This is a genomic window from Paenibacillus sp. FSL M7-1455 (genome assembly GCF_038004655.1).
Taxonomy (GTDB): Bacteria; Bacillota; Bacilli; order Paenibacillales; family Paenibacillaceae; genus Paenibacillus_AQ; species Paenibacillus_AQ cookii.
Genome location: NZ_JBBORO010000001.1, coordinates 5823530 through 5881200 on the forward strand (window position 1 = coordinate 5823530; position 57671 = coordinate 5881200).

General features: G+C 55.7%; 47 protein-coding genes (2 of these 47 running past the window's edge). 9 read left to right on the top strand and 38 right to left on the bottom strand.

Annotated features, from left to right (window positions below):
• The 7 genes from NYE48_RS26605 to NYE48_RS26635 form a co-directional block, all read right to left on the bottom strand.
• Positions 1-33, bottom strand: partial view of a BlaI/MecI/CopY family transcriptional regulator gene (locus NYE48_RS26605; protein ID WP_212951427.1) — the beginning only. 375 nt of this gene lie to the left of the window's left edge; only the first 33 of its 408 coding nucleotides appear in the window; it begins with the start codon at positions 31-33; its stop codon lies off the left edge, out of view.
• Positions 34-177: 144 nt separating this feature from the next.
• Positions 178-663, bottom strand: a complete 486-nt coding sequence (locus NYE48_RS26610) for a GyrI-like domain-containing protein (RefSeq protein WP_341000466.1) — start codon at positions 661-663, stop codon at positions 178-180.
• Between the two features lie 23 nt (positions 664-686).
• The gene (locus NYE48_RS26615; RefSeq protein WP_212951431.1) at positions 687-1670 is read right to left on the bottom strand and encodes a helix-turn-helix transcriptional regulator; all 984 of its coding nucleotides are present in this window, start codon (positions 1668-1670) and stop codon (positions 687-689) included.
• 16 nt (positions 1671-1686) lie between these two features.
• On the bottom strand, positions 1687-2442 hold the full coding sequence (locus NYE48_RS26620; protein WP_341000467.1) for a hypothetical protein: 756 nt from the start codon (positions 2440-2442) through the stop codon (positions 1687-1689).
• A gap of 278 nt (positions 2443-2720) precedes the next feature.
• Positions 2721-4004: a hypothetical protein gene (locus NYE48_RS26625; RefSeq protein ID WP_341000468.1), complete on the bottom strand. Its 1284-nt coding sequence runs from the start codon at positions 4002-4004 to the stop codon at positions 2721-2723.
• Positions 4001-5104: a DUF58 domain-containing protein gene (locus NYE48_RS26630; RefSeq protein ID WP_341000470.1), complete on the bottom strand. Its 1104-nt coding sequence runs from the start codon at positions 5102-5104 to the stop codon at positions 4001-4003. The genes NYE48_RS26625 and NYE48_RS26630 overlap by 4 nt, the downstream gene beginning before the upstream one ends.
• Positions 5105-6073, bottom strand: a complete 969-nt coding sequence (locus NYE48_RS26635; RefSeq protein WP_339322677.1) for an AAA family ATPase — start codon at positions 6071-6073, stop codon at positions 5105-5107.
• 269 nt (positions 6074-6342) lie between these two features.
• Here NYE48_RS26635 and NYE48_RS26640 point away from each other — a divergent pair, with 269 nt between their 5' ends.
• Positions 6343-6711 (top strand): DUF423 domain-containing protein, encoded by a 369-nt coding sequence (locus tag NYE48_RS26640; protein ID WP_036706160.1) that lies wholly within the window; start codon positions 6343-6345, stop codon positions 6709-6711.
• A gap of 89 nt (positions 6712-6800) precedes the next feature.
• Here the strand turns inward: NYE48_RS26640 and rlmN are convergent, their stop codons facing one another.
• The 7 genes from rlmN to NYE48_RS26675 all read right to left on the bottom strand — a co-directional run bounded on the left by rlmN (position 6801) and on the right by NYE48_RS26675 (position 13874).
• Positions 6801-7898: a 23S rRNA (adenine(2503)-C(2))-methyltransferase RlmN gene (gene rlmN / locus NYE48_RS26645; RefSeq protein ID WP_212951436.1), complete on the bottom strand. Its 1098-nt coding sequence runs from the start codon at positions 7896-7898 to the stop codon at positions 6801-6803.
• Between the two features lie 304 nt (positions 7899-8202).
• On the bottom strand, positions 8203-8733 hold the full coding sequence (locus NYE48_RS26650; RefSeq protein ID WP_081991946.1) for a DinB family protein: 531 nt from the start codon (positions 8731-8733) through the stop codon (positions 8203-8205).
• 64 nt (positions 8734-8797) lie between these two features.
• Complete coding sequence (locus NYE48_RS26655) at positions 8798-9745, bottom strand: helix-turn-helix transcriptional regulator (RefSeq protein WP_341000472.1); 948 nt, start codon at positions 9743-9745, stop codon at positions 8798-8800.
• Between the two features lie 33 nt (positions 9746-9778).
• A complete protein-coding gene (locus NYE48_RS26660) occupies positions 9779-10243 on the bottom strand; it encodes an SRPBCC family protein (protein WP_212951437.1) in 465 nt (154 codons plus the stop codon).
• 128 nt (positions 10244-10371) lie between these two features.
• Positions 10372-11787, bottom strand: coding sequence for a hypothetical protein (locus NYE48_RS26665; RefSeq protein WP_212951439.1), 1416 nt, complete (start codon positions 11785-11787; stop codon positions 10372-10374).
• Positions 11788-11922: 135 nt separating this feature from the next.
• Complete coding sequence (locus NYE48_RS26670) at positions 11923-12765, bottom strand: SDR family NAD(P)-dependent oxidoreductase (protein ID WP_212951440.1); 843 nt, start codon at positions 12763-12765, stop codon at positions 11923-11925.
• A gap of 134 nt (positions 12766-12899) precedes the next feature.
• The gene (locus NYE48_RS26675; protein WP_212951442.1) at positions 12900-13874 is read right to left on the bottom strand and encodes an aldo/keto reductase; all 975 of its coding nucleotides are present in this window, start codon (positions 13872-13874) and stop codon (positions 12900-12902) included.
• A gap of 89 nt (positions 13875-13963) precedes the next feature.
• Between NYE48_RS26675 and NYE48_RS26680 the strand changes: the two genes are divergently transcribed.
• Positions 13964-14254 carry a hypothetical protein gene (locus tag NYE48_RS26680; RefSeq protein ID WP_212951444.1) on the top strand — a complete coding sequence of 97 codons (291 nt, stop codon included), beginning with the start codon at positions 13964-13966 and terminating at the stop codon, positions 14252-14254.
• A 258-nt stretch (positions 14255-14512) separates the two neighbouring features.
• Here the strand turns inward: NYE48_RS26680 and NYE48_RS26685 are convergent, their stop codons facing one another.
• Both NYE48_RS26685 and NYE48_RS26690 read right to left on the bottom strand, forming a co-directional pair.
• Positions 14513-16108: a PTS sugar transporter gene (locus tag NYE48_RS26685; protein WP_341000473.1), complete on the bottom strand. Its 1596-nt coding sequence runs from the start codon at positions 16106-16108 to the stop codon at positions 14513-14515.
• Positions 16109-16301: 193 nt separating this feature from the next.
• Complete coding sequence (locus NYE48_RS26690) at positions 16302-16985, bottom strand: cupin domain-containing protein (protein WP_341000474.1); 684 nt, start codon at positions 16983-16985, stop codon at positions 16302-16304.
• A 199-nt stretch (positions 16986-17184) separates the two neighbouring features.
• On the opposite strand from NYE48_RS26690, the gene NYE48_RS26695 reads away from it, so the two are divergent.
• Positions 17185-17937, top strand: a complete 753-nt coding sequence (locus tag NYE48_RS26695) for a hypothetical protein (RefSeq protein WP_341000475.1) — start codon at positions 17185-17187, stop codon at positions 17935-17937.
• 117 nt (positions 17938-18054) lie between these two features.
• Here NYE48_RS26695 and NYE48_RS26700 read toward each other — a convergent pair whose 3' ends face one another.
• The 3 genes from NYE48_RS26700 to NYE48_RS26710 all read right to left on the bottom strand — a co-directional run bounded on the left by NYE48_RS26700 (position 18055) and on the right by NYE48_RS26710 (position 24090).
• Positions 18055-19689, bottom strand: a complete 1635-nt coding sequence (locus NYE48_RS26700) for a thiamine pyrophosphate-binding protein (protein ID WP_341000476.1) — start codon at positions 19687-19689, stop codon at positions 18055-18057.
• 67 nt (positions 19690-19756) lie between these two features.
• Positions 19757-22552 carry a sensor domain-containing phosphodiesterase gene (locus tag NYE48_RS26705; protein WP_341000477.1) on the bottom strand — a complete coding sequence of 932 codons (2796 nt, stop codon included), beginning with the start codon at positions 22550-22552 and terminating at the stop codon, positions 19757-19759.
• A 488-nt stretch (positions 22553-23040) separates the two neighbouring features.
• Positions 23041-24090: an NAD(P)/FAD-dependent oxidoreductase gene (locus tag NYE48_RS26710; protein ID WP_036706145.1), complete on the bottom strand. Its 1050-nt coding sequence runs from the start codon at positions 24088-24090 to the stop codon at positions 23041-23043.
• A gap of 257 nt (positions 24091-24347) precedes the next feature.
• On the opposite strand from NYE48_RS26710, the gene NYE48_RS26715 reads away from it, so the two are divergent.
• The 4 genes from NYE48_RS26715 to NYE48_RS26730 are packed head-to-tail and all read left to right on the top strand — an operon-like array spanning position 24348 to position 28127.
• A complete protein-coding gene (locus NYE48_RS26715; RefSeq protein WP_036706143.1) occupies positions 24348-25136 on the top strand; it encodes an ABC transporter ATP-binding protein in 789 nt (262 codons plus the stop codon).
• Between the two features lie 40 nt (positions 25137-25176).
• Entirely contained in the window at positions 25177-26109 is a 933-nt protein-coding gene (locus NYE48_RS26720) for an iron-hydroxamate ABC transporter substrate-binding protein (protein WP_036706141.1), read from the top strand.
• Between the two features lie 6 nt (positions 26110-26115).
• Entirely contained in the window at positions 26116-27123 is a 1008-nt protein-coding gene (locus NYE48_RS26725; protein WP_341000478.1) for a FecCD family ABC transporter permease, read from the top strand.
• A complete protein-coding gene (locus NYE48_RS26730; protein ID WP_212951455.1) occupies positions 27120-28127 on the top strand; it encodes a FecCD family ABC transporter permease in 1008 nt (335 codons plus the stop codon). The genes NYE48_RS26725 and NYE48_RS26730 overlap by 4 nt, the downstream gene beginning before the upstream one ends.
• An 81-nt stretch (positions 28128-28208) precedes the next feature.
• Here the strand turns inward: NYE48_RS26730 and NYE48_RS26735 are convergent, their stop codons facing one another.
• Genes NYE48_RS26735 through NYE48_RS26760 form a run of 6 tightly spaced genes read right to left on the bottom strand, consistent with a single transcriptional unit; the run spans position 28209 to position 38245 of the window.
• On the bottom strand, positions 28209-31484 hold the full coding sequence (locus tag NYE48_RS26735) for a carbohydrate binding domain-containing protein (protein ID WP_341000479.1): 3276 nt from the start codon (positions 31482-31484) through the stop codon (positions 28209-28211).
• A gap of 13 nt (positions 31485-31497) precedes the next feature.
• On the bottom strand, positions 31498-32502 hold the full coding sequence (locus NYE48_RS26740; protein ID WP_341000480.1) for a zinc-dependent alcohol dehydrogenase: 1005 nt from the start codon (positions 32500-32502) through the stop codon (positions 31498-31500).
• A gap of 13 nt (positions 32503-32515) precedes the next feature.
• A complete protein-coding gene (locus NYE48_RS26745; protein ID WP_341000481.1) occupies positions 32516-34774 on the bottom strand; it encodes a helix-turn-helix transcriptional regulator in 2259 nt (752 codons plus the stop codon).
• A 43-nt stretch (positions 34775-34817) separates the two neighbouring features.
• Positions 34818-35681: a carbohydrate ABC transporter permease gene (locus NYE48_RS26750; RefSeq protein ID WP_036706136.1), complete on the bottom strand. Its 864-nt coding sequence runs from the start codon at positions 35679-35681 to the stop codon at positions 34818-34820.
• Positions 35675-36607 (bottom strand): ABC transporter permease, encoded by a 933-nt coding sequence (locus tag NYE48_RS26755; protein ID WP_341000483.1) that lies wholly within the window; start codon positions 36605-36607, stop codon positions 35675-35677. Before NYE48_RS26755 ends, NYE48_RS26750 begins: the two co-directional genes overlap by 7 nt.
• Before the next feature lie 18 nt (positions 36608-36625).
• Positions 36626-38245 carry an extracellular solute-binding protein gene (locus NYE48_RS26760; protein WP_341000484.1) on the bottom strand — a complete coding sequence of 540 codons (1620 nt, stop codon included), beginning with the start codon at positions 38243-38245 and terminating at the stop codon, positions 36626-36628.
• 423 nt (positions 38246-38668) lie between these two features.
• Here NYE48_RS26760 and NYE48_RS26765 point away from each other — a divergent pair, with 423 nt between their 5' ends.
• On the top strand, positions 38669-41041 hold the full coding sequence (locus NYE48_RS26765; protein ID WP_341000485.1) for an S-layer homology domain-containing protein: 2373 nt from the start codon (positions 38669-38671) through the stop codon (positions 41039-41041).
• A 106-nt stretch (positions 41042-41147) separates the two neighbouring features.
• On the opposite strand, the gene NYE48_RS26770 is transcribed toward NYE48_RS26765, so the two are convergent.
• From NYE48_RS26770 to NYE48_RS26830, 13 genes are all read right to left on the bottom strand, one after another.
• Positions 41148-41585: a hypothetical protein gene (locus NYE48_RS26770; protein ID WP_212951465.1), complete on the bottom strand. Its 438-nt coding sequence runs from the start codon at positions 41583-41585 to the stop codon at positions 41148-41150.
• A gap of 24 nt (positions 41586-41609) precedes the next feature.
• Complete coding sequence (locus tag NYE48_RS26775; protein ID WP_036706126.1) at positions 41610-42497, bottom strand: ABC transporter ATP-binding protein; 888 nt, start codon at positions 42495-42497, stop codon at positions 41610-41612.
• Positions 42494-43507: an ABC transporter ATP-binding protein gene (locus NYE48_RS26780; RefSeq protein ID WP_212951467.1), complete on the bottom strand. Its 1014-nt coding sequence runs from the start codon at positions 43505-43507 to the stop codon at positions 42494-42496. The genes NYE48_RS26775 and NYE48_RS26780 overlap by 4 nt, the downstream gene beginning before the upstream one ends.
• 38 nt (positions 43508-43545) lie before the next feature.
• The gene (locus tag NYE48_RS26785) at positions 43546-44391 is read right to left on the bottom strand and encodes an ABC transporter permease (protein ID WP_341000486.1); all 846 of its coding nucleotides are present in this window, start codon (positions 44389-44391) and stop codon (positions 43546-43548) included.
• A 4-nt stretch (positions 44392-44395) separates the two neighbouring features.
• Positions 44396-45346, bottom strand: coding sequence for an ABC transporter permease (locus NYE48_RS26790; RefSeq protein WP_341000487.1), 951 nt, complete (start codon positions 45344-45346; stop codon positions 44396-44398).
• 186 nt (positions 45347-45532) lie between these two features.
• A complete protein-coding gene (locus NYE48_RS26795; protein ID WP_341000488.1) occupies positions 45533-47146 on the bottom strand; it encodes an ABC transporter substrate-binding protein in 1614 nt (537 codons plus the stop codon).
• A 315-nt stretch (positions 47147-47461) separates the two neighbouring features.
• Complete coding sequence (locus NYE48_RS26800) at positions 47462-48412, bottom strand: phosphotransferase family protein (protein ID WP_341000490.1); 951 nt, start codon at positions 48410-48412, stop codon at positions 47462-47464.
• A gap of 181 nt (positions 48413-48593) precedes the next feature.
• Complete coding sequence (locus NYE48_RS26805; RefSeq protein WP_212951473.1) at positions 48594-49571, bottom strand: ring-cleaving dioxygenase; 978 nt, start codon at positions 49569-49571, stop codon at positions 48594-48596.
• A gap of 204 nt (positions 49572-49775) precedes the next feature.
• Complete coding sequence (locus NYE48_RS26810) at positions 49776-50111, bottom strand: winged helix-turn-helix domain-containing protein (protein WP_341000491.1); 336 nt, start codon at positions 50109-50111, stop codon at positions 49776-49778.
• 60 nt (positions 50112-50171) lie between these two features.
• On the bottom strand, positions 50172-52337 hold the full coding sequence (locus tag NYE48_RS26815; protein WP_341000492.1) for an anthranilate synthase component I: 2166 nt from the start codon (positions 52335-52337) through the stop codon (positions 50172-50174).
• Positions 52338-52579: 242 nt separating this feature from the next.
• A complete protein-coding gene (locus NYE48_RS26820) occupies positions 52580-53821 on the bottom strand; it encodes a delta-aminolevulinic acid dehydratase (RefSeq protein ID WP_341000493.1) in 1242 nt (413 codons plus the stop codon).
• Positions 53822-54222: 401 nt separating this feature from the next.
• A complete protein-coding gene (locus NYE48_RS26825; RefSeq protein ID WP_212951475.1) occupies positions 54223-55173 on the bottom strand; it encodes a bile acid:sodium symporter family protein in 951 nt (316 codons plus the stop codon).
• 159 nt (positions 55174-55332) lie between these two features.
• Positions 55333-56394: an LLM class flavin-dependent oxidoreductase gene (locus NYE48_RS26830; protein WP_212951477.1), complete on the bottom strand. Its 1062-nt coding sequence runs from the start codon at positions 56392-56394 to the stop codon at positions 55333-55335.
• A gap of 247 nt (positions 56395-56641) precedes the next feature.
• Between NYE48_RS26830 and NYE48_RS26835 the strand changes: the two genes are divergently transcribed.
• A protein-coding gene (locus NYE48_RS26835) for a C40 family peptidase (protein ID WP_036706114.1) crosses the window boundary here: on the top strand, positions 56642-57671 show its 5' portion. It continues 14 nt past the right edge of the window; the window shows 1030 of its 1044 coding nt (coding positions 1-1030); its start codon is at positions 56642-56644; the stop codon falls past the right edge of the window.

Genomic DNA, 57671 nt, shown 5'->3' on the forward strand with positions numbered 1-57671 from the left:
TTCCGACTCCGAAATTTTCGGCATTGCTTCCACCCTCTTCACCTCCTTTCCGATGGAGTTTAACTATTACAAATGTAAATATAACGGATATCCCAAACTATTACAATTGTAAATTTTAAAAAAGCAAAATAAAAAGCGTGCCCGGAAAGTCTGCAAGACTTCCTGCACGCCATAACATCAACGCGATTCTTTGACAGCCACAAAAATGTCCACGACGGCATCCGCCGAATGAAAATCGCGTACCTCATACCGCTCGAAATCGCCGGAATACGTCCGCTCCAGCTCCGCGTTTTGAAAAAACGCCCAGATCTCCTGCCACAGTTCGATCACCACCCGCTGTACCGGTCCCCGCTTCGACGTAAACTTGATGTATGCCGCTTCCGGAACCGCCGCGGAATTTTCTCCCCGTTCGCTTACGGCCCGTTCCGTCTCATGGCCAAGCAGCAGCGTGTACTCCCCGTTTACGTCGCTTTCGTAGTCCGTATATAAGGCGTATAGAACAGACGGATTTTTAAGTCCCGGCTTCTGCTGAAGCCCGCTGGCGAAATATCGCTCCCATAAGGACGGTATTTGCGCTTCCGGACCGCTTTCCCGCAGGTTGGACGTCCGAACGGCGACCCCTGTCAGCGTCATGGCAGGCATATGCGTCATGGTTTCATGCATGGTTTGGTTACATCTCCTTTGGATCAGATGCACCCATTGTACCCGGCCGAAGTGGACAACAGGGTGTCCGCGTTCCGATACAGCCGCAAAATATGTTCCGCACGCCGAACCACTTCTTCGGCCGCCTGCGCCGGTTCCTCAATGACGACGTGGCCGCCATAGCTGAGGATCATGCCATAAAACCATTCATCCAGCGGAAAATCCCCCTGCACGCGCAGGCTTCCGTCCTCCAGGACATGGACCTGATGATGGTCGAAGGCGTCTCCAACCCGGTGCCTCACCGCAGCGGAAAAACGGAGGGTGACGCCGACCGCGGCAGCTTCGGACCAATCGGGCTTCCAATCATACTGCTCCTGCGGCGGCAGCTCCCGCGGTTCGAACCGTTCATCCAGCACTTCGATGCCCTGAATGCGCGACAGGCGGAAGGACCGGAAATCCCCGCGAAGCAGGCAATAGGCTTGTACGTACCACACGTTCCCTTTTAAAATCAGCCGTCCCGGCTCCACCACCCGTCCGCTGTCCGTGCCGTTCATGTTGATGTACTGCAGCCGGACCCGCCTGGATTGTTCCATCGCCTGCCGCAGCAGGCCCAGTTTGCCTCGGGCATCTTTTCCTTGGCCCCAAGGGTTCAAATCGAACAAAAGCTTTTCGGAATAAGCCGCGCCCTGCCCGGAACCGGGCCTGCGAAGCAGCGCCCCTACCTTTTCCAGCAGCCCGTCCAGCGCGCGGTCATCGAGGGCAACCTTGACGCCTTTGACGGCTGCAAAAATGGAGGCGATCTCGTCGAAGGTCAGGTGCTGTCTCGAGATCGTATAATGCTCCATCAGCTCGAATCCGCCGCTCGCCCCCGGATAGGCCGCGACCGGGATGCCCGCCCGGCTTAGCGTATCCATATCCCTATATATGGTTTTGGTCGACACTTCAAACCGATCGGCCAGTTCTTTGGCGCTGATCCTCCCCCGGTTGAGCAGCAGGACGGTCATGGCTAATACGCGGTCTATTTTCATGCGCTTTTGCTCCTTCCTAGGTCATCCCTGCTTCCGGGCCTTCGAAAAAAACCGATAATCTCCGCCGCATCGGCACTTCATTTTCCGCAAACTGGCGGTGCCTGTGCCCGTTGGCCCCCGAAGGATGCGGGAATCCCCATAAAACATGCTCCTCCCTGATCCTTCCCTGTTCCGCGAACCGCCGAAGAACCCGTTCCACGGCCCTGCCCAGCGGGATCATCAGCGCTTCACGCAATTCCTCCAGCTCTTCGCATACGGATAAAGCCTGCTGCCGGAGCAGCGGCGAAGACCATATGTCGGGGTGGACCCCCGTATAATTGCGCTTCTCCGCAAACACCGGATAACGCAGCAAGGAGATCGTATGCAAATGCCGGGACTCCCCAAAAAGCGCGCTGCTGGATGAAATCTGCAAATATTCCGGCAGCCCCAGACGATCCAGCATGTCTTGGAGGTGGCTGCGCATCGAACCTGCAAACCCGGCAGCCTGTTTGGCCCGGCGGCAAACCTCTTCGTCCGGCAGACCTTCGGCGAGGGCCGTCCGCGCCGCTTGAAACGCCGTCTTCATTTGCGTCCAGCCGGGCGTAATCCCGATGATGACGATTCGCGCGGAACGGTTCAGCCATTCGTTATGGGGTGCGTAAAACATTTCGAGCTGCCCCTCCGTCGCCATGAGAAAAACATCCGTCAGCAGATCCTCTTTCCCCAGGCTCCGTCCGGATGGCAGCGATCCGATCGCCTGCTTATAATGCTGAAAAAACGGTGCGAACTTCAAGCCGTCAGCCTCCTACGTTCTCTGCCCTAGTGACTATGAAGCCCCCGTTGAGGCATCTAGGTCATAAGGCGTTCCTACCCTCAGCTTACCCCAAAAACCGAACCTTCGCACGGGCGTTTCGAGGAATGACGGGCTGAAGACAATCGGCTTCCATGTTGAAAAGGGGTTTGCCTGCCGGAGCTTTCCTTTTCAAGCATCAGCAAGAAACCCGACTCGGACGCATCCGAATCGGGCCATTTCCCGTACATGGCGGTTTAAAATCATTGGATATACACGGACTATCGTTTTGAACCATCCTCCGGCTTCGTGCCAGCCCCGTACCGGACCTGGTTATAACGTCTGACCACCTGCTCCACCTCATGGGGAGCGAGATTGGTATATTCGGTTTTGGCGGAGATCAGATCCGCGTTTTCGGACGGGGTAAGGCTTGAGCGGAAAGCATATCCCTGCTTGACGGCACGGCGGATCAGGTTGGCGTAAGCCCGGCGCGGGTCCCCGCTCCCGGCCCCAGCTGCATCGTCGTTACGCCTTCTCCACCGCCTTCCGGGCCGCTTCTGCACGGGTTCGATTTTCTCCACCTCGTCGACGTAATCCCCTTCATCCAGCGTCGTCCGCCGGATCTCGCGCATCAGCCGCAGCCGCTGCGCCAGCCGGGCCAGCCAGGCGCGAAGGCTTTCCGGAAGCCAGCGCCGCAGCAGACGGTATAACAGGAACAACAGGACGAGCGCCACGGCTGCTGCCAGCAGGTAAAACAGGAGCTGGCTTGCAACCTGTACCCAATGCGGCGTGGGGGACGCTGGAGGAAGCCCGAGATCGGGCTGCTGGGGTTGAGCCGGCGGTTCCTGCACCGCTTGCGGCTTCTCCCCGCCGCCCAAGCCGCGCAGCCACTCGGCCAGCCAACGCCTGGCATAAGCCAGCCCCTCGCCGAGGCCGTTCCATAAGCTTAGCAGCGCGATAACGGCAATGGTCAGCCACGTCATCCGGCGGTTTCTGGCCACAATCCGGCGGAGAAGCTGACGGTCGGTCTCCTGCGCGTTGGAGGCATCGCGGACGCGGTCTCCGTTCCAGCGCAGCAGAACGGCAAACAACGTAAACAGGCTCATGAAATAAAGCGAGATGCGGTACGGCTCAAGGGCGCCCACCCTGGAGGAAAAGCCGTACACGATCAAAGCGGCCCCAAGCCCGGCCAACGGAAGCTTCAGATCGATTTCCCGCCACAGTTCCTTGCGGCCGACGACGAGTCCGCGAAACACGGCGATGAACGAAACGAGCGCCGCCAGAACGCCCGCCCGAAGGCCGGTTGCCGCCAGCGGAATCAAGGCGGCGGCGATCAGGGCCGCGGCAGGCAGCAGCGCTTTTCCTCCCCGGGCCTGCCGGATGCCCGTCAGCGTCCCCGCAGCATGCAGCAGCCAAATGAGCGGCAGCAGCCAGCCGGGAACGAGATCCATCGCAAACGCCATGTAAAGCAGCAAAAACGGATAACAGGCCGCCGTCTCAAGGAGCGAGTTCCCGAGCACGGACAGCACGCGCCGCATGGCCGTGCCTTTCTCTTGCTTCATCATGCCCCCGCCTCCTTGGTCCCATCGTATACATCGGCGATCAATACGCGATGGCCCCGCTGCTCCAACTTCCGAACGGCGTCCCGGATCGCGGGGGAGACATGGGGCGTTACAAGGAAGTAGTCGATCGCATCCGTCCTCTCCGCTTCGGCTTCAAGCCGGAGAAGCTCGTGAAACGGCATTTGGACTTTCATCTCGACGGCGGCCATCGCCTCCAGCACGGCCTCCAGGTGCGCTTGGCCGTAATCCGGCATCAGCTCCGACCGGCTGGCGTCGGCATGGGGCGAAAGACAGGCATTGCTCGCAAACCCGGCAGCCATCCCCTGGCGGATGAGTGCCGCGGCGCAAGTCGCCGCATAGGACAGCGCATCTTCGATGACCTCAGGTTTGGTCACCACGTTCCACATCTGCTCCGACACCTCGATATTGAGCAGAATCATCGCCTTCGGATCGGCCGAGTAGCCATGCTGATGTACCTGGAGTTCCCCGCTTCTGGCGCTGGCTTTCCAATGGATGCGATTCATCGCGTCTCCCGGCGCGTAACTTCGGACTCCCGTATACAGAAACGGATCCTCGACGATCCAGCGGCGGACGGCCAGCTCGCCCTGCCAGGTTTTCCAGGAAGACGGCAGCTCTTCGTCCCTGCGCAGCGACGGGTAAACCACCAGCCGTTTGTTCAGGTTCACTTTCAGGGACGGCGTATACATCGCAAACAAATCGCTGCCGGTCATCGTTGCCGTATCCATGCGGAAGATGCCCCGTCCACGGCACTGAATCTGGTGCGTCCGGGTAATCCGCGTTCGGGCGGGCAGCGAGAAAAAGCTCGTATGGTTTTGGTAAATCTCGCCTTCGCTGACCCACGTTTCCTTGCTGCGCTTGAATCCGAGCGATGCGGGCAGCATCGCTTCCAGCCGCAGCCAAGGGATCGGCACGCGTCGTTTGTTTTCGATGACCTCCACCATCTCGATCCAGTCCCCTGCGTAACATGTCCGGGTACTGAAATGGCGGTCGTAGTTCAGTTTGCCGAGCGCATATTTACCGAGAACAAGTCCCTGCAGCACCATGACGGCGCCGCAGGCAAGGAACAGCCATAACACCGCCATCTACTTCACGCCGCTTTCGAGTTCTTTTTCGCTTGGAACCGGAATCCCGTTCAAAATCCCCGCGAGGATGCGCTCCGCATGGCTTCCGGCTTCATGCCGCTTTCTCAGCACCAGCCGGTGCGACCATACCGGCAGCAAAAGCTGCTTAATGTCGTCCGGCAGCACGTAGTCCCTTCCCTGCAGCGCCGCATAAGCCTGGGCGGCGCGAAGCAGCGCCTGCGTCCCGCGCGGGCTGATGCCGAGCGCCGTTTCGTCATGGCTCCGGGTCGCTTCGGCCAAAGCGACGATATAACCGAGCAAATCGTCGGCCACCCGGACCTGTCCGCACAGCCGCTGCGCTTCAAGCACCTCTTCGGCCGTTGCCGTCCGCGCAGGTTCCCCCGGCTTCAGGCTGCCCGCGGCGGCCGCCGTTCTTTTTAAAATTTCGACGCCTTCCGCCGACGATGGATATCCCAGCTTCATCCGGATTAAAAAGCGGTCCATCTGGGCTTCGGGAAGCGGAAACGTCCCTTGGTTGTCCACCGGGTTTTGCGTCGCAAGCACCATAAACGGGCTTTCCAGCGGCATCGTTCGCCCTTCGATGCTGATCTGCCGCTCCTCCATGCATTCCAGCAGGCTGGACTGCGTCCGGGGCGTGGCGCGGTTGATCTCGTCGGCCAGCACGATGCGGGCGAACAGCGGCCCGGGCCGGAAGTGGAATTCCCCGTCCTTTTGGTTGAAATAATGAATCCCCGTCAAATCCGAAGGGAGCAAATCCGGCGTGAACTGAATCCGCTGAAAGCTGAGGCTGAGCGACGCCGCCAGGCTTTTGGCCAGCAGCGTTTTGCCCGTCCCCGGGACGTCCTCCAGCAGCACATGCCCCGACGCCAGCAGCGCCGTCAGCAGCAGATCGACCTCGCGTTCCTTGCCGACGATCACGTTAGCGATATTTTGCTTCAATTTTTGCCCGAGCTGATGAACGATCTCCATATCGATCCCCGTCCTTCCTCCTTGCCTCCATTTTGATGCCTTCGATTCCAATCGAAGCCGGCGCCAATTATATAAAAGCGCTTGCAACATGGAGGGAGTGTATGTTGAAATTGGAACTGCCCTGTATTCCGGTTTCCTTTCTCAACCATTTTAACAAATAATTCGGGCAAATGGAGACTATAAAACGTTCCCGGCCGAATTCGCGGCGGAGCCCAACATTGACTCCTGCGCCATGCCATCGGTAATATGGGCTTAAGAGGTGATATGACTTGGACACGATGCTGATTCTTGGCGGGATCATGCTGTTTCTTGCGGTAGCGCTTGGCGCTTTCGGAGCGCATGCCCTGAAGGAACGGTTGAACGAAAGCCAGCAGAAAACATACCAGACGGGAGTGCAATACCATTTGGCCCACGGGCTTGGCCTTGTGCTGATCGGTCTTTATGCGGGCATGGCGGAGCAATCTTCCCTGGCCGTGCTGGCGGGTTGGTTTATTTTTGCGGGGATCGTTTTGTTCTCCGGCAGCCTGTACGCGCTTAGCCTCACCGGCATCCGGAAGCTTGGGGCCATCACGCCGCTGGGCGGCGTGGCTTTTTTGGCCGGATGGGTGTTGTTTATCGTTGCGGCGGCGCAAGGGTAAAAAAAGCTTTAACGCATGGCCGTTTTTGACCGAAAAAAGAGCGCATCCCGGAAGTAAGGGATTGCGCTCTTTTGATTCGTCCGACAAGATTACTCGTTTGCTGCCCGGTTTGCCTTTGCCCCGCGCGCGCGGTCGCTTTGGATCTGCTTGCTGCGCAGCTGGCCGCAGGCCGCATCGATGTCCGTGCCATGCTCAAGCCGCACGCTGACGCTGATATTGTTTTTTTTCAGCGTATCGTAGAAGGCGGTAATCGTCTCCTTGGAACTCCGCTGATACTGGCTGTGCTCGTCGACCGGATTATACGGGATCAGGTTCACGTTCGCCAGGTTCCGGCGGCTGCCTACCAGCTCCGCCAGCTCCTGCGCATGCTCCGGCTGGTCGTTGACGTCCTTCAGCAGGATATATTCCAGCGTGATTCGGCGGTTCGTTTTCTCCAGGTAATAATCGATCGCCTCCATCAGCGGCTCGATCGGATACGCCCGGTTGATCTTCATGATTCGCGTGCGGATGTCGTTGTTCGGCGCGTGCAGGGAAATCGCCAGATTCGTTCCGAGATCGCTGTCGGCAAATTCGCGGATCTTCGGCACCAGGCCGCTGGTCGACACCGTAATGTGCCGCGGACCGATCGCCAGACCTTTAGGGTCGCGGATGACCCGGATGAAATTCGACATATGCTCGAAATTGTCAAACGGCTCGCCGATGCCCATCACGACGATATGGCTGACCCGCTCGTTATTTTGCCGGCCGTCCAGGAAAAGCTGGACCTTCATCACCTGTTCCACGATTTCGCCGCTGGTCAGGTCCCGGCTTTTGCTCAGCAGGCCGCTCGCGCAAAAGCTGCATCCGATATTGCAGCCCACCTGGGTCGTCACGCATACGGACAGGCCGAATTTATGGCGCATCAGCACGGTTTCGATCAGGTTGCCGTCCTGCAGGCGGAACAGAAACTTAATGGTGCCGTCTGCGGATTCCTGGCGGGTATGCTCCTCCAACGTTTGAATCGCAAAATGCTCCTCCAGCAGCGTCCGGCATTCCGGCTTCAGCTCCGGCATCTCGGAAAATGCCGTCACGCGTTTGCGGTACAGTCCTTCCCAAACAAGCTGGGCGCGCGATTTTTTATGTCCATGCTCAGCCAGCCAAGCGGCCAACTGGTCCACAGTGAGTCCATAAATGGATGGTTTGCTCATTGGTTTACGTTCCTCTTTTCCAAAAGCGTAAAATTCTCGTCCCTCTCTACTTTACCAGATTGGAACGAAAATCTGTCATTATTGTCCCAAAATTTCATTAGCAAAACAAGGGGAGACAGGCAGGATTTACGGCAACCCTTGCGCTTGTCCAACCTTGCCCGTAATTCCCGGCGCAATACAACTGCCCTGGAACGGATGCTTTGCTTGCCAATAGGGATGCCGAAAAAGGGATTCCCGCGAATGGGGCTTATGAAAAAGAAAACCTGCAGCTGTCAGCCAGCTGCAGGTGCATAGATTTCGACCGTCAAATTGCCAAAAACCGTTCGAGCCGCTCCTTTTGCCGCAAATGATGCCGGAAATGCATTTCAACCAGCATGAACCACTCGGCTGCATTTAAAGCGCCGAAACCGGGGTGGACCAGCTTGTTTTGCAGCGGGGCCTGATGCACCAAAGGCTCTGCGTCTCTCATGCCGTCAAGGACCGACCGCAAACCGCTGATCATTTGCTCCTTGCTCGCGGGTTGCGGCGGCGTATACGCCGGGGATGGCGGGACTTGGATCCGGATGTTCGGAAACTCCCCGTTTAAGAAGGCAATCTTCCCCCGTTCCGTCTTCTCTCCGGCCTTGGCGACGCCCTCCGCGGACTCGGCGCATGCCCGGACGTTCCTTAAATGCAGATGCAGGGATGCCTGAATCAAATGCATGTACATTTGCCCAAGCGACCATTCCTCTTCGCCGGGCTTGCGGTGCAATTCCTCCAGGCTAAAGCGTTCCAGCTCCCCGATGTAATGCCCGGTGATGTTCTCCAGGCTGCGGATCGTTTCTTTTGTATTCATCGCAATCACTCCTTGGTTATTGGTTCTGGAATAACCATAACAAAACGCTACTGACACCGTTATGTCAGTAGCGTTTCAGGAGTTTTTCGGCTTCATTCCGAATCCGCTCGCGAAGGGCTTGCGGCTCGAGCACGGTCATGGCCGACCCCCAGCCCATGATCCATTGCAGAACCTCCTCGATGCGACGGACGCGCATCCGGATGTGGAGTCCGTCCGGATGTTCCTCCAAAGCGTCGATATAGTAGTTGTCCGACTCTCTGATTCGGCCTTCGATCGCGCGGTCGGCCGACAGGAGAATCACAAGCTCGCGGTCATCGGCCGGCCTGTACTTCTCCAGGTCGAATCCGTCCTGAAGCTCATAGCCATCGGCCAACACGCGAAGTTCGGACATGCGGGATACCCGGAAATGGCGAATATCCCCGCGCAGCTCGCAGGCCGCGACCAGCAGCCAGGCTCCCCGGTCATAGATCAGGCCATAAGGGGCCGCCGTGCGTTCGCTCACCCGGCTCCCCTCCGTCCCCGGACCGGCTTTGGCGTAGCGGAAGCGGATTTTCTTCCGCTCCAGGAGCGCCCCGCGCACCAGCTCCAAGTTTTCCCGCTCCATCCTGCCGGCGTCCGCTTCCGGGATCTGCAGCAGGCGCATGGTAGCCCGGATCCGGCCGGCTTCGGCGCGTACGGGTTGGGGGAGAACGGCTTCGATTTTGGCGTTGGCGGATGCGGCATGAATGCCGTAATTCGGCTCCAGCTTCTTTTGAACGAACTCGGCGCCCAGCAGCAGGGCAACCGCCTCAGCGGCCGTCAAGCTGACGGGAGGCAAAAAATATCCCTCCATCAGGGAGTAGCCTTGCCCGGGAGCGCCCACAACCGGCACGTTCGCCTCGCTGAGCGCTTGCATATCGCGGTAGATCGTGCGGACGCTTGTTTCGAACCGCTCGGCCAGCTCTTCGGCCCGAACGATTTTTCGGCTTTGCAGCTCCAGCACGATCGCCAGCAGCCGGTCTGTTCTGTTCATAGGGATGTCGGCTCCTTGCTCATCAATTTCGGCTTATTTTCCGGCGCGGTCCGCCAGTGCGCGAAGGCCTTCAAGCGCTCCTTCCCAGTGGCTTTTCATCGTTTCCCTGGCATGCATGTCCTCCAGCTTTTCCTGATGAAAACTGACGGTCGCCTTCCCCTGCGCGGCAGGCAGCACGCGGATTTGCAGCGTGGACGGATGATTCCAACCGGGACGCTGCCATCTCATCCGCAGCTGCTCCGGCGGCTTGACCACCCTGAGCTCTCCCGTAACTCCCTCTGCCGCGGCAAAGGTTTCTCCCGGTTTCAGGTCCAGCCCGTCCGCCTCGCCGATCCACAGCTTCATTCCCTCGGGAGAGACCAAAAGCGACCAAGCCTCCTGCACCGACAAGGGCAAGGTTCTTCGTACTCCGATTTGAAAACCCGCGGCGGCCGTCAAACCGACCGGTTTGGCCTGCTGCCCGTTCCCTGATTCATGTTCCGTTCTGGACTGGGTCATGGTGAGTCGCCTCCAATCTTTGAATGGGCCCTGCGTTCATAAAAAAATCAGGGCGATGAAGCCCTGACAAATCATTCGACGCCGATTCCCTAAACTCCTTGGGGCCGTTGCTATTCGGCCATATTCGTTCACAGCAGAAATATCGCTAAAACCGTCGTCGCAAGCAGTCCGATCAGCACCGGCTTCAGATTGCGGCGGGCGAGCTCGAACGGGCTGACCCCGCAAATGGCGGCCGCCGGGATCAACGCCCACGGGATCAGCGTGCCGCCTCCGACCCAAATCGCCGCCACTTGGCCCAATGCCGTCAGCGTTGCCGCACCCGTATGCGTCGCAGCCGCAAACAGCTGGGCGATGGAGCCTGCAAGCGAGATGCCGGAGAAGCCCGAGCCGTCCAGGCCGGTGATCGCGCCCGTAATCGTCAGCGTCACGGCTCCGACCGCCCCGTTGAGGGGAACCAAGCCGGCCAGCGCTACGCCGAGGTCGTTGACGATGCCATGCGACGCCTGAGGCAAAACCTTCCCGAACAAGTCGGTGAACGCCGAATCGCCCAAGTAAAAGAAAGCGGCGATCGGAATGACCGGGCCGAACACCTTAAAACCAAAGACGAATCCGTCGATCAAATAAGAGGTGATTTTCTCCAGCCCCCGGTTTTGATGGGCAATAAGCGATATCACGACCAGAATGAGCACTGCCGTGCCTCCGACGAGCGCCGTCGCATCGCCGCCTTGGAGCTTAAGCACGAACATGGCCGCGACGTCGGCCAGAAAAAGGAGCAAAATCGCGACGGCCAGCATGTTTTTGGTTCCGGCGGACAGCTTCACGCCTTGTTCATCCTCTTCGCCGCTGGCGGCGAGGGTGTTGCCCGCGCTTTTGACGGTCACCAATCCGTCCCTCCACGTTCCTTTTTTCAGGTCCTTTCGCATCATCCAAAATGCCGTTACGGTCGTGACGACCCCCATGCAGATCACAAGCGGCACGCTGGCTTCCATGACGCTCGCCACCGGAATTCCGGCCGCGTCGGCCGTGAGCTTCGGCGCTCCCTGGATAATATAGTCGCCGGACAACGCGATGCCGTGGCCGAACAAATTCATCGCCATCGCCGCGCCCAAGGCGGGCAAGCCGACCCGAAGCGCAACCGGAAGCAGCACCGCGCCGATCAGCGCGACGGCCGGCGAAGGCCAGAAAAAAAAGGACGTCGCCATCATGATGATCCCGATGCCCCAGTAGGCCAATGCCGGCGTCCGCAGGAACCTCGTGAGCGGCGCCACCATCGCCTCATTGATGCCGGTTCGGATCAGCACGCGGCTCATCGCCACGATAATGGAGATGATCATGATCGTCCCCATCAGCTCTTTGGTCGCATAAATGAATGAATTGAACACCCCGGATACGGAGCCGCTGATCGTGCCCGTCGCCAGTATGCCGAGCGCAAAAATGCCCGCGACGCAAATCATCGTCGTATCCCGCCGCCGGATAAGCAGCGCCATAATCAACACGATAAACGCCAGGTACACGTAATGAATTGCCGTTAAATGAATGACCATGTCAGGGTCACTCCCTTCCCCTGCTGCAAAGTGTGTTATATGTTATGCAGGGGCCTGGGCATGGGTTCATGGCCTGGCTTTTCGGGCGTCCAAGCAAGCTTGGGCAAAATCAGGGGTACTGCTAAAAGCAACATTCTATATTACAAATGGAGGGATATATCTCCCATCAATATCCGTAAAACCATACTCCAGCGCAAGGTCGCCTACCTGCAGCACCTGCCCGTGTTTATCGTGCCTGTTAGGGTCTGCAGCTAATGCGCATACGGCCCGCCCGATATAATAGGTCGACTCGGTACGGCCGAGGGCCTCCACCTCTTGCCAATGATCTTCGTCGGTGCCGAAGTTTTTCAGCACAAGCTCTGTTCTCATCCAACCGGGAGAAACCGCCGCCACCGTAATGCCGGTATTTTTCAGGTCGTGAGAAAGGCCGAACACGGTTCGATGGATTGCATTTTTGGCAAGATCGTAATAAAAGGTCGACAAATACTTGTCCTGATCCCGGAAGGTGGTATGCACGATGATGCCCCTGCCGGTTTCCAGCATCAGCGGAATAGCGTAGTGATTGGTCGCTATTTGCGCACGCACGCCGCTCTGAAATACCGCATCCCACATCTTTAACGGGTATTCCCAAAAAGCCCGGGGCTTTAAATTTGCTTCGAAATCATGCAGCCCCCAAACGTTGTTTACCAAAATATCAAGCCGCCCTTGCTCTTGGCGGATTCTCCCGATCAGCGCTTTTGTATCCTCGTCCCGCGTATGATCGCACCGGCATGGCACCGCCTGGCCTCCTAAACGGCGTATTTCTTCGGCGGTTTCGTCGATGCTTCCGGGAAAGCCGTTGGTGGACTCGCCGCGCAAGCTCCTTCCGGAAACGTAAACAACCGCTCCGGCCTTCCCAAGCTCTATCGCGATTCCCCGTCCCGCTCCGCGGCTCCCTCCGGTAACTAAAGCGATTTTCCCATCGAGCGGTCTTTCCATCGTATCAGCTCCTTCATTGTCATTGTTTATACTGATCATACAGGGGAACTACGTCACCGAATGTCATAAATGCAAAAAAAAATATGCCGTCACGGAAGGCGCGTCTATCCGCACCGTCTGTAACGGCAATAGGGTTAAGTCAACCGATACGTCGCAAAGGGCTTGCCGTACCGGAAGGGCTCGCTGATCTCGTTCAGCCGGCTCAAAGCCTCCGCGTCCGGATTCAGCTCCAAGCTCTTCAGGTTTTCATCCAGCTGCTCGGGACGGGTCGCCCCGACGATGACGGTCGAAACGGCAGGTTGTTCCATCAGCCAGGCGAGCGATAGCGTGCTAGGCGTACAGCCGTGTTCTCCGGCAATCCGGCTCACCTGCTCGGAAAGCGTCAACGTCTGATCGTTGATAAACCGGCCAAAGCTTGGGTCCGTTTGCGCGCGAGACTTCAGCGGCGCCCGGTCGGCGAAGCTGTATTTGCCGGTCAGAATGCCCCCGGCCAGCGGGAAATACGGAATGATGCCTACGCCTTGATCCAGGCAGAGGGGGATCATCTCCTGCTCCGGCGTACGATCGGCGAGCGAATAGCTGGTTTGAAGGGATACATAACGGGTGAGCCCTTTCATCTCGCTGATCCCAAGCGCCTTCATGAGCTCCCAGGCTGCATAGTTGGAAGCGCCAATGTAACGCACTTTGCCGGCACGCACCATGTCGTCCAGCGCCCGAAGCGTCTCCTCAAGCGGCGTGTACGGATCAAACGTATGGATCTGGTATAAATCCACGTAATCCGTTTGCAGCCGTTTCAGGCTGCCATCGAGCTCACGCATCAAGTGATACCGCGAGGAGCCCCGCTCGTTCGGACCTTCGCCGCGAACCATGCCTGCTTTCGTCGCCAGCACCACTTCATGCCTTCTCCCGGCCAGAGCCTCCCCGATGATCCGTTCCGACTCCGTGCCAGCGTAAATGTTGGCCGTATCGATAAAGTTGATGCCCCGATCGAGGGCATGATGGAGAATCCGGGTCGAAGTCTCCTGGTCCGCGCGTTTGCCGAACGCATTGGTCCCGAGACCAAGCAAAGACACTTCAAGCCCGCTGCTTCCAAGACGGCGATATTTCATGAACATCCGCTCCTTTTCCCGACTTTTTATTGTTTTTAGCAACATCTTAACATTAGCCGGAGGGACGCGCCAAAAATATTTTAGACAAAATGATCCCCCCTTCCCCTGGCCACCATCGGTATTCCCACTCCGGAAAAACCCGCAGCAGCCGTAAGGAAGCCGTCTTCGTCATCAACCATCAAGTCGCCAAGCTGCCGAGACGCAGCAGAACGTCTTCCGCCACGCAGCTGGCCAGCGGAGCCGGCAAATTCAGCACCGGCGGCACCAACGCCGCCATCGAAAGCCCGTACACCAAGCAGCAGCAGGCCGTAGGAGGAAGAAAAGGCGGCCGTGCCGTCAACAAGCTCCGAAAAAAAGTCGACGGATCCAAACGGCGTTAACGGACGTCTTGCATCTAGGCTTTAAATCATATAAGCGGTACGCCACCGCCCTTAAAACTCAAAAACCCCCGTCATAGGGGATTTCTTTGGGTTCGGATAACTTCCGGCGAACTTGCGTAAAATGGATCGCTCGCCGGACTTCCCGGCTCCCGGCAAAAACCCGGACGGTTTAGCGACGAAATTCCCGAAAAACCAGAGCGGGTTGATATGAAAAACAGACCCGACCGGCCTTTTCCAAGCCGACCCGGGTCTTTCCGTTTAGGAGACGGATTGCTGGGCGGGCAAGTTTCGATCCGCCGTTTTGCGTCCCCGGGACGTTTTGTTCGCCACCAGCGTAACCGCAAACGCGAGCAGCAGCGCAGCCGCCATGGAGACCGTAAATCCCACCACGTTATTGGACAAGAGCGGCCCCATGAACGACGGGACGTAGGCCGTGCCGCGGACTTGAAACACGCCGACCAAACCGCCGCCGACCCCGGCTGCCGCAATCGCTCCCCCGAATACCCACTTATTCGAAAACATGAAAGGGTAGGCTGCCTCGACAAAGGTGCCGAAGCCCATGTTAATCAAGAAACCCGGGGCAGCCACCGCCGCTTCGCCTTTGTCTCTCGGCGCCACCAGATTCGCCAATGTAATGCCTGCCGATACCATGACCAGTCCGACCATATCGATGGCCCCAAGGAAGCTGTTGCCCGTCTTCTCCATTTCAAGGAGTACGATCGGCAAAATCGCGGCGTGGTACACTCCGCCGAGAATCGCCGGCCAGATCAGCAGGCCTCCGATCACGCCCGCCACGATCGGGTTGAATGAAATCGCCAGATTGATCAGGTACTTGATGAATTCTCCGGCCTGCAGCGCAAACGGAGCCACCAAATAATACATGATGAGCCCGGAAACCAGACCCGCGAACCCTCCGGCAACGATATTGACCGTGGTCATCGGAAAACGCCACTGCACGCATTTGACGAACAGGAACTGCACCAGCAGGCCCGCCCCGATTCCGCCGAGAATCCCCCCGATAATCCCGCCGTTCATGGACAGCGTTCCGGCGATGACGCCGGCTACGATGGACACTTCGTCCATATCGGATATTTGCTTCGCCGCGATCACCGCCAGCACGACCGGCAAAGCCTTCAGCATGATGTCAAACACGGCGCTTAAACCTTTAAGGGCCGGAATTTGGCTGAGCGCAAGCACGATCGCCATGGCGATAAAACCGGGAAGGGATGACTGCATGATCCCTTTCAGATTGATCCTCCGCCAAGGATTGCCCCCAGGCTGCTTGTAGCCGTCGGGGCTTCCAAGCACAGGGACGTATTTCATCCCCCAATGCTTGCATAACGACGTTATAAACGACACCGCTCGCGTGCGGTTGGTCGTGCCCGTCGTACCCGAAGCGGCGATGACCTTCGCGCCTTTCGAGCCGATCAGCGCCATGGAGGTCCCGCCCGTGCCGACGACGGGGATGGACTTCTCCGCCGCTGCCCGGATCGCCTGGCCGTTGGCGCCTTCGGGATCGGCGCTCATGACGATCAAGCCGTCGATTTGTCCGGACCCGATCAGCGCAGCCATATCGGCGTCCAGCTCAAAGGCGGCCTCGTTGACCTCCTTTAACGTGCCTTCCATGCGTTTTGCCAATCGGCGTTCTTCCGTATTCCAACCATATAAAACGGCCGACGTCGTTTCTTTGGCCGTATCCATCGATTCCGACGCCGCGATAAATTGCACTGCGCCCAATTCCATGCCGGCGCCGTTGCATTGGGCCGCAATTTCCCCGACCAGCTTGTCCGGGTCTTTGCCCCCCAAATTATATAAATTGCCGCCGCTGCTGCCGATGACCGCTATTCGTTTCATGATGTGCTCCTCTATTCGCCGTTTATTCGCTTTATTATGGTACCGTATTACCATATTATAAGAGTAAAATGTGATAGCGACAACCTTTATTCCGATAAAATGTCCGGTCAACCGGGAAGCGGCAGAACACCTATCACCGGTAACATTTTTGATGAACAAAAAAAGAGAGGGGAGCATCCCCCTCCACGATGATTTACCACCAGAACCGGTTCGGCTCCATCCGCCACGGATGCGGCATCTCCGGGCCTGAAGGCCGCTGCTCCTGCCCATAACCCGGCTGCAGTCCCGGATAGGAGCGCGCATCATCCCCCTCATAAAACGAACCCTGCGAAACGCCGGGAACGTTCTCCCGATTCCGGGATTCGACGGGCGGGCCCAGGACGACGGATTGCCGGATCGGCGCCACCGCCTGCGCGAACTCCTCCGGATTGACGCCGTAAGCCAGTCCCATGATCTCTTTGGGCGTAAACCGGAGAAAATCCGCCGCGTATACGATATCCGAATTCGGACGGTCAAAGATCGCCATGATAAAGGTATCGTCCGTCAACGAAACGATCCAGTGGAACCATCCCTTCGGAAATTGGGCAACCTTTCCCGGCCCGAGCCGGTATGTCATTAACCGCTGCGTATTGGGGTTAAAGACCGAAGTCGTCACTTCGCCGGCAATTACCACGACCATTTCGCTCGAGTTCGTATGCCAATGCGGCGTAATCATCACGCCCCGGCTCATGCGGATATTAAAAAACCCGGTCTCGGCCGCAGGCAACTGCGGGGAAAAAAGCTGGGTAATGTAATTCCGCGAATCCCGGCGATAAGTCACCACCTCGTTCGAATCCGCGCTTAAGTTCAAGGATGGGGATGTTAAGTCAACCGCCACTTCCGAAGCCTCCCTCCGTCAGGATCATGTCATCAATCCTTGGGTCAATGTCTACCCTAATGTATGCGAAGGTTCCTCCTCATGCTCCTGCGCTTTGCTAGGCATAGTCTAAAAAAATCGCTTCTTGTCGGCCGCCGGAATCCGCTATAATAAAACTCATAGCACGGGATGGATATCTTTAACAATGGTGGAGGGTTCTATGAAGCAGCAAAACGCAGCATCGTTATCGGACATCATCACGGAAGGAATCGACAAGACGCTCGCCAAGGCCATGCCAAACGCCGGCCCGGACGAGCTGGAACATCGGCGGCAGCAAATGAGCAAAGCAGAACTTATGGACGCCTATCTTCTATCGTTTGATCAGGACTTGACGGGCCAGGTCATTCATGAGGTCGTGCTGCGGGTTTTTGGTTTGGATCTGGATCATGCCTTGGTGCTCCCGGAAGCCGAACGCGAAATCCGCGCCGCTGCCGAACGCAGGCTAGGGGGAATGCAAGCTGGCAGCAGCCCGATCCCTCCCCGCGACGTCATCGATTTGCAGCTGGCCGAATGCGGCAGGCGGCTGGCAGGACCTGAAGTTCGCCGCCTGCTGAACCAGCTGTTCGGCGTGAATCTTGACGCCATATCGGCTTTGGACAAAGCAAGAATATCGCTGTTCTCCAAAGGCCAATGGATCGTGCGGCAAGATCGGGATTTGTTCGTCGTGTATACGGGCGAAGGGGACATCGACGTCAGCGTGTATCCCACAGCATATTTTCGGGAGCGGACAGGACAGGATGAACTGCCGGAGGACCTGGGACAGGCTTTGGCCGATCTGGGTTACAGCCCTGTTGCGGAGGGGCAGAGATATTATTATGTCCATCCGGACGGACAAGCCGTGCCGGACGCCTTTAAAGGCCAAACGATGGGTGCGATTATGGCCTCCATCCGGAATGCATACAGCCATCTATAACCCGCGCTTCTCTCATTGGTGTTCACTCGGCCGCCTTCCCGGCTGCGTTCAGCGCTTTTGCCGCGCCAAAAAAAGGGCCCTGATCGAAGATCAGAGCCCTTTTTATCATACGGATCATTATTTACCGAAAGAGGACAAAAATTTCACGCGGTCGCCCATCGGAGGGGTGTTGTTGTCCACCAATGCGATTTCGAGAAGCGCAGGTCCGCCGGCATTCAGCAGTCCGCTGAGCGCTTCCTTGTTCAGGTCGCCCATCTCCTGGACGCGATAGCTTGGGATGCCCATGGCTTCCGCCATTGCCGCAATGCTGATTTCCTTCTGGGCAAAGGTCGCGTGCGACCGCTTGTACTGCAGCTCATGCCCGTGGTATACCATGCCCAGCCGCGCATTGTTCATGATGACGAACAGGATCGGCAAATTGTATTCCTTGGCCGTCAGAATCTCCATGCCGTGCATGAAGAAGCAGCCGTCTCCCGTGATGCATACCACAGGACGGTCCGGATCGGCGAATTTCGAGCCGATGGCGGAGCCGATGCCGCTGCCCATCGCCCCGAAATGGACGTTAATGTCGAACGTGTTGTAATCCAGAACGTTCATGTAATGGATCACGTAGGACATGAACTCCCCGATATCGACGGTGTAGCGCGTATCCGCCGGGAGATGCTTCTGCAGGTTTTTCAGCACGTTTTGCGTGTTGTATTCCTCTGTCGCGACGTAAGTTTCCGGTTTTTCCAACGCTTTTGCGCCTTGCTTGGGCAGTCCGAGCGCTTTCAGTTCCTCGAGCAGGAACATCAGGCTCAGGTTGATGTCGCCAAGAACCGGGATGTCGATTTCGTATTTGCGGCCGAATACGGTCTTGTCAAAATCCATCTGCACGCAGAACCGGTTTTTGGTCAGATTCATATTCCAGTTGTTTGTTGCAGTTTCGCCCAAGCTGGAGCCGAGAATCAGCAGGGCTTGTCCATCCCCGTCATTGATGAGCGCCGAAGTCCCTTCATGACCCGCGAAACCGAATACCCCGGACAGAAGCGGATGCTCTTCGGGAATCAGTCCCTTCGCCTGCGGCGTGGTCACGATCGGCCAGTTGAGAAGCTCCGCAAGCTCAAGCACCTGATCCACCGAACCGCGGACGCCTTGCCCGATGAAAACATATCCGCTCTCGCGTTTCGCCAGCTCCTCCGCAACCTTCTTGATCGTATCCAGTTCCGGCACGATCGGCGTTCTTTTCGGCGGCTCGGGAATCGTAACCTGCACTTCGCCCTGCTGCACGTCGATCGGCATCGCTACATGGACCGGCCCGGGCACGCCGGATATCGCGATTTCCACCGCTTTTGCCACCTCGGCCAGCAGATCCTTGGATTCGCGCACCGTCACGCTGTATTTGGTCACCGACCGGTATACCGGCTCGGCGTCCAATTCCTGCGACGCGTTCAACCCCACCGTATTGACCGGAACCGCACCCGTCAAAAACAATACCGGCAGATGCTCGCGCATCGCGTTGGCCGCGCCGGTGACAAGATTGGTTCCCCCCGGCCCGCTGCAGCCGATGGCCACGCTAAGCTGGCCCGAATATTTGGCATAGGCCGCCGCCATATAGGACGCAGCCCCTTCATGTTTGGTAACGACCGGCGTGATTTCGGGCATCTCCACCAGCTGGTCGAACAGGACGTTAACGGAACCGGCGGGTATGCCGAAAATATGCCTTACGCCTAATCCTTTCAAATATTCCAATACTGCGCGTGCTGCTTTCATAAAAAAACCTCCTAATAAATTTCTATTTATCTATGGTGTAAAGGAGTGACCGGGCCGAAAAGAAGGCTCAGTTCACTCCGCAGGATAGGTACAATTGAGCGATGTCCTCCGCCTTCATCGGACGGCTGAAATAATAGCCCTGCATCAGATAACAGCTGCGGGCAGCCAAAAACTCGGCCTGCTCCTTGGTCTCGACCCCTTCGGCAATGACGTTCAGGTTCAAATTCTGGGCCAGCGTAATAATCGTGTTCGTGATGGCCGCATTGTCGTCGTCCTTGATGATGTCCTGCACGAAGGATTTATCGATCTTCAGCGTGCTGATCGGAAAGTTTTTCAAATACCCCAGGGAAGAATAGCCCGTCCCGAAATCATCGATGGCAATATTAATGCCCAGGCCCTTAAGCTGCTCCATCGTTCTGAGCGTCACGTCGGTGTTTTTGATGATCTGGTTTTCGGTGACCTCCAGGTGCAGAAATTCCGGCGACAGGTCGGTTTTTTTCAAAATGTTTTTCACGACGGTGAACAGGTTGTTCTGCTCGAACTGCCTGACCGACAAATTGACGGATACGCTGATCGGCGGGAATCCTTTTTTATGCCACTTCTTGATCTGCATGCATGCGTTCCGAAGCACCCATTCCCCGATCGGGACAATGAGCCCCGTCTCTTCGGCGATCGGAATGAACTCGTCCGGCGGCACCATGCCCTCTTTCGGATGATTCCAGCGCAGAAGCGCCTCCACGCCGACGATCGTATTCGTTTTATAATTGATTTGGGGCTGGTAATAGAGAATGAGCTCGTCCTGATCAAGCGCTTTGTATAACGCGTTTTCGAACTTGACGATTTCGAACGTCCTCGTGTCCATGCCCGTGCTGAAAAAGTGATAGCTGTTCCCGGATATCTCTTTCGATTTATACATCGCGGTGTCCGCATTTTTGATCAGCGTTTCGCTGGTGTCCCCATGATCCGGAAACAGGCTGATGCCGATGCTCGTTTTGATGTACACTTCATGGTCTTTGACGTAAAACGGTTCCTCGAACGAGGCGATGACCTGGTTAACGACCTTCGAAATCTCTTTTTTGCTTTTGATGTTCGGCAGGAAAATCGTAAACTCATCCCCGCCTTGGCGCGAAACGGTCGCGCTTTTCGGAATGGAGTCGACGAGCCGTTTGGCAACGTCCCGCAGCAGCAAATCGCCGTAGGTATGCCCCAGCGTGTCGTTAATGAATTTGAAACGGTCCAAATCCAGGTACAGAAGCGCTATTTTCCCTCCGTTCGCTTGGGCGTATTTAATGCCCTGATCGAGCCTGTCTTTGAGCAAAACCCGGTTAGGCAGGTCCGTCACGCTGTCAAAGTAGGCATGGTATCTGATCTCCTCCTCCATCTGCTTTCGTTCCGTAATGTCTTTGAAAGTCACGACGTCGCCGACGATATCGTCCCCTTCCTTGATGGATGAAATGACGTATTCGACCGGAAAGCTGGAGCCGTTCTTGCGGTAAAAGCAGTCGTCCGCATGGCATTTATCCCATTTGCGGTAATCCATGCCGTCCCCCCGCTCCCTATCTTCACCCTTGCCGTAAAAAATAACGTTGGCCGGCTGGCCGATCAGCTCCCTGGCTTCATAACCGAGCATCGCCTCGCCGGCGGGGTTGCAAAAGGTGATGTTGCCCTGAAGGTCAAGGCCGAAAATCCCTTCCCCGGCCGAGTTGAGGATAAGCTCCTTCTCCCGGCTCAGATGCTGAAGCTCGGCCACGACCCGCTCCAGTTCCCTGTTCTTGAACGTAATTTCCGAAGTCCTTTCCTCGATGATGACCTCCTGCTTCTCCATGTAAAGCAAATTCGACAACGTCGAAGCCGTGGCTTCCACAATGGATTGGCACAGCTGGATCGTGGCTTCCGAATACGTCATGATTTTTTCGCCGAGATTGACCACCGCGATGACGCCGAGCACTTCCCCCATCGAAACCAGCGGAAACATGTACATCCCTTTGATCCCGAAATCCCGGCAAGCCTCATGGTTAGGCCTGTCGTCCTTGGAAACGTCGGGAATGATGATCACTTTTTTCGTGCGCACGACCTCGTGGAAAACGCGATCATTTTCCGGGTCGATTTTCACCCTTTGATGCGTTCGCATCCAGTCTTCCTCGGACCAGTCGCTGTCCTTGCTCAGCTTGGCGGGTTTGATTCTTTTCCCGGCGAGCGGGTCCAGCAAATGGGCCCCGATGTTGTAGTTGTTCAGCACTTTGGCGATATAATAAAAGCTTGTGTCCAGCCCCTGCTGCATGGTCGAGCACATCGATAAGTTGCGTGTCACGTCAAGCAGAAGCTGCTTCTCGGCGATCAGATTTTCCTTATGCGTCAAATTGTTGGCGTTGCGGATGGCCACGGCCGCCATATTGACGTAGGCCTCGACCGTCTGAATCTCCGATTCCGTCAAATTCATCGGAATGCCGTAATCAAAAAGAAACACGAGCCCAAACAGCTCCTGCTCATACGAGATGGGAAGAACGAGCAGCGATTTGATCTCGAAGCCTTCGATCGCCCAGGAGTCGGGGCGCCGATCTTGTGATGTGTCCGGAATGTAGATCGTTTTTTGCGTTTCGATCACTTCTTTGGCGAGCTGATCGCGGTTGGTGTCGATGATATGCATGTCCAGCGTCATCCCGTTGATGATCTCGGGTTTGCCGACATACCCCCTAAAGGTCCCATCGCCTTGCGGCAGATAAATGCCAACCGAATCGCATTGGACGATCTCTTCCGAAATAGCTGTCGTTACATGCTGCAATACCTCTCGCAATTCCAATTTGGTGTTGATCAGTTTCGTAATATTCGCGAGCCGGGAATACCTCGTTTGCTCCTTAACCATCACACGCTCTCCCCTTGTCATCTTCGTTTGACATCGATGTATGGTCCTGCTAAATATGAACTATTTATGTTATATAGGCGTATGATCTCCCTATCCTAGACTTCCGTCATGCGTGATGAAAAAATATAAGGTCCTATTTTCCTTATTTTAACTCAGAACGGTATCTTTTTTATATATCGAATGCTAAAAAAATTAGTAATTTTTAGTTATTTCCCCTGCGATCAGCGAAAATCAGGCGCAATAAGGAGTAGATGTGTCGGGTAAGATCGATTTTTGAGAACGGAAAGCTTGAAAAGTCGCGGATAATACAAGAAATTATGTAATTTAAAGGAAGACGTTTCCAGGAAAGAGCTCTTGCGATGCAGGTACATTGGTTGCGCTTCTTCCTGATTGGGGATTGTTTAATGGAATCAAACCCGCGGCTTCTTGACGATAACGAAAAAAGCCCCCTCGCTTTGCGACAAAAGGACTTTCTATCGGTTCGCGGTTTACCCCATCATTTTTTTGACGAGATCCCGGTTTCTGTCTTTGAACGCTTCGTTATGCGAGGAGACCATGGCGACCGCGTCGGCGTCCGGCTGAAGGAACCGTTTCGCCTTGTTGACGGCGTTGGCCGCATCCTGGAAGGCCCCCGCAATGAGGTGCAGCTTGCCTTCATGTTTGAGGATATCCCCGGCCGCGTACAATCCGGGAACGGAGGACTCGCTGCTTGGCGTGCCCGCTATGAAATATTCGTCGGCAATGTCGATTTTGAGGTCGCTTTGCTGCAGCAAGGTCGTGTCGCGTTCATATCCGTGATTGATGATCACGTCATCCACGTACAGCTCCATCACGTCGCCCGTCTGCTGATGGGTCAGTTCGACGCGTTCGATCGCTTCATGGTCTGCGCGGGCATGCAGCTTGGTAATCGTCCGATGGAACAAACATTCCACCGAGCTGTTCAGCAGCTGTTCCACGGAAGCTTCGTGCCCGTTCAGCGCGTCCTTGCGGTAGGCGACGTAGACCTTTTTCGCGATGGGTTCCAGCTCGTTGGCCCAGTCGACCGCGGCATTGCCCCCGCCGGAAATGATTACCGTTTTATCCTTGAACCGCTTCAGCGATTTGACCGTATAATGCAGGTTGCTGATCTCGAAACGGCTTGCGCCTTCGATCTCCAGCTTCTGCGGATTCAGAATGCCGCCGCCGACGGCGATGATGACCGTCTTGGAGAGATGGACGCGCCCCGAACTGCCATGCAGCTCGAAAATTCCGGCCCCCCGCCGCGTAATGGACTCGACCTTTTCGTTCAGCACGACCTCGGGGTTAAACGTCAGCCCCTGCTGCACCAGCTGCTCGATCAGCTTGGCTCCGGGAATCGGCGTCAAGCCGCCGACGTCCCAAATCATTTTCTCCGGGTACACATGTATTTTGCCGCCCAGCTCGGGCTGGAACTCGATGATTTTGGTCTTCATTTCCCGCAGCCCGCTATAAAAAGCGGAATAAAGCCCGGCCGGCCCCCCGCCGACCACTGTCATATCGAAAATTTCTTCCTGACCCATACCCGCTCGCTCCTCAACTTTATTTATAATCATTCTTATTAATGATAACAATTCTCATTCTCAATAAAAATATACATGGATTTTCCTTGATTTTCAAGATTCTATTGACATCGACGCAAAATCAACTTATTCTTTTAACGATATTGAGAATCATTATCAGTCATGTCCGAACATATTATGCTCCATTTAGGAGGGTTTATTTCGGCAATCATATCTTGTCTCTAAAAAATATTTTGCTATATAAGGGAGGGCCACTCATGGTTCGGCTGTACACTACGGAACTCAGCATCGGCTACGGCGAACGCTCTATCGTCAAAAATCTCAGCGTCAGCATTCCCGACAAAAAAATCACCGCCATCATCGGCTCCAACGGATGCGGCAAATCGACGCTGCTGAAAGCGATCACCCGCATTATTCCGCACCAGGGCGGCACGGTGATTCTCGACGGAGAGGACATCGCCAAGGAGAATACGAAGCTGCTGGCCAAAAAAATGGCCATCCTGCCGCAAACGCCCGAAAGCGCTGCGGGGCTGACCGTCGGCGAGCTGGTGTCGTACGGGCGTTTTCCGTACCAAAAAGGCTTCGGGCGCCTGACGCCGCGCGACGTCGAGGTGATCGACTGGGCGCTCGCGGAGACGGGCACGAAGGATTTCAAGTACCGCTCGGTCGATACGCTTTCCGGCGGACAACGCCAGCGGGTATGGATCGCGATGGCGCTCGCCCAGGAAACCGATATCATCTTCCTCGACGAGCCGACTACATACCTGGACATGGCGCATCAGCTGGAAGTGCTCGAACTGTTGCAGAATCTCAACACAGAGCAGCAGCGCACCATCGTGATGGTGCTTCACGACATCAACCAGGCCGCCCGTTTCGCCGATTATCTCATCGCGCTGAAGGACGGGGAAATCGTCAAAACCGGCAGCGGCGAGGAAGTGATCCGCCCCGAAGTGCTGAAGCAGGTCTATTCGATCGATGCGGCCGTCGGCCGCGACCCGCGGACCGGGAAACCGATGTGCGTCACCTATGATTTGATCAAAACTTAGCGGAATCCAAACATATATTTTGAGAAGGAGCGTCAATCCAATGAAAAAAGCATTTTTACCCCTTTTATTATGCCTTATCCTCGCCTTAAGCGCCTGCAGCAGCAAAAACGGAGCCGACGGCAAGGTGGAAGGAAACGCCGCCGCGGAACAAGCAAGCTCCGAAACGATCACCTACCAATCCGAAAACGGCCCCGTGAAGGTGCCGGCCCATCCGAAACGCGTCGTCGTTCTCTCCAGCTTCACCGGCAACGTATTGGCGCTTGGCGTCAACGTGGTCGGCGCCGACTCCTGGTCGAAAATGAACCCGAACTTCAAAGACAAGCTGAAAGATGCGGAAGAAGTTTCGGACGAAAACCTGGAAAAAATCATCGAACTGAACCCCGACCTCATCATCGGACTGTCCAACATCAAAAACGTCGACAAGCTGAAACAGATTGCGCCTACGGTCACCTACACCTACGGAAAAGTCGATTATTTGACGCAGCAGCTGGAAATCGGCAAACTGCTGAACAAGGAAAAAGAGGCGCAGGCCTGGATAGACGATTTCAAAAAACGCGCCGATGAGGCGGGCAAACAGATCAAAGCCAAAATCGGTGACAAGGCGACCGTGTCCGTCATGGAAGTTTTCAACAAGCAGCTGTACGTCTACGGCGACAACTGGGGCCGCGGCACCGAAATTCTGTATCAGCAGATGAAGCTGAACATGCCCGAGAAGGTCAAGGAAACCGCTCTGAAGGAAGGGTATTACGCGCTTTCTCCCGAAGTGCTGCCCGAATTCGCCGGCGATTACGTCATTTTCAGCAAGGATCAGGATTCCGGCAATTCCCTGGAGGAGACGGAGACGTACAAAAATATGCCTGCCGTAAAAAACGGCCATGTTTTCGTCGCGGATGCCAAAGCGTTTTATTTCAACGATCCGATCACGCTGGACTACCAGCTCGATTTCTTTATCAAACATTTCCTCGGGAAGTAGTGCGCGATGGACAAGAAAACTGGACGAATCCCATTTACGTATAAAATGCTTGCGGCGCTGCTGCTGCTGATTGCCGTCTTCGTGCTGGCGATGCTGGTCGGAGCCGCCGACGTTTCGGCCAGGGACGTATGGATGGCCTTGACCAGCAAAAGCGCCGGGGAAAAGCTGTCGATGATCCGGGAAATCCGCCTGCCGCGGGAGGTCGCCGCGATCTTCGTCGGGGCGGCGCTGGCCGTCGCCGGGGCGATCATGCAGGGCATGACCCGCAACCCGCTGGCCGACCCGGGGCTCCTCGGCTTGACGGCGGGCGCCAATGCCGCGCTGGCTGTCACGCTGGCGTTCCTGACCTCCGTCAATTATTTCGGCCTGATGATCGCCTGCTTTATCGGCGCGGCCGCAGGCGCGGCGCTCGTCTTCGGGATCAGCGCCGTCAAGCGGGGCGGCTTCTCCCCGCTGCGGATCGTGCTGGCGGGCGCCGCCATCTCCGCCTTTTTGAACGCCGTCGCGGACGGGGTAGGAATTACCTTCAAAATTTCCAAAAGCGTCTCCATGTGGACCTCCGGCGGCCTGATCGGGGCGAACTGGAGCCAGCTTCAGGTGATCGTACCCTTTATCGTCGCCGGCATCATCGTTGCGATGCTGCTGTCCAAGCAGCTGACGATCCTCAGCCTGAGCGAGGAAGTGGCCGTCGGCCTCGGCCAGAAAACGGCGCGGATCAAAGCGATCCTGTTCGTGGTGACGGTCCTGCTTGCGGGCGCTTCGGTCGCGCTCGTCGGCAGCCTCACCTTCCTCGGGCTGATGATTCCGCATATCGTGCGCGCCATCGTCGGTACCGATTATCGGTTTGCGATCCCGATGGCGGCCGTCATGGGGGGAGCTTTCATGATGATCGCCGATACGCTGGCGCGAACGATCACCGCCCCGTACGAGGCGCCCGTCGCGGCCATTGTGGCGGTGCTGGGTCTTCCGTTCTTCCTCGTCATTGCGCGGAAAGGAGGGCGAGCAAGCTCATGATCCATCCGTCACTGATCCGCAAGCAGCGCCTGATTCTGCTGATTCTGCTCATCCTGATTGTACTGACGGCCGTCGTCGGCATGGGGCTCGGTTACGCTTCCCTATCCTTCGATCGGCTGATTCCGACGCTGCTTGGCCAAGGCACGTTCAAGGAAAATTTCGTGTTGTTCTCCGTGCGGCTGCCGCGGATCGTCATTACGCTGCTGGCCGGGATGGCGCTGGCCCTTTCCGGTTCGATTTTGCAGGGAATTACGCGCAACGAGCTGGCCGACCCCGGCATCGTCGGCATCAATTCCGGCGCAGGCGTCGCCGTGTCGATCTTCTTTCTCTTTGCTCCGATCGAGGCCGGCTCGTTCATCTATCTGCTGCCGCTGATGGCTTTCATGGGAGCGATGGTAACCGCCCTCCTGATCTATGTCAGCTCGTACAGCCGCAAATCCGGCCTGCAGCCGGTGCGGATGGTGCTGATGGGCGTCGGCTTCTCCATGGCGCTATCCGGCGTCATGGTCGTGCTGATTTCGTCCGCCAACCGGGAGAAGGTCGATTTCATTTCCAAGTGGATCGCGGGCAGCATCTGGGGGACCGACTGGCCGTTTATCTGGGCGCTTCTCCCTTGGCTCGTCGTGCTGATTCCTTTTACGATGTACAAGGCCAACAAGCTGAACATGCTGTCGCTGAGCGAACCCGTTGCCATCGGCGCCGGCGTATCGCTGAACAAAGAGCGCGTCGTGCTGCTGCTGACGGCCGTTGCCCTGGCGGCTTCCGCCGTGTCGGTCACGGGCGGCATCGCCTTTATCGGCCTGATGGCGCCGCATATCGCCAAAGCGCTGGTCGGCCCGCGGAACCAGTTGTTTATTCCGGTGGCGATCCTGACCGGGGGCTGGCTGCTCGTGCTGGCCGATACGATCGGCCGCCAGGTCGCGAGTCCGGACGGATTGGCGGCGGGCATCGTGGTCGCGCTCATCGGCGCGCCGTATTTCATCTATTTGCTGCTGAAAAAGTAGCCGCAGTGCTGCGATTCGCAAAAAAAAGGCTCAAGCCGAACGCGATTTTTAACGCGTCGGCTTGAGCTTTTTAGGTCCCGTTTACAGCTCCTTCACCCACTTCAGCAGAACGGCAGCCTGTTCCGCCGTCAGACCGCGGCCGATTTGGGCATTCACTTCGTGTTCGAAAGCCTGAAGCTGTCCCTGTTTGGCTTGCTCGTTGCCCCTTGCAGCCGATTCCTCTGCATTTTTCAGTTTTACGCCCAAAGCGTTCGCGATGCCCGGAGAGGATGCAAACGAATCGACAAGCACGCCCAAGCCCTCATAGGTCGCAGCGATCTGATATGAAAATTCCTTCGTAGATATGTTCCCCGCCAAGTCGACGGCTTCGGCGGATAGCATATTGATGCCGGGAAGAAGCGCATAGGCGGGCAGATTCACTTCGCTGCAGGTATCCGAGGCGATGCCGGACACGCTATCGGAGGCTTCGCAGCGGATCGACACCGTCTGATCCAACGTGTAAACGTCCTTCCCCGCAAAAACGATGTCCGGCAGGGACTTGTCGATCTTTACCGTCTGCTCGCGCGGTATTTCTTTGTTGCCTTGCCGGTCTTCCGCCCAATACGTCACTTTCGTTATGCCCTCGGCGGTTATCGCGAAAGATGCTGAACTCCCCTCGATCCTGACGGGATCCTGCCGCATCGCTCCGGCGGCGGCATAAGTGATGCCTGCAACGCCGCTGCCCTCGCCGTCTGCAGCATCGATCCGAACGCTTGCGTCGCGGTTGACCCACCCGGCTTCATTCGCGTCGGGCACGATAGCCGCGACGGAAACCGGCGCATCCGTATCTTTCGGCTGTTCCGCCCCTTCCACTGAAAGGGCAAAGTCGTCGTAGTAAGCGGAAGCCATGTTATATCGGCTGACCACCGCGATGAGTCTGGCATAGGCCGCATCGGCCGGTGCCGCGCCGGAAAGCGTGACCTCCTGCCATTGTGCCAGCCGGCTCTCGTCCAAATGCGTTTCGAGCGTGCTTAGCGTGCGGTTCCCGGAGTCGAAGAACCGGAGCATGACTCCCGGCTGGCCGGACTCGACGTAGACCTGAACGCCGGCAGTATATTTTTTGCCGGGAGTGACCGGAATTTTATCGCTTTGGAGGGCCACGGATGCCGTCCGCGTGCCGTCGCCCAATTTCAGGCTGGCGCCGCCGGAGAAGCTGCGATCCGTGCTGACGGCATAGTTGACGTCAGAGCCAACTGCGAACAGCGACGCCCAGCCCGGAATCATGCCGCCGCTTAGCGCTTCTTCAAAGCCGGCATTCGTGACCGGCAGCGGAGTTCCCGGGGGAGATTCGACGATCTCTCCGCCCGCCCGAATGCGGTATAAAATCGTATTGGTCGCTTGATCCGTAAAATAAAGATGGCCGTCTTTGCCCAGCTCAAACCGTGCGGCGGTCGTGACCGTGCGGGATTCCATCGTTTCCGGGTCGATTACGGTCAATTTGTTGTTGAACAGCACGTACAACAACCCGTCGTCCGACCAGCGCATGGGATGATGCGCCCACTGCGTGTAGCTGAGGTTCGACTGGATCTTTTTGCTTTTGACGATTGCATAGGTATCCGGGTCGATCGCAAAAACGTACTCGTACGCTGCTCCCCAAATCAGACCGTCCGGCCCGACGCTTAAATCCCCGATAAAAACGGGTTTATCCAGCCCGCTGATCCGCAGCGGGAACTCCGTGATTTTTTGTTTCGTTTTTGTATCCCACACGAAGATCTTCGCTTCGTCCGCAGCAGGCTCGGAACCGAGGCCGCCGCGGATCGTCGTCGAACCAAACAGCTTGCCGTCCTTGTAAGCAAGGCTCAGCACGCTCTGGTCTAGCACGATGTTCCGGTATACCTGGGCTTCCCCCGTTGCCGGGTCATATTCCGTAACGGCTCCCCCCAACGTGTTATAGGCGGGAATCGTGGCGACATACAGCTTGCCGCCGCCGGACGTCATATTGACGAGCCGCTCCTGCTGATTTCCCAGAACAAACAGCTTTTTCGGATTCTCGGCGCCCGGTTCAAGATTCATGTCGTATCCGTACAGGGCTCCTTCGGGATAGACTCCCATATATATCCGGTTGCCGAGCGGATACACGCTGTCCGCCTGGCCGATCGAAAAAGGAACCGACGTTAGGGCGTTCGGATCGATGATAGACCCCCTGCTGGATTGCACTCCCGTTACGAACAGTCCGCCGTCCGGCGACGATTGTATGCGGTTAACGACTCCCGGCGTTCCCGGTACGACCGAGGGGTATAGATGCACCTTCTTCGTTTCGATGTTCAAAATGGCCACGCCGCCGTCGTACCGGACCGTAACCAGGTTTTTGCCGGGCAGGTCGGGATTGTCCGGAAACTCTACCCAATCCGCGCCGCGGAAGCCGCTTCCGTACTCCATGCCCGTCTCCGCAACCTCATGCGTCGTCAAGTCAAAGGTCTTCAGCTTTTTATCGGACATAAAGTAAATTTTGCCGTTCAGCGAGTCGGTCTCATGAAGACCCGTCACATGATCGATGACCGTATCGAGCCAGGCGTTCGCCAACGTATCATAGATATAAGCCGGCCCCGGCACGCCGCTTCCGTCCGTATACCGCGCGAACAAATACCGGTTATCGATCGTATCGAGGTCGTATACCGTATCGTCGCCTTCCGGAACATGGAGGGACTCGGCGATGTCGGTTTTTTCTCCTGTCACCAGATTGACGCGCACAATCTGATGATGCGCCGTCCCCGCATAAATATAGCCCCCTTGATAAGCGATGGAACGGACGTATTCCTGGGCTATATGGCCGATCACGCGGCCGTAATCCTTGATCTGTCCGGTAGATGGATCATACTGGATCACTTTGCCGCCCGGATACGTGCCTACGTACACCCGTCCGGCTTCGTCCGTCGTAACGCAGATCGGCCATGATTCGCCGTCGAACACCGCGGCCTGCTCCACCGTATGCGTCACCGGAGAGTATTTCCACAGCCTCGCTCCGCCCCCCTCGGCCGCGACGTACAAGGTCCCGTCCGGCGCCACCGTATGGGCCCACGAACTCTCCGAAGGCGGGATCGGTATGCTGCGAAGCAGCTTGTAATCCGCCAAATCGATGACGTTCAGCCGGCCCGGCTTGCCCTTGGACGTCGTATACAGCACCGGACGCCCTTCCTCCCGGCCGACCGTCCCGTTAAAGACGGAGACCGTGTAATTCAGCGGCGGCAGCAGCTCCTCGGGCGGACCGTAGACCTTCTGCCCCAAGCGGCTTTCCTGGGCGCTTGCCGCATCTCCCCAACCGGCAATCCCTGACAACAATACGATGACGACTGCAACCGCAAACCATGTTTTGCGCATCGAACTTCCTCCCTCAGTCCCCGTATGTGATTAACGTTCCCATGACACCCGGCGTATTCAAATAGTTGTCATAAGCGGCCTTGGCTTCGTCCAGCCGATAACGATGCGAAATAAGCGGCAAAATCGAAATCCGTTTTTCGGCCAATAGGCGGATGTACTCCGCAAGGTTCCTCCCTTCGGTCCAGCGCACGAATCCGATCGGATAATCCCGGTTGTCCCTCTCGTAGCCCGGGTCATACCTGCCGGGTCCGCCGGCCCGCGAGATCAGGACCTGCGCTTCTTTCCCGAACATTTGCGCCCTGGAAAAAGAGGTGGACAAGTCGCCGACCACGACGATTTTTCCCCGGTCGCGAATCCAGCTTAAGGAACGGTTAATGAGCTCTTCACCCGGCCCGCCGGCGCAAAGGAGGGCGCAATCCGCGCCATGTCCGTCCGTAACGGCGTCAAGCCGGTTCTGCAGCCCGTCGTGCTCGGTGAAGACATGCTCCATGCCTTGGGCCCGCAGCATGTCGGCACGGCTGGCATTCACGTCGAGCGCCATGACGCGAAACGAGGCTGCCGCCGCGATCTGGGCGATCATCTGTCCCAGAATGCCCAAGCCGACGATTACGGCCGATTCCCCGAACCGGAGATCGGCGGTCCGGAGCGCATGAATCGCGATGGCTCCCAACCCGCCGAAGGCCGCTTCCTCGGGCCGGACGTGATCGGGCACCGAAGCGATCAAATTGGACGGCACGGTCAATCGTTCGCAATGCCGGACATAAGGGGCGCCGTAGCAGGCCACCCGCTGGCCGATCCGGAATCCGCTTACCCGGTCCCCGATTTTTTCAATGATTCCGACGGCGCTGTACCCGAGAAGGGAGGGCTTCTCGGGGCCTCGTTTCAAAAAGGACAATTCCGTCCCGGGACTGATGGCCGACAGTTCGGTGCGGATCCGCACATGCCCCTCCGGCACGGTGATTTGTTCCTCCGTTTCGGTAATGACGATGTTTCCTTTAAAAGCGGCGACGGCTTTCATGTACCCCTTCCTTCTATCCCTCGCCCGCGGTTTTCCGGTATTCGCTGGGAGAGATGCCGTAATATTTTTTAAACGTGGTCGTAAAGGTGGAGGCATTGGCATACCCTGTTTTTTCCCCGATCTCGGCGATATTGAAGTCGGTATTTTTCAGAAATTCCCGCGCATGCTCCAGCCGGACCTTGTTCAGGTATTCGACGTAGTTGATGCCGAACGTTTTCTTGAAATAGTTGGAGAAATATTTGGGCGTGGTATCCAGCACCTCGGCCATCCGATCCAAATACAAGTTGTGCATGTAATTCAGTTCGATATACTGCGAGATAAAGGCGGGATTCAGCTTGCTTTTCGGCTCCCGGCTCCGTTTGTCCGCGATGCTTTGCACGAGCTCGGCCAGCGCGTTGCCGATTTCGTCGTGGCCGAACGCCTCGTCGACCTGGCGGATGAACCGGGCTTCGAGCCGCAGCAGCTCCTTATCGTCCGATACGGACGCTTCGACCGGTTTGATGATATAGAGAAAGATGCTTTTGGCGACATGGGCCAAATGGTAGTGGTGGATGTTCCGGGCCGCATTTTCCGAAATGATGTCCCTTACGATGTGAACCGCTTCCTCGGTTCTGCCGCCGGTCAGGCAGCGGGTCAGCTTATCCATCTTCTCCAGCGGAAAATAGACGTCGGCCACGTAACGGATCGATTCGGTATCGATCACGGCCTGCGCTTCGTCATGGGTGTTCCGGTAGCGAAGCCCGTTCAGCAAGTCCTGATATGCCGGACTGCACTGCTGAAGCCGGGATTCATACGTTTTGGAGACGCAAGCCCGAACCGTAAAGCCGGCAAAAACGCCCTGCCCCGCATGGAGCATAAAGGATCGGACGCCGTCGATGATTTCCTTCCTCCCGGCCCCGGGAACGATGCCGATCAAAGCGGCAAACCGCAAATCCTGCACGTGAAATACGGCCGCATGCCCGGCGACGTTTTGCAGGCCGCCGCGAATCTCCTCCGCCATGTCTTCCGGGTTCAGGCCGGCGTTTTCCCCGGTCTCCTCCTTGCTTTTGAACTGGAACAGCGCCATCACGAACTGCTTTTCGCGGAACAACGACCGTTCAAATCTCCGCGCCTGCGCCCCGTCATCCCCGGCGTGCCGCCCTTCGAGCAGCGATTGAAGGAAAACCGCCCGGCAAAGCTCCGCATCCGCGGATTGGATCTGTCTCCGGAGCTCTTCGTTTTCCCGCTGTGCCTTGGCGATGCCGCTGTGGATTTTGCGGAAGTCGTTCCCTTTGACGCGGCCGCCCCCCAGAAGCTTCAGGATGCCTTTGACCGGCAGGTACAAATAGACGCTGAGCAGTCCGGCGAGAACCACCGCGCTTACGATCGCCACGATCATGATGAGCCTGCTTCCGCTCGCCACGGAGTCGATATTTTGGAATTGGTACGGCATTTTATCGATGTAGATGAAGCGGTTGTAGTCCGACTGGTAAAAGCTGTACTCGAAGTCGCCCCGCGTCAGCGATTTCCCCTGCGGCTGCTTGAAGTATACGTCGTTCAGCACCTCGACCAGGTCCAGGTTTTTGTCGGTGCTGAGAATGACGTTGCGGTCGGCATCCAGCACGATCAAGGAAGAACCCGGCACCATCGCCTGCAGATTCACGTGCTGCAGCCATTTTTCCACGTTGATCAGGACCATGACGTTTTTGTCCGATAGCTTGTATTTGTTGCCGTCCATGACGACCATCAGCCGTTCGCTTCTCGGCTTCGAGCCTTCGGCCTGCGCATAGAAATCGGAAGCCGGGAAAACGGTGAACGGACGTTTGGACTTGGCGAAATTCCTCCAGTAGGCCGCATTGTACATGTCATGCCTGTATTTATTCTGAAACAGCAGCTTCATGTCGCTGGTCCCGCTCGCGGTAATCGCCAAATCCACCTGATCGTAGAACACAACCACGTCCTCAATGTAATCCACCGACGACACCAGGCTGGCCAAATTGTCCTGCAGGGAATACACCTGGGACATGTCGAGGGTTGCGCTTCCCCCGGATTTCAAGCGGTCGTAAGGAAGTCCGTGGATCGTGAAAATGAGGTTGTTCACCGTCGTTAGGCTGCTGTCGAACGCCTGAATGATGTTTTTGACGGCCAACCGATTGTTTTGCGTCACTTTTTCGTAAATCCCGGAAATCGAATTGCGGTAAACGACGTAGTTGGACACGGACATGATCACGATGACCAGCAGCAGAGAGAAAAAGATTTGCAGCAGTCCCCGGCTTGCGATTAACCGATTCATTGGCGTCACCTCTCATGATGACAACTATTCCACATTCCGCCGCCTAACCCTTCTCCGCCCCCAGCATAACCCCCTTCGCGAAATATTTTTGGGCAAATGGATAGATCAGCAGCACCGGAATCATCGACAGCACGATCGTCGCGTTTTTCAGCGCCTGCGGCGCCAGGGCCGCCCGGTCCACGAGCCCGGCGTCATTTTCGGTGTTGAAGATGAGCATATCCCGCAAAACGACCTGCAGCGGATACATGTCCTTGTCGTTCAAATAAATGAGCGGCAGGAAGAAGCTGTTCCAATGGCCCATGAAATAAAACAAACCGATGGAAGCCAGCGCGGGTTTGGAGAGCGGGATGACGATGCTGAAAAGAATCCTCGTTTCCGACGCGCCGTCGATGAGGGCCGCCTCCCGGATCTGGGAGGACATGTTTTCGTAAAAGCTTTTTAAAATGATCAGCTCCATCGTCCAAATCGCGTTCGGCAGCACGAGCGACCATACCGAATCCGTCAGCCCCAGCTTCTGGACCACGAGATACGTGGGAATGATGCCGGGGTTCAGGAACATCGTGAGCACGATGGCCAGCATGAAAAACCGGCGGCCGAAAAACGTTCTCTGGGAGAGCGGATAGGCCGCCACCGCCGTAAACAACAGATTGATGAAGGTGCCCAGCGACGTGTAGTAAACGGAGTTCAAATACGCCCGCGGGATCAATTTGTTTTTGAGCACTTCCGCGTAGGCGTCGAAGTTAAAGCCCTTGGGGAACAATAACACCTTCCCTTGGACGACCGAAGCCGTATCGCTTAACGAGGTGACCGCAATGTACCATACCGGATACAGCGTCGCGATGGCGACGCAGGCCAGGATCAGGGCGTTGACGACGCCAAAAACGGATAATCTGCGTGCCCCTACCATAATCCCTTCCCTCCGATCTTCCGGCTGACGGCGTTTGCGCCCAGCAGCATCACCATGGCCACCAGCGCCTCGAACATTCCGACCGCCGCCGCGTAGCTGTAGTTGGACTCGAGCAGGCCTTTCCGGTAAACGTACGTCGAAAACACGTCGGCTACGTTGTAGGTCATCGGATTGTACAGCAGCAGCACCTTTTCGTACCCGACGCGGATCATGGAACCGGTTTTCAGGATGAACATGATCAGCATGGTGGGCATCAGCCCCGGAATCGTAATGTGCCGGATCATGTGAAACCGCGTTGCCCCGTCCACTCTCGCCGCCTCGTACAGCGTCGGACTGATGCCGGCGATCGCCGCAAGATAAATGATCGATTCGTACCCTACCGTGCCCCAAATTTCCGAGATGACGTAAATCGGCCGGAACCAACCGGAATCGGCGAGGAAATATTTTTTCTCGAACCCGAGCGCCGCCAGCAGCTGGTTGAGCAGCCCGTTCGTGGGCGAGAGGAAATCGATGATCATGCTGCTGATGATGACGACGGATAAAAAGGCCGGGAGATAGCTCAGTGTTTGCACGGACTTTTTGAACCATTGAACCCGGACCTCGTTCAGCAATACGGCCAGCAGGATCGGAAACGGAAATCCGAATACGAGCGTGTAAAAGCCGAGCAGCAGCGTGTTGCGGAACAGCATCCAAAAGTCCTGATTGCCGAAAAATTTGATGAAATGCTTCAGCCCGACCCAGTCGCTGCCCAGCACGCCGGTAAACACGCTGTAATCCTTGAAGGCGATGATCAGTCCGTACAGCGGGCCGTAACGGAAAATGACGTAAAAAAGGATGCACGGGATAAACAATAACAGCAGCTCCCGGTCCCGCCGGATATGCTTCAGCATCTCCTTGGACCGGGCTTTTAACGGTTTATTCGTCATGTGTCGTTCCCCGTTTCATTACTTGGCCGCGTCGTACCGCTTCTGGGCGTCGTTGTAGATTTTGATCAGCTCATCCATCCCCTGTTTGGAAATGGACTTTTTGAACTCCTCCCACTGCGCGTCCCCGTAAGATTTATCCAAAATATACTTCGCGTTGAATTCCTCGGATGCTTTTTGCAGCGAGGTCTGCAGTTCCGCCAGCGTGGAAATCTCGTCGTCGGTAAAGTTCAGGATCGGGTCGAACGGCTCCCGTTTGTCCTCTTTCATGATTTTGTCCTGCGCCTCTTGTTCCTTCTCGGAAAACTTGTAATACACGCTGCGTTTGTCCGGTCTGAGATAAGCGCCTTCCAGCCACATGCCGTAGCGGTCCTCAAGCACGCCGATGTCCACCAACGGCAGATCCTTCAGCTCCGGATACACCGGCCGGCCGTCTTCGCCCCAATTGAAGTTGACGCCTTCCACGCCGACGGTCATCAGCTCGCCCCCGGACGGGCTCGTCAAATAGTCCAGCAGCTTTAATGCCGCTTCCTTGTTTTTGTTGTTGGCAACCGCCACGCTGAAGTCGGAAACCTTAGGCAGCGTGCGGACATGGCCGGTAGGGCCGATCGGATTGGCATATCTCGGGTTGTAATCCGGGTTTTTCTCCTTGACCTGGTTGTAGAATAAGTCCAGTCTGCCGATCCAGTCCCACGTGACGAACGACTTGTCGGTCGTCATTTTCGTGGTCCACGAATCTTGGGTGTCGGTCAAAAATTCGGGGTCCATCAAGCCTTCGTTGTACAGCTTTTTCATGAAGTCGAGCATATCCTTGTGCTCCGGCTGCACGGAGGCGTATTTCCAGGTCCCGTCCTTCTCGTCGTAATAGGCCGGATAATTGTCGTTATTCCCGAGCCCCCAGCCGAAGGACCAGTCCCCGAAAATGTGGGCCAGCCCTTTCGAGGCATACGGATAGGAATCCGGATAAATTTCTTTCAGCTTCTTCAGCGCCTGATAAAATTCTTCGGTATTGGTCCATTCCTTGATGCCGTTTTTATCGAAAATGTCTTTCCTGTACAGGAAGCCGTGATTGACTTCCCGGTTGAGGTCATAGATCGGCCACGTGTAGATATTCCCGTTTTGGTCGCCGTAGGACTTGATGACCCAGTCGTTTTCCTGCAAATACAGCTTGGAGAAATTCGGCAGCATGTCGGCGTATTCGTTGATGGCGACCACGCCCTTTTGCTGGCCGATTTTTTTGAGCTCCGCCGGCTTCAGTCCGATAAAAATATCGGGCAGCTTGCCGGAGGCGACGACCACCTTTAATTTGTCCTGATAGGTTTGCGGCGAATAGGTTTGAAACTCTACCTTGATTCCCGTCCGCTTCAGCAGCTCCTGAACGATCAGCTTGTCGTCGCCGATCTTGGAGGAATTGCTGGGCAGCATGAACTTGATGGTTGTCGGTTCGTCCACCAACGGAAGCTTAAGCCCCCCGGTATCCCCGTATTGCGCAGCGCTGGCGGCAGCAGGGGGTTCGTTATTGGAAGCAGGCGCCTTGGCCTGATCTTCGGCGGGGGCTTTGCCACCTCCTCCGCCGCAGGCGCTGAGCATGAGCATCAGCACGGAAAGGATGACAGACATACGGATCCGCTTTTTTGGCATTCTTTTTTTTCCTCCTCGTTTTGTCGGGTGCATGCTCCAGGCATTTGCCGCCGTTGTTCCCATTCGTCTGACTGTTGCCCGTTGGATTCCATCATAAAAACGCTTTCAAAATTGGTAAACCCCATGATTTCCCCCGCCTTCGAATTTGCGTCCGTTTTAGGCGGAAAACCCGAAGAAATGGCGGTATATCAACGTTTTAAGCGATGTGGAAAATGATAAACCGGTAGAAATATATCAAATCCGGCATGCATTTCATCCAGCCGTTTCCGTTCTTCCGCCACCTCGGTTTACCAGCTCCGAATCATGCCGTTCTCCCGGCGAAAAAAAATCGATTGCCAAGGCATATACCGGCATATATGATAGAGTCACCAATCCATCCGCATGGGAAATCTTGGTTTTATTCTGGGCTAAAGAGGGGAAAAAATGAAGAAAACGTTCATCTTCAAAGTCATGACCACGGCTGCGCTGCTCAGTGCCGCCGCATTGCCGGTCACAGCCGCGCCGGCCGAATTTACCGATATTAGCGGCTCATATGCCAAAGACGCGATTCTGGAGCTTGCCGCCAAAGGAATCGTCAATGGCAAAGGAGACGGAAAGTTTAATCCGACGGAAGCGATCCAAAGACAGGACTTCGCCATTCTTCTGGCCAAAACGTTGAAGCTTGAAACGGCATCGGGGCCGGCCAATGCGACTTTCTCGGATGTGCCCGCCTCGAATTACGCCTACAATTTCGTGGAAGCGGCCGTAAAAGCAGGGATCATCAAAGGCATGGGCGACGGCAAGTTCGGCACCGGCCAGAATCTCACCCGTCAAGATATGGCCGTCCTGTTCATGCGGGCACTAGAGTCCATGGGCTACGTCGAAACGGCGGGCAAAGGCTGGTCTCTTCAATTTTCGGACAGAGACCAAATTGCCGGTTACGCCAAAGATTCCGTAGCCGCGGCCGTCGAGCTCCGCCTGCTGCAGGGAGACGCAAACGGTGCCTTCAATCCGACGGGAAGCGCGGACAGGCAAGCCGTTGCGGCGGTGGCAAGCCGTCTCCTTAAAGCTCAGGAACAGATCAAGAACAACGGAACGACGCCATCCCAACCTCCAGAAAAACCTCCCGTTAAGCAGCCCGAAAATCAAAAGCCGTCCCCTACGCCAACGAATCCGGGTTCGTCCGGCGGCGGCAGCGACTCCGGCCCAAGCACGCCGATCCAACCGGATACCGCCGCGCCGACCGTAACGCTCGTCTCCGCTTCTCCTGTGCAGATCGGCCAAAACGTGATCGCGAAAAGCAGCGAAGCCGGCAGCATCTATCTCGTGCCTTTCGGCCAGAACCCGACCAGCCGGGAATTGTTGGACTCTTTGGTCAGCGTGAATATGGCCTCCAAAGCCTCCGCCGCCGCCAACACGGAAACCGCCGTCCCGACATCGGCATTGTTCGAAGGCGAATACAAGCTGTACGCCGTGGACCCGGCCGGCAACGTATCCGCTCCTTCCGCGAAAATCCTTCTTCAATCCCATGCGCTCGGCATGCCGGCGATTTCTTTTGCCAAGGGCGACACCCTCGTGCTTGCTTATGACGAAGAGCTGGATTCGAATCGCGTTCCTTCCGCAGCCGATTTCCACATCTATGCGAAAGACGGTTCCTCTTCCTTTAAGCGAGCCGTCAAATCGGTCGCCGTCGCAGGCAAAACGGTGCAAATCATCACGGATTCACCGCTGAGAATGGGGGATGTCTATGAAGTGTCCTACCATCCGCAGTCGCCGGATGCCTCGATCCGGAGCACATCCGGCAAACTGGCCGCAACCTTCGATCATGTTCAAGCGGCATTTGCTTCGGATAAACAGCTGTTCGGCAATCTTATTGCGGAAGCGCAAGCGTTGTACGACCACGCGAAGGAGAACGTCGGGGAGACGACCGGGAAATATCCCGAAATCGCGGTCGAACACTTGAATGAAGAACTAGCCCATGCCAAAGAAGTGAATGCGAATCCCGAAGCGGACGCAGAGACGATCGCGAACGCCTACAACAGCTTGCAAACCACCGTTATCGAGCTGAACAACGCCCAGGTTCGGCTGTTGGCGCTGAAGCTCGCGGCAGACGGGTTCGTGTTGAACGGGACGGATACCGGCGTGTACATTGGTGCAAGCTCCGATCCCGAATATTACAATAAAAGGAATATCAAAAAGTTGATCCAGATCACCCGCGGAGAAAGCGAAAATTTGGATTACGTCCATTCCTACGACCCGGAACAAGGCGTTTTCAAACTAATCAAAAATGACGAAACGGTCGGCTTCATCGCCATCGAATCATCCGATCCGGCGAATATTGCGGTCGAAAAAGACGCAAGCGGCAACGCCGGACTGATCGTAAAACCCAAGAGTCAACCCGACAACGCGTCCCTTGTATTCAAGCTGTACGAGAACGGTACCGTTACCAGCATCGTATCGCTGCCGATCCGTTTCGACCAGGAAGCTCCGACCGTGACCGGCGCGACTTACGGGGACGGGAAAATCAGCCTGTCGTTGAGCGAGCCCGTATGGTGGCAATACAATGGCATCTACCCGCAAATCGGTATAAAATATGCTCCCGATGGAGTCATCACGGACTCGCTCCCCGATCTGAAATTTGAAGATGATTACCTCTACGGCGTCTCCAACGGCGATACTGCATTTGCGATCATATTAAAGCCGAGTTTCATGGAAAACCAGCTTAAGTCCGGCGGCAAATTCCGGATTGCGCTTAGCAGCTTTACCGATTTCGCAAACAACGCCAAGGATCGGGTTGTCGAAGTCGATGTCCCATAAAAGCGAAGGAGCGATGCTTGGACGTCCGCATGCACCGGGAACTCGTCCTGCTTAAACACACAAAAAACCTGCTCGCCTATGAGCAGGTTTTTTGCGGTTTGCGTCCTTATCCTCTTTGCAGCGGCTCGATTCGGTACACGCCAGGCTTGCCGGCTTCTTCGCGAATGACCCAGCCGAACGACATGACGGACGCAAGGCGCTCCTTCTGTTCGGGAGTCAGCTCGGCGATCACCGCTTCGTGCCCCGGCTCGCGAATGACCTCCGGCTCGAAGCCGCAGGCAACCAAAATCCAGGAGCGGAGGCCGCCAAGCGTGTTGTACTTGATGGAATAACCGTTCGTTACCGCAGACCGGAACAACTCAGGTTCGGCCGCGGCCCATTCGGCCAAGGCCTGATAATCGAACTCAAACATGCTCGTATCCTTCGGCAAATCGCGCTCGCGGACTCTGCGCAGCAGCTCTTCGTCGGACCAGCCGTATGCGCGGAGGCCTTCCAGCATTAATGCATCCCATTGGGATAGTTTGACGCGCTCATTTTTCTCCATGCTTCAATCAGCACCTCTAATCTTTTAATGGTCTGCCACGAAATGGCCCGGGCTCACTTCACGCAGCTCGGGCACCACGCCGTCACCGGCCGTGGGCACCTCGTATTTCACCGCCATTTTTTCGTTGGCCGCGCGCGGATCGGGAATCGGAATGGACGACAGCAGCGCCTTCGTATACGGATGCAGCGGGTTGTCGTACAGCTCGTCGCTTTCCGCCACTTCGACCAGGCGGCCTCTATACATAACGCCGATCCGGTCGGAAATGTGGCGCACCATGGACAAATCATGCGCGATAAACAGGTACGTCAGCCCGAATTCGGCCTGCAAATCCTCCAGCATGTTGACCACCTGCGCCTGCACGGACACGTCCAGCGCGGAGATCGGCTCGTCGCATACGACGAAGTCCGGACGGACGGAAAGCGCCCGCGCGATCGAAATCCGCTGCCGCTGCCCGCCGCTGAATTCATGCGGGTAACGGTACAGATGCTCCCGTTTGAGCCCGACCTTTTCCAAAAGCCCCGCCACGAACTCCTTGCGCTCATCCGCCTTTTTATATATGCCGTGGATATCCATCGGTTCCCCGATCAAATCCAGCACGCTCATGCTCGGGTTCAACGAAGAGTACGGATCCTGAAAAATCGTCTGAATCCGCCGGCGGAACGGCTTGAGCTGCTTGTCCCGCAGCTTGGACAGGTTTTGCCCGTCAAAAAACACTTCCCCTTCCGTATAATCGTACAGCCGGATCAGGCAGCGTCCGACCGTCGATTTGCCGCTACCGGATTCGCCGACAAGGCCGAACGTCTCGCCCTTGCGGATTTGGAAGCTGACGCCGTCGACGGCTTTCAGCACTTCGCCGCCTTTCGTGAAATGTTTCTTCAGGTTGCGCACATCAACCATGATATGTTCGTTCATTGACCGGTTTCCTCCTCCCCGAGCGCTTCTTTCAGCGTGCTTTTGTCCTGCACGAGCCAGCACAAGGAGCGGTGGCCTTCGCCAAGGTCCGCCATCGGCGGAAGCTCCGAGCATTTGCCGAACGCGTACGGACAGCGGTCCTGGAACGGACATCCGGCGGGCGGGTCGATCAGGTCGGGAGGCGATCCTTCGATCGGCACGAGCCGCTCGCGGTTTGCGCCTACGCGCTTCGGAACCGAACGCAGCAGCCCTTGCGTGTACGGATGGCCGGTCCGGTAGAAAATATCTTCGACCGTCCCCTCTTCCATGACCATGCCGCCGTACATGACGACGACGCGGGAGCAGACCTGGGCAACGACGCCGAGATCATGCGTGATAAGCAGCACGGCGGTATCCGACTCCGTCTTGAGCTGCTTCAGCAAATCGAGAATTTGCGCCTGAATCGTCACGTCCAGCGCCGTCGTCGGCTCGTCGGCAATCAGCAGCTCCGGACTGCAGGAGAGCGCCATCGCGATCATGACCCGCTGGCGCATCCCGCCGCTGAATTCATGCGGATATTGCTTGACGCGGCGCTCCGGCTCGGTGATGCCGACCTTCCGAAGCATTTCCACCGCTTCCGACAGCGCCTCCTTTTTTCCGAGCCCGCGGTGGCGCCGGATGACTTCCGCCATCTGGAAGCCGATCGTCTTGACCGGGTTCAGCGACGTCATCGGGTCCTGGAACACCATCGCAATCCGGTTGCCCCGGAGCTTGCGCCACTCGTTTTCGGTAAGGCCGCTCAAATCCTCCCCTTGGAACAAAACCTTGCCTTCCGTAATTTTTCCCGGAGGAGCAATCAGTCCCATAATCGCTTTGGCGGTCACGCTTTTCCCGCTTCCCGATTCGCCGACAATGCCGACCGTTTCGCCGGCGCCCACATGAAAGCTGACGCCGCGGACCGCCTGGTTTTGCCCGTCCCTGGTCTGGAATGAGACCTTGAGCCCATCGACGGTTAGCAGTTGTTTTGTCATCTTGGTTTCTCACTCCTTCATCGCCTTACGACGGCGGTTTATCTTTTGCCAAGCTTCGGTTCGAGACCGATGCGCAATATATCGCCAAGTATGTTGAAGCAAAGCACGGTCACGAAAATGAGCAAGCCCGGGAACAGCGCCATATACGGCGCATTGACCACGTACCCCTGCGCGCCGTTGAGCATGCTGCCCCAGGTCGCGTTTGGCGCCTGCACGCCGAAGCCCAGAAAGCTGAGGGACGACTCCATCATGATCGCCGAAGCGATGTTGTTGGTGGCACTCACGATGATGACCGACAACAGCCCCGGCAGAATATGCTTCCGTATGATGCCGAATGCGCTTTGACCGGACGCCTTGGCGTACAGGACGTATTCCCTCTCCTTCAGCGCCATCGTCTCCGCCCGGACGACCCGGGCGATGCTCATCCACATCAGCAGCGAAATAATGACGATGATGTTGCCCACGCTCGGTTTCAAGTACACGCTGAGCAGCAGCAGAATGAGGAAAGACGGGATCGACATGATGATATCCAGCAGGCGCATCAGCAGGCTGTCGAGCCACCCGCCGAAATAACCGCTGATGATGCCGACCGTCACGCCGATCGCCGTCGCAAAAATCATGGACAGAAAACCGACCGCCAGCGAGACGCGGCCGCCGTAAAGCGCCCTTGTGAACGTATCCCGCCCGTAATCGTCGGTGCCGAACCAATGCGCCTTGCTCGGCGGCTTCAGCCGGCCGAGCGCATTGATCTGGTTCGGATCCTTGGAGGACAGGAAAGCAAAGATCGCAGCCAAAGCGATGATCAGCAACACGATAACGGCGGCGATCCCCAGCTTGTTTCCTTTAAGCTCACGGGCAACATTAATCCATTTACTCCGTTTCATGAGATCACCTCGTTGTTTTAATTCTCGGATCGACGATGCCGTATAAAATGTCCGCGAGCAGGTTCCCCAGAATCAACAGAACCGACGAGAACAATGTGATGCCCATAATGACCGGATAATCCATGCCCCGCACGGCCGTCATGCCAAGCGATCCGATGCCCGGCCACGAAAATACGGTCTCGGTCACGATCGCTCCGGCAACCAAATCGCCCATGGACATGCCCACCAGCGTAATGACCGGCAGCACCACGTGCTTCAGCACGTGCCGGAACAAGATGATCCGTTTCGCCGAACCGAAAGCGTACTGGATTTGCACATAGTCCTCTTTCAGCTGGCTGATGGTGCTCGAACGGATATACCGCACGTAGACCGTCAAAAAGCCGATCGCCAGCACCACGCAAGGCAAAATGCCGTGCCTGATGACGTCCAGCGCCGAATTGACGCCAATCGTGCGCATGCCCATGCTCGGCAGCCAGTGCATCTTAATGGAGAAAAAGTACATCAGCAATATCGCCAGCCAAAAAAGCGGAAGCGAAATGCCGATGTACGCGATCATGTTGACCAGCTTGTCGACCCAGCGGTTGCGGTTCGCGCCCGCGACCAAACCGAGCGGAATCGCCAAAATGACGGCCAGCGCGATCGCCGCCCCCATCAGTCCGGCCGTTGCGGGCAGCCGCTCCAAAATCTGTCCCATGACCGGTTTGTGGTTCACGAGCGAGTAACCGAAATTGCCCGTCAAACAATTTTTGAGCCATATGAAATATTGAATGTACGCAGGCTTGTCCAAGCCGAGATTATGCCTGACGCGTTCAATGTCCTCCGCATGCATGTTCGGTGTAATAAAAGAACGCACGGGGTCCCCGGGCGCCGCTTTCACCAAAATGAAGCAGACGATCGACACAAAAAACAGCATCGGCACGGTTTGCAACAATCTTCTGACGATCAGTCTTTTCATGCTCTTAGTCCCCTAGCTTAACATCCTGGATTTTGAATATGCCTATCAATCGTTTACCCACCTGAAAAAAATAAAGCTGGTTCCAGCACCGGAAGAGGGATAACCCCTGCTTCCAATGCTGGATGACCGGCTTGATTGTCGTTGATCTTCCCGGCTTTCGCGTCCGGTTTTATTTTATCGAAACCCTTATTTCTGGTACAGCTTGGACGGATCTTCAAAAATCACGACCGGCTTCAGCACGGCTTCGTCCAGGCCGCCGAATTTTTTATCCACGGCAACGATCGTTTTCGTATAGGCGATCGGGTAAATGACCGCATCGGCGGCAATCGTTTCCTGAAGCTTCTTGTAGATCTCTCCGCGTTTGGCCGTTTCGGCTTCGCCGGCGCCTTCCTGGAAGAGCTTGTCGACTTCCGGATTCGAGTAGTGCGCGTAGTTGGAGTCGCTTCCCGTCGTGTACAAAATGCTGTATGCGTCAGGATCGAAGCCCATGATGTAACCGCCGACGGTCAGCTCATAATCGCTGGTTTCCGGATTCGTGAACTTGTCGCTGAACGCGGATGCATCCATCGACTGGATTTCCACGTTGACACCGACATCCTTCAGCTTCTGTTGCACATAGAGCGCGATCGCCTCTTGAGCCTTGTTGCCGCTCGTTACGATAAAGCGCAGCGTTTTGCCGACGACGCCGTTTTTCTGCAGCAGTTCCTTCGCTTTTTCCACGTCGTTGTCGTACGTCGTGACGTTGTTGTCATGATACAGCCCGTCCGGCGTGACGAAGGATTTGGCCGGATCGGCATAGTCAGGCGACGTGTAAGCCACTTGAATCAGCTCTTCGCGGTTCAGGGCGTAGGACAGCCCTTGTCTTACTTCCTTGTTTTTCATCAGGCCCGTGTCGCTGTTTTCGTTGAACAGCATGTAAGCCAGGCGACCTTCGCTGTAGTTCTTCATTTCGAAATTGCCTGTCGCTTCGATCGTCGCCGCATCCTGCGGATCGACGTATTTGATGTTGATTTCGCCGTTTTGCAGGGCGAGGTTCGAGGCGTTCGCATCCTTGGAAATGCGGTACGTGATCGTGTCCAGATGCGGCTTGCCGCCGAAGTAGTTGTCGAAGCGCTCCAGCGTCACGTATTCGCCCGTTTTGTATTCCTTGAACTTGAACGGACCGGAACCGACCGGCGTATTGTTTTTAGGGCTCTTTTCGATGTCCGCTTCATTCTCGAAAATATGCTTCGGAATCGGCGTGACCTGAACGAGCGTCGCTTCGAATGCCGGGCTCACCTGCGGCAGCTTGAATTCTACCGTCGTGTCGTCGACTTTTACCGCTTTGATCGGTTTGCCGTGAATGATGAAGTTGCCTCTCAGCATGCTGTTTTGTTTCTCGTCCAAAATCTTGTCGATGGTGAACACCACGTCATCCGCCGTCAGCTTCTCTCCATCGTGCCAAGTCAGGCCGCTTTTCAGCTTCAATGTATACGTCAAGTTATCCGCGGACGGCTCCAGGCTGTCGGCGAGATAAAAGGTTTTCTTGCCATTATTCACTTGGAAAAGAGGCGCATAAAGGGCTTGGTCAATCGTCAAGCTGACGCGGTCCCCTGCATAGTTCGGGTTCAAAATGACCGGATCGGCCTGTACCCCGATGATCAGATTGCCTCCGTCTTTAGGCTGGTCGCCGGTTGTTTGCGAAGACCCGGAAGACGAAGCGTCCGAAGGTGCTGCCGAATTGCCGGCATCCCCGGAGCAAGCCGTGACCAGCATGGTCAGCAGCGCCAAAATAACGACCCCTGAAAAATATTTACGCATGATGTCTTATCCCCCACTCTCTATTGACTGTTTTCAATTGTATATCGGATTACTAGGAATTACAATCCTTATCCGATGCTTGCGATTTTTTCCCATTTTAGCCTTTTAACCGACTAAAACGTCTACTAACTTTATTTTAGTGCCAAACTGTAAAAAATGCTATAACTATTTTCGAATTTTGTCGAAGTTTCGTGTCGAAATAAGGTAGTTTTAAGAAAAAAAGCCCTGCCGGCTTCTATCGGTAATACCGACATAACCGGGCGGGCTTCATCAGGTGTTTCATGCCGGATTTGGACCGCTTGCAAGCCGCCCGCATCATAGCTGCCTGGAGACGACGTCAAGCAATTCCCGCACGCGGTTCAGCAAATGATGCACATAACCTGCATGCGGCGAACGCCGGGCAACGATCCCTAACCTCCTCACGCCGATCCAGACGGCCCAAAGATCAATTTCCAGCCGGTCCCATGCCGTCAGGAGAACGACGCTTCGGTATCCTTCGCAAAGGGCAGGAAAACCTTTATACCGCTGTCCATCGTGAAGTTTGAAATGCCCCAGATCGTATAAAGGGCTGCTTCCCTGAATCTCGCCGAAATCAATGATCCCCGTGTAGGTCCCGTTATCCTGGAAAATATGCGAATCGTCGAAATCCCCGTGAACAAGCCGCGGCTCATGCCGGCCCATCAGCGGGAGCCCCCGTTCCATGGCCCTGCGAATAATAGAGCCCTCCGCTTTGCTGAACAGCTTTTCCGATAAAAATTGCACGTCATCCTCCAAAAATTCCAGCAGCTGCTCTTCTGCCGAACGGTTCTCCCCCCGCAATACCGCGCCGTCTTCGTTCCGCCCTCTCCTGATCCAGCCAAAGCCGTCTACCGGTATCCCGTGCACCAAGGCAAGCTGGCTGCCGGCATTCTCCATGACACGTTCGTATGACGCTTGAGACGTTACCTGCCCGGCATGAACCCCAGGGATTTCCCGCACCAGCATCACGGACAGGCCCAGCTCCTCATGAACAGGCTCAAAATGAAGCACTTCCGGCACCTGCACGCCTTTTTGCAGGAGCAGCCGATGAACATGGACCTCGGGGGCAAAGCTCGCATCCTGCTCCGGCAGAATACGCAAATAAAAGATCCCGCCGCTGGCGGCAATGCGATATACATAAGTGGATACGCCCGACGGCTCCCTTTCGATTTGAAATGCGGTTGAACGAAAATACCGGCGGGCCAGGGCCGAAACTTGTTCCAGCTCCGGTTCTTGGTTTTTGTTCATTGCGACTCCTCCTCCGTTTTTCCTAGCTGGATTGTATACGACGGCGGAGCATTTCTCCCGGGAAAAAACGTTTATAGGGAAAAATTACGGAGTGTTCGGGAGCCCCTCCGCCTGGGCGAGCCCGTGACGAAAAAAAGAGGAGCACATGGGTGGTCATGTACTCCTCTTCGGGGGCAAAACTTTATTCTTTCGTAAATTCAATCGTGCTGCGCACGGTGTCGATCGGACGGACCAGTTTCTCGATTTGCTCGCGCTTAGGCTCGAGGAACGGAGGCAGCGACAGCTTTTCGCCAAGCGTTTCATACGGCTCGTCGCCCATGAAGCCCGGACCGTCGGTCGCGAACTCGAACAAAATTTGCGGCGCCACCCGCGCATACAGCGATTCGAAGAAATGGCGGTTCACGTAACCGGAAGTCGAAAACCCGAACTGTTCCATCCGCTTGATCCAGTGCTCCAGCGCGCTTCGGTCCTCGACGCGGAACGCCGCATGGTGGACGGTGCCGAAACCTTGGCGGGACGGCGGCAGCACGGCGTTGTATTCGACGACGACCTGCGCCCCGTTGCCTCCTTCGCCCACCTCAAACAGATGGAAGGAGCCTTCTTTCGCTATTTCCTTGAACTCCATCACCTTTTCCAGCATTTCTTTGAAGTAGTCGAAGTTGGCGACTCGCACGAAAATCGGGCCCAGACCCGTGATCGCGTATTCCAGCGGAATCGGTCCCTTTTGCCATGGCGTGCCGGACGGTACGCCCTCGTTGTTTTCGTCGGAAATCAGCTGGTACTGCTGATCGTCGAAGTCCACGAAGGACAGCGTCTTTTTCCCGAACATCTCTTTGATGCCGAAATGCTTGACGTTCATCCGGTCGAACCGTTTTACCCAATAGTCGAGCGCTGCGTCGCTGGGTACGCGGAACGAGGTTTTGGAGATTTCGTTCGTGCCGTGCACCCCTTTCGGAATGCCCGGAAAGTCAAAGAACGTCATATCCGTGCCCGCGCTTCCTTTATCGTCGGCAAAAAACAAATGGTACGTTTGAATGTCGTCCTGATTGACGGTTTTTTTCACCAGGCGCATGCCCAGCACGAAGGTAAAAAATTGATAGTTTTTCTCGGCGCTGCTCGTGATCGCCGTAACGTGGTGGATTCCTTTTAATCCATTCATGGCAGATTCCTCCTTGAAGTTAGCTTTCCCCATCTACAAACAAAGCATCAACGGATTTAATTCATTATAAAGTATCTTTAATTTGAGATTTATGATATCACGATTTACTTTCCGCTGTCAACGGTTATAAAGATCACGTCCTCAACAAACAAGAGCAACCGCAGTCTTTCACGGGCTGCAGCTGCTCCTTTTCCGAGACGGCGGTCAAGTTAAAACTTTTTTCCTCGGGAATAACACATACCCCGCTCCCCGAACCGACAGAAGGCATTTCGGGCAGGAGGGGTTATCTTCGAGCTTCCGGCGAATCCGGTTGATAAATACATGTAGCTCATGACGTTCGATCAAGGAATTCATCCAGGCAAACGCAATCAGCTCTTCTGACGGCACAATCCGCTCCAAATCCATTCCTAAACGATACAGGAGCCTGAATTGTAAACGCGATAATGAACAAGGCAATGCATCTTTATAAAGAATTTCTCTCTCTACATCCAGATAACAATCGTCTCCAAGCGGCAGTATGCTTTCCTCGTAATTAACCACAGCACTCCTCCTTCAATGATAATAACCCTGGAATCCCTCGAAAATTCCCGGCTCTCCCGGTTATTTTTTCACGACCTCAAACCGTTCCAGATAATTTTCAATCAAGCGTTGCCCAATGTGGCCCGCTGAAGTCAAAATCGATTCAGGATGGAATTGAACCGCTGCAATCGGCAGCTCCTTGTGCTCCACCGCCATGACGATCCCGTCCTGGGAATAAGCCGTAGGTTTAAGGCATTCAGGCAGGAAGGCTGCATATATAGAGTGGTAACGCCCTACCCTAAATTGATCTCCCAGTCCCCGCAGTAGCAGGCTGTCTCCCACGGTTGTTACAATTGCCGGCTTTCCGTGCTGCGGATAATCCAACATGTCCAGACTTCCGCCAAAATACTCGACAATGCCTTGAAGACCCAGGCAAACGCCAAAAACCGGCAAGTTCCGCTCCAAGCAAAGGCGGATGGTCTCCTTAAGTCCGAACTGATCCGGCCTCCCCGGTCCCGGCGATAACACGACGCCGTCGAATGGATTCCCAAGCCGAAGCACTTGCCGAGCCTGCTCGGATCGCATCGTGGTCACTTGGGCTCCGGTTTGTCTAAAATAATTGGCTAACGTATGCACAAAGGAATCCTCATGATCGATAAAAAGGATCTGTTTCCCCCGACCGACCTGACTTACAGCTGTCTCTCTGTCCTTCGGAGAAGCCTCGGTATTGCGAATGGATTGAACCATGGCTGCCCCTTTGGTCAGGGTCTCCATTTCCTCTTCCATTGGGTCCGAATCGTACAGTAATGTGGCGCCGACTCTGATTTCTGCTACTTCAGCGCTTAACCGAATCGTTCTTAATGTCAGTCCGGTATTCAGGTTTCCGTCAAAGGTATAAAAGCCTACCGCCCCTCCATACCAATGCCTTGGTCGATCCTCATGGGATTCGATCCAGGAAATGGCGGCCCTTTTGGGTGCCCCGGTAACCGTCACGGCCCACATATGGGACATAAATGCATCCAGAGCATCATAATCCTCGGCCAAAATGCCTTCAATGTGATCTACGGTATGAATCAGGTGGGAGTACATCTCCAATTGGCGGCGGCCAATCACTTTGACGGTACCCGGAATGCAAACGCGGGATTTATCGTTGCGGTCCACATCCGTACACATGGTCAACTCCGCTTCGTCTTTGGCCGAGTTTAGAAGCGCTCTGATCTGTTCTGCATCTTCAATCGGCGAACTCCCCCTGCGGATTGTTCCGGAAATAGGGCATGTCTCCACTCTCTTCCCGTTTACCCGGACATACATTTCCGGAGAAGCCCCAATCAGATGCTCGTCTCCTAAATGAATGATAAATCCGTAAGGGCTCGGATTCAGCGCCGTCAATCTTTTGAAAATTTCGGCAGGAGGGGTCTCGCATGGTTCATACAGCGTGTGGGAAGGGACAACCTCGAATAGGTTCCCCGCTTTGAATGCCTTGATCGCTTCCATGACAAGCTTGGCGTATCGACCTTGTTCATAGGCAGGGGGAGTCTCTCTATGTTGCCTCTGTCCGCTAATCGCCTCCGTCTGCCTGGTCAGGCCTTCCGTATTCATGCCGTTGTAGGCAAAATCGTATTCGGCGCGATAAGCAAATCCTAGCTGGCGGTCCACGACGACAAGCTCGTCGGGGAGGTACAACACTAGGTCCGGAACTTCCGGCGATCGCCGATGGGTAAGCGCCATAGACTCGAATTGGAACACCAGATCGTATCCGAAAGCCCCATATAATCCAAGATTCGAATCTTCCTCGTTCGTGAAAATCTCTTTTATGCCTCTCATTAACCGAAAAACGGAGGGCTGCAGCGTCCGCTCCTCTTCCGTAAAGGCATCCGAGCAAGCTTCAATCCGACCTGCGATCCTGCCGGGTTCCTTCTCAAAAGAAAAGCCTTGTCCTGCGGTAAGACACGAATTGATCATGTCCAACAGCAGCCTTCCTCTTTCATTCAAAGCCCGGATCTCAAAATCCCTGCCGAAGGACCGCAGTTCAACCGGAGGATTCAGAAAACCGATGTCCCATCGGGAATAACGTCCGGGGTATTCGTAACCGCTGGTAAACAAGGCTCCTTTATAATGATTGATGCCTTCCAAAACAGGTTCCAACGCATCTTCCAATGCGATAGGGGTTAAAGTGCGGGTGATGCTGATACGGCCCTTGGATTGATACGTTTTGGTCGTCTCAGCAACATTCAGCGGAATTTTCACAAATTCTCTCCTCCTTGTTTTTAGGCAGAAGAGAACAGAGGGGGAGAACAAGCAGAATCCTTCCTCATCTCTAACTCATCTCTTCTCATCTCTCTCGGCTCTGTCTCAACTGAAAATAATTAATTAAAATTGTATTTTTCTGTAAATTATTTGTCAAGCCCGAACGGACGTGGAAAAGGGATCGCACAGGGCTTTGTGCCCTTGGCCATCCCTTTTCCAGCCATTTAGAAGTATGCTAGGCGTTACCGGCTGAGTTGCTCAATGTACCAAAATGCATTACGATCCATTATTTTACCGAAATAAGGGCCGGCTGCGGATATGATATTCTTGTAAAGCTCGTCTACAACACTAAAAGCAAACGACTCGCCTTTTTGCTGCTCTAAAAGCTTGTGCAGATAATAGGTTCCGGACACCGTATACGTACTAAGTTTCACCTTGCGGCACTTATCAAAAAATGCGTCGGAGTCCATCAGGATATCAAACACCATCGAAGACAAGTATTCGTTCCCTTGAATCATGTCTTTTACTGCTTGGCTGGTCAGGAACGTCAACATCTCTTGCTTGCTGTTCAAAAATTGACGAGTTGCGGAGACGATATGGAGATTCTCAGTCGGCTTGACGACAACCGTATCACTACCTTCATAAATATCTGTAATGGCGCGAAAATTCATTTCATTAAAATTGCCGGGCAGGATTTTCTGGAAGGAATCCTTTTTTCGTTGCACATCGTCCAGATAAATATAGGCCGCCTTACTCTCGACATTTTGCGAAAACGACTGGATTTCAACCTCAAGGTGCATCCGATTCAAAGCCTTTCTTGCCACCTCAACCTCACGTTCAATCCTTCCAAGCGAAAGCAAAGCGTCGACTCCTGCACCGGCGTATGCCGTTGCGATTTTGGCGATCAGTTCAAGGGTGGCCGGATAATCGATCTTTCCATCCGAGCGCTTGATCCCCCATGCTCCGTCGTCACTGTTGGGGGCAATGCCAAACGGATCACCGGTTATATGAAGAGTCCCTTTCGGAAATTGATTGCGCAGTTCTTTAAATACTTCGACATGGGCGGCAAGGATCAAATCATAGTCTTTGACGCTTTTCACCTCGAAAGAACTGTTCACCAGCAGCGGATCATAGCTGTAATTCTCGGTATTGGTTGGGTTCACCGGGTTTCCGCCAAGACGAACAGTTACCGCCCGTATACCGCTGGAAAGAAGCTGACGAATATAGGAAACTGCATTTTCGACGGAACGTATGGGATAACCATCCATGCAAGGAACACCTTTTGTGCTGTTTCCCTTTAAATTAATATCAATATCCACAATTTGACAAAAGTGCTCGGGCCGTGGAATGACTTCATATTGCTGTTTGATTCTTTTTGTAATCTTTCCAGTGGATGAAATGGATGTCATCTCCTCTTCTGAAAACAGTTCCGATAACATCATAAATTCTCTTTTTGCAACTGCGGCTTGTTTTACGGACATCATTCCCACTCCTTCTTTTTTATGTTTATTACACCAAAAATTGTATCATATGAAATTTGTCGAAAACCTCTCAGGTTGTCAAGATACCTCAAGAAATACCCTATGTTTTGAAGTAAAGATCCCCTTATCCCGCGATTTTAAACATACAATCTAAAAAACCTTTTAGGAATTTTTTCGATCGAGAGGCTATCACTTATTTCTGTCCCGTTTTCTGCCGGAACGACCAGGCGGTCTTATGGGGATGATTTTGAGCCCGGCTGAAGTGGATTTTGGATGGCGCCTAGCGTCTAATTCCTCTCAAAGGTCATCCGGACCAGGGTGGACCGAAGTTTTCCGAGCCTGCACAAAAATAAGGCCACCCCTTGTCGGGATGGCCTCTTTGCCGAAGGAACCGGGTATTTCCGTCAAGCGGTTTTCGATGCCGCTTCTTTTTCGGCGCGCCGGGCGAACCAGGTGGCCAGCAGCGAGCCGGAAATGTTGTGCCAGACGCTGAAGATCGCGCTCGGAACGGCCGCTACCGGATTAAAATGCGCCGATGCCAGCGTGGCCCCGAGACCGGAGTTCTGCATGCCGGTTTCGAACAATATCGCTTTGCGTTTGCTCAAGTTCATGCGGAAAAGTTTTGCGAACAAATAGCCCAGCGCATACCCGAGCAAGTTGTGCAGGATGACGACCGCGAAGATCAGCAGCCCGCTTTCGATGATTTTCGTTCTGCTGCCGCCGACGACGATCGCCACGATCAGCACGATCGCCAGCGTGGACACGAGCGGAAGGGCCTGGGCGCTCGCTTCGGCCTGCTTTTTGAACAAGGTCTTGACGATGACGCCGAGAACGATCGGCAAAATGACGACCATCAGGATGTCCTTGATCAGCGCGCCGCCGTCGATCGGCATCCAGCGACCCGCCAGCAGGCTGATCAGAGCCGGCGTGGCGAGCGGAGCGATCACCGTCGACACGGATGCGATCGATACGCCCAGCGCGACGTCGCCTTTGGCGAGCAGCGTCATGACGTTCGAAGAAGTGCCGCTCGGGCAGCAGCCGACCAGAATGACGCCCACGGCGATATCCGGCGGCAAATTCAGCACCAGCGCCAGCACGTAGGCAAGCAGCGGCATGATGATAAAATGGCCGACGACGCCGATCAGCACTTCAAACGGACGGCGAAAAACCTCGCGGAAATCGGCGGAGGACAACGTCAGCCCCATGCCGAACATGACGATCCCGAGAAAAAGCGATACGTACCCCTTTAAAGGGATAAAGACCTCCGGCATAAAAAAACCGAAACAAGCGAACAAAATGACCCATACGGAAAACGTTCCTCCGACAAAACGGCTTACTTTTGCTACGGCGTTCATGGCCTAACCTCACTTCCGGTGTAATGTCAACGTAAGAGTATTAGGCATCATTTTACGCCGATATGAAGATATTGACAATGGTAAAAATTTCATATTGCAGTCTGATATAATGATTTGAATTTACATAAAAAAGAGAGGCATTACGCCCCTCTTTTGGCCTTATTCCTGCGGCTCGCCCGCAGCTTCCCATTTTGCGACCTCTTCGCGCACGATCGGCGCGACCTTCGTTCCAAGCAGCTCGATCGCTTTCATCACGTCGTCATGCGGCATGCTGCCTACGGGAACGTGGAGGAAAAACCGGGTAATGCCCACCCGTTTGCGAAGATGGATGATTTTCCGGGCCACCGTCTCCGGATCGCCGACGTACAGCGCTCCCTCGAAGCTCCGTGCCATATCAAAGCTGCTGCGGTCATAGGGCCCCCAGCCCCGCTCCCGGGCAAGGATGTTCATGCTGTATTGCGTCGACGGGTAAAACTTATCCGCCGCAAGCTCCGTTTCCTCCGCCACGAAACCATGGGAATGGGAAGCCACGGGCAGCTTCGACAGATCATGTCCCGCATGCGCGGCTGCCCGCTTGTAAAGCTGCACCAGCGGCGCAAACTGCGTCGGTCTGCCGCCGATGATCGCCAGCACGAGCGGCAGGCCGAGAAGGCCGGCGCGCACGACGGACTCCTGATTGCCGCCGCTGCCGATCCAGACCGGGAGCGGATCCTGAACGGGACGCGGATAGACGCCGCGGTCCTGGATCGCCGGGCGGTGCCCGCCCTTCCAGGTTACCTTCTCCGACGCCCTGATCTTAAGCAGCAGCTCCAATTTCTCGTCGAACAACGCGTCGTAATCGTTCAGGTCATAACCGAACAGCGGGAACGATTCGATGAAGGATCCCCTTCCCGCCATAATTTCGGCGCGTCCGTTCGAAATGCCGTCCAGCGTAGCGAAGTCCTGGAACACCCGCACCGGGTCGGCGGAGGACAGCACCGTCACCGCGCTCGTCAGCCGAATCCGCTTCGTTTGCGGCGCGGCGGCCGCAAGCACCATCGCCGGCGAAGAAACGGCGTAGTCCTTCCGGTGATGCTCTCCGATGCCAAATACGTCCAGTCCCACCTGATCCGCCAGGATGATTTCCTCCACGACCTCCCGAATGCGTTCGGCATGGCTGAGTACGTTGCCGGTGCGGACGTCCGGCGTGGTTTCCGCAAAAGTACTGATCCCGATCTCCATGGGTGAGCCCCTCCCTTATCCCATCATATCTTGCTGCCAGGCAACTTTAACATGTGTATTTTAATAATTGATATCTTTATATTGAACTATTCGGCGAAGTTTTTCAAGCACCTGATTTCCTTCTATATGATGGAGTCCGTTCCCCTCTGCCATCATTTGGTACAGAACCAATTCGGCATGGCGCCGTCCAACTATACGTAGAGGAGGATTGGGAACTCCGAACATCAGTCAACAAGGAGATGAAGGCATGACCAAAAGCAAAGCTTTGCTTCTTTCTCTGTTAACGGCTTCGCTGCTTCACGCTGCCCCGACGCATGCGGCAAATGCGGTTCAGGGTCAGGAGGGAGCCAAGCCGGTATCGATTTTTCTGGACGGGCGCCAGCTTCGGCCCGAAGTGGAGCCTTACAACGTAAACGGAACCCTGCTCGTTCCGATGCGCGGGTTGTTTGAGGCGGAAGGCGCCCGATTGACTTGGGATAACGCCGCCAAAACCGTCACCGCCAAAAAAGGGGACGCGACGCTTGTTTACCGCATTGGCGAGCACACCGCTTCCTTAAACGGACAAGCTTTATCCGTCGACGTTCCCGGCCAAATCGCCAACGGATATACGCTTGTTCCCCTTCGTTTCGTAAGCGAAGCGCTCGGGGGCACCGTAATATGGGACCCGGGCTCGCGGACCGTTACCGTTACCTCGGCCATCCATGCGGAAACGTCCATTCTGTGGGGAGTGAACTTGCGCGACAAACCCGACGCCGAGAAAGGCGCTTCGCTTGCCATGCTGGCCGCCGGGACGAAGGTCCATGTCCTGCAGGAGGTCAACGCCTCGTGGCTGAAGGTGCAAACGCCGGACAACCGCACCGGATACATATCCGCCAAACCGAAATATACCGATTATGCGAGCCCGAGCCTCGCCGAACTGCAGGGCGACGCACTGATCGCTTACGGGAAGACCTTTTGGGGCGCGCCGTATGTTTTCGGAGCTTCGCCGGACCAGACGAAAACGTTCGACTGCTCTTCCTTCGTCAAACGCGTCTTCCAGGACACGCTCGGGATCGATCTGCCGCGGGTTTCGTACGACCAAGCCAAAGTCGGCAAAGAAGTGCCGGTCGATCAGCTGCGCAAAGGGGACCTGCTCTTTTTCACGGCGCGCAATTTGCCGATCGGCCATGTGGCCATTTACGCGGGCGACAACCAAATTTTGCACACCTATTCCAAAGAGCTTGGCGTTCATATGGAAGCCTTTGACGGGCAGTGGAAAAAACGGTTCGTTACCGCGC

Excerpts from the sequence above, each read along its gene's own strand:
- NYE48_RS26610 (WP_341000466.1), bottom strand. The coding sequence starts at position 663 with ATGCATGAAACCATGACGCATATGCCTGCCATGACGCTGACAGGGGTC.
- NYE48_RS26615 (WP_212951431.1), bottom strand. The coding sequence starts at position 1,670 with ATGAAAATAGACCGCGTATTAGCCATGACCGTCCTGCTGCTCAACCGG.
- NYE48_RS26625 (WP_341000468.1), bottom strand. The coding sequence starts at position 4,004 with ATGATGAAGCAAGAGAAAGGCACGGCCATGCGGCGCGTGCTGTCCGTG.
- NYE48_RS26630 (WP_341000470.1), bottom strand. The coding sequence starts at position 5,104 with ATGGCGGTGTTATGGCTGTTCCTTGCCTGCGGCGCCGTCATGGTGCTG.
- NYE48_RS26635 (WP_339322677.1), bottom strand. The coding sequence starts at position 6,073 with ATGGAGATCGTTCATCAGCTCGGGCAAAAATTGAAGCAAAATATCGCT.
- rlmN (WP_212951436.1), bottom strand. The coding sequence starts at position 7,898 with ATGAGCAAACCATCCATTTATGGACTCACTGTGGACCAGTTGGCCGCT.
- NYE48_RS26650 (WP_081991946.1), bottom strand. The coding sequence starts at position 8,733 with ATGAATACAAAAGAAACGATCCGCAGCCTGGAGAACATCACCGGGCAT.
- NYE48_RS26655 (WP_341000472.1), bottom strand. The coding sequence starts at position 9,745 with ATGAACAGAACAGACCGGCTGCTGGCGATCGTGCTGGAGCTGCAAAGC.
- NYE48_RS26660 (WP_212951437.1), bottom strand. The coding sequence starts at position 10,243 with ATGACCCAGTCCAGAACGGAACATGAATCAGGGAACGGGCAGCAGGCC.
- NYE48_RS26665 (WP_212951439.1), bottom strand. The coding sequence starts at position 11,787 with ATGGTCATTCATTTAACGGCAATTCATTACGTGTACCTGGCGTTTATC.
- NYE48_RS26670 (WP_212951440.1), bottom strand. The coding sequence starts at position 12,765 with ATGGAAAGACCGCTCGATGGGAAAATCGCTTTAGTTACCGGAGGGAGC.
- NYE48_RS26675 (WP_212951442.1), bottom strand. The coding sequence starts at position 13,874 with ATGAAATATCGCCGTCTTGGAAGCAGCGGGCTTGAAGTGTCTTTGCTT.
- NYE48_RS26680 (WP_212951444.1), top strand. The coding sequence starts at position 13,964 with ATGATCCCCCCTTCCCCTGGCCACCATCGGTATTCCCACTCCGGAAAA.
- NYE48_RS26685 (WP_341000473.1), bottom strand. The coding sequence starts at position 16,108 with ATGAAACGAATAGCGGTCATCGGCAGCAGCGGCGGCAATTTATATAAT.
- NYE48_RS26695 (WP_341000475.1), top strand. The coding sequence starts at position 17,185 with ATGAAGCAGCAAAACGCAGCATCGTTATCGGACATCATCACGGAAGGA.
- NYE48_RS26700 (WP_341000476.1), bottom strand. The coding sequence starts at position 19,689 with ATGAAAGCAGCACGCGCAGTATTGGAATATTTGAAAGGATTAGGCGTA.
- NYE48_RS26705 (WP_341000477.1), bottom strand. The coding sequence starts at position 22,552 with ATGGTTAAGGAGCAAACGAGGTATTCCCGGCTCGCGAATATTACGAAA.
- NYE48_RS26710 (WP_036706145.1), bottom strand. The coding sequence starts at position 24,090 with ATGGGTCAGGAAGAAATTTTCGATATGACAGTGGTCGGCGGGGGGCCG.
- NYE48_RS26715 (WP_036706143.1), top strand. The coding sequence starts at position 24,348 with ATGGTTCGGCTGTACACTACGGAACTCAGCATCGGCTACGGCGAACGC.
- NYE48_RS26720 (WP_036706141.1), top strand. The coding sequence starts at position 25,177 with ATGAAAAAAGCATTTTTACCCCTTTTATTATGCCTTATCCTCGCCTTA.
- NYE48_RS26725 (WP_341000478.1), top strand. The coding sequence starts at position 26,116 with ATGGACAAGAAAACTGGACGAATCCCATTTACGTATAAAATGCTTGCG.
- NYE48_RS26730 (WP_212951455.1), top strand. The coding sequence starts at position 27,120 with ATGATCCATCCGTCACTGATCCGCAAGCAGCGCCTGATTCTGCTGATT.
- NYE48_RS26735 (WP_341000479.1), bottom strand. The coding sequence starts at position 31,484 with ATGCGCAAAACATGGTTTGCGGTTGCAGTCGTCATCGTATTGTTGTCA.
- NYE48_RS26740 (WP_341000480.1), bottom strand. The coding sequence starts at position 32,502 with ATGAAAGCCGTCGCCGCTTTTAAAGGAAACATCGTCATTACCGAAACG.
- NYE48_RS26745 (WP_341000481.1), bottom strand. The coding sequence starts at position 34,774 with ATGAATCGGTTAATCGCAAGCCGGGGACTGCTGCAAATCTTTTTCTCT.
- NYE48_RS26750 (WP_036706136.1), bottom strand. The coding sequence starts at position 35,681 with ATGGTAGGGGCACGCAGATTATCCGTTTTTGGCGTCGTCAACGCCCTG.
- NYE48_RS26755 (WP_341000483.1), bottom strand. The coding sequence starts at position 36,607 with ATGACGAATAAACCGTTAAAAGCCCGGTCCAAGGAGATGCTGAAGCAT.
- NYE48_RS26760 (WP_341000484.1), bottom strand. The coding sequence starts at position 38,245 with ATGCCAAAAAAGCGGATCCGTATGTCTGTCATCCTTTCCGTGCTGATG.
- NYE48_RS26765 (WP_341000485.1), top strand. The coding sequence starts at position 38,669 with ATGAAGAAAACGTTCATCTTCAAAGTCATGACCACGGCTGCGCTGCTC.
- NYE48_RS26770 (WP_212951465.1), bottom strand. The coding sequence starts at position 41,585 with ATGGAGAAAAATGAGCGCGTCAAACTATCCCAATGGGATGCATTAATG.
- NYE48_RS26775 (WP_036706126.1), bottom strand. The coding sequence starts at position 42,497 with ATGAACGAACATATCATGGTTGATGTGCGCAACCTGAAGAAACATTTC.
- NYE48_RS26780 (WP_212951467.1), bottom strand. The coding sequence starts at position 43,507 with ATGACAAAACAACTGCTAACCGTCGATGGGCTCAAGGTCTCATTCCAG.
- NYE48_RS26785 (WP_341000486.1), bottom strand. The coding sequence starts at position 44,391 with ATGAAACGGAGTAAATGGATTAATGTTGCCCGTGAGCTTAAAGGAAAC.
- NYE48_RS26790 (WP_341000487.1), bottom strand. The coding sequence starts at position 45,346 with ATGAAAAGACTGATCGTCAGAAGATTGTTGCAAACCGTGCCGATGCTG.
- NYE48_RS26795 (WP_341000488.1), bottom strand. The coding sequence starts at position 47,146 with ATGCGTAAATATTTTTCAGGGGTCGTTATTTTGGCGCTGCTGACCATG.
- NYE48_RS26800 (WP_341000490.1), bottom strand. The coding sequence starts at position 48,412 with ATGAACAAAAACCAAGAACCGGAGCTGGAACAAGTTTCGGCCCTGGCC.
- NYE48_RS26805 (WP_212951473.1), bottom strand. The coding sequence starts at position 49,571 with ATGAATGGATTAAAAGGAATCCACCACGTTACGGCGATCACGAGCAGC.
- NYE48_RS26820 (WP_341000493.1), bottom strand. The coding sequence starts at position 53,821 with ATGATGTCCGTAAAACAAGCCGCAGTTGCAAAAAGAGAATTTATGATG.
- NYE48_RS26825 (WP_212951475.1), bottom strand. The coding sequence starts at position 55,173 with ATGAACGCCGTAGCAAAAGTAAGCCGTTTTGTCGGAGGAACGTTTTCC.
- NYE48_RS26830 (WP_212951477.1), bottom strand. The coding sequence starts at position 56,394 with ATGGAGATCGGGATCAGTACTTTTGCGGAAACCACGCCGGACGTCCGC.